This window comes from Amycolatopsis albispora (genome assembly GCF_003312875.1).
GTDB classification, from domain to species: domain Bacteria; phylum Actinomycetota; class Actinomycetes; order Mycobacteriales; family Pseudonocardiaceae; genus Amycolatopsis; species Amycolatopsis albispora.
The window spans coordinates 4,740,369-4,798,039 of sequence record NZ_CP015163.1 but is presented as its reverse complement, the minus strand read 5'-3'; the positions used below and the strand labels follow the sequence as shown (position 1 = coordinate 4,798,039).

The following is a 57,671-nucleotide window of genomic DNA, read 5'->3' as shown; positions in this document are numbered from 1 at the left end:
TTGAGCTTGTCGCGGTCGAGCGTCGCCTCTGGTCGGGCCAGGCCACGTTCGTGGTCGCCCAGACCACCGAAGGTGAGATCGGCATCATGCCGGGCCACGAGCCGGTGCTCGGTCAGCTGATCGAGGGCGGCGTGGTCAAGGTGAACACCACCGACGGCGAGACCTTCGTGGCCGCGGTGCACGGCGGCTTCCTGTCCGTGACGGCGACCGCGGTGATCATCCTGGCCGAGTCGGCCGAGCTGGCCGAGGAGATCGACGTGGCCGAGGCCAGGTCCGCGCTCCAGGCCGAGGACGAGGCCGAGCGGACCAGGGCGGCGGCCAGGCTGCGGGCGGCCGGGCAGACGGCCTGAGCGAGCGGGCGACGAGCGGGAGCCGGCCATGGACGTCAGTTTGATCGTCTTGTGGCTTCCGCTGGTCCTGCTGCTGGTCGCGGTCTGGTACGCGCTGCGGTGGGTCCGGATGCGGCGCGGGGGTGGCGTGAGCGTCGCCCTGCGCTGGCGGCCGGACGACAGCCGGGAAGGCTGGCACCTGGGGATCGGCCGGTACGAGGGCGAGGAGTTCGTCTGGTACCGGGTGTGGAGCCTGCGGCTGAAGCCGGACCGGGTGTACCGGCGGGAGAACCTGGAGATCGCGGACCGGCGTGATCCGGAGGGGTACGAGTCGTATGCCGTGCCCGCCGGTTCGAAGGTGCTCCGCTGCGATCTGGGCGGCGGGAACCCGATCGAAATCGCGATGGGCCCGGGGGCGCTGACCGGTTTCCTGTCCTGGCTGGAATCCGCCCCGCCGGGCCGCCGAGTCCACTGGGGCTGACTGACTGAACACGAATGTGGCTTTCGGAGCGTTTTCCGCCCCGAAAGCCACATTCGTGTTCACGGGGTCCGGCGGCCGCCGTTCACGACCCGTGCGATACGGCGACCGCGGAATTTGCCCGCAGGGGTGGGCCCGATGTCACGAATGTGGCTTTCGAGACGCCAGACGTCTCGAAAGCCACATTCGTGACACCTCCGAGCCGGATCACGTGGCGCTCGGCCGCTGCCACCCTCGACGGAGCTTCCGGCTCACCGGAACTCGTGCACGACCTCGATCGGGCCGACCAGGTGCGCGTTGAACTCCTCGAGTTCCTCGGCCGGCACCCACAGCTCCAGAATGGTCCGGCCACCGGCCTGCTGCACCGGATAACGCCGCAGGAACTCCGATTCGACCCGGAAGCGCGTGACGTAGCCGACCCCGCTGTGCGGGACGTTCCACTCCCGGGCGATCTTGATCGCGTACTCCTCGTTGAGCACCGGGTAGAAGATCGGTTGCTCGGGGAGACGGGGTGGCCAGGCCCGCCAGCCGGACTGCTGGACGAGTTCCAACTCATCCGGGCCGGTCGGCCGCCACAGCACGGTGGTCGGCGTTGCCTCCTGCTGAACCACCGGGCACCCCTTCGCTCCGTCAAGTGGATCATGCTGACGGCGCCGGAGCCTACTGCGCGGCCAGACCTCGCTGCCAGCCGTTTTCCAGCACTGCCCGGTCAGCCACTGCCTACGGGCGGTCCGCGCCGCCGGGGGTCCAGAGGATGTCGCCGTCCGGATTTGCCAGGCGGGCCAGGATGAACAGCAGGTCCGACAGGCGGTTCAGGTACTTCACCGCCACCTCGTTCGTCCGCTCCGGCTCGGCTTCGACGAGCGCCCAGCCCGAGCGTTCCGCCCGCCGCGCCACCGTGCGCGCCTGGTGCAGGAAAGCCGCGCCCGGGGTGCCGCCGGGCAGGATGAACGACGTCAGCTTCGGCACCCGCTCGTTGAACGAGTCGCACCAGCCTTCCAGTCGTTCCACGTACGCCTCGGTGATGCGCAGCGGCGGGTACGGCGGGTCCTCCACCACCGGCGCGCACAGGTCCGCGCCCACGTCGAACAGATCGTTCTGCACCGCCCGCAGCACGTCGGTGAGCTCGTCCGGCAGGCCGCCGACGGCCATCGCCAGCCCGAGCACCGAGTTCGTCTCGTCGACGTCGGCGTAGGCGCCGAGGCGCGCCGAGGTCTTCGGCACCCGGGAGCCGTCACCGAGCGCGGTCGTGCCGTTGTCGCCGACCTTGGTGTAGACGCGGTTGATCCGTACAGGCATACCGCCGAGGTTAGCCTGCGAGCCGACCCGTTCACCGGTGCTCCTTGCGCGGCAGGCATTATTGGCGCCCATGAGCGAGCACTTCGACGTCCATGGCGGCGCCCGGCTGGTCGGTGAGGTCGACGTGGTGGGGGCGAAGAACAGCGTCCTCAAGCTGATGGCCGCGGCCCTGCTGGCCGAGGGCACCACCACCATCACCAACTGCCCGCAGATCCTCGACGTGCCGCTGATGGCGGACGTGCTGCGCAGCGTCGGCTGCGAGGTGGAACTGGACGGCGGCACGGTGCGCATCACCACCCCCGCCGAGCTGTCGCACCGCGCCGACTCGCCGGCGATGGGCAAGCTGCGTGCCTCGGTCTGCGTGCTCGGCCCGCTGGTCGGCAGGCTCCGCAAGGCCGTGGTGGCGCTGCCCGGCGGTGACGCGATCGGCCAGCGGCCGCTGGACATGCACCAGAACGGCCTGCGCAAGCTGGGTGCCACCAGCACCATCGAGCACGGCTGCGTGGTCGCCGAGGCCGAGGGCCTGCACGGCGCGCAGATCTGGCTGGACTTCCCGAGCGTCGGCGCCACCGAGAACATCCTGATGGCGGCCGTGCTGGCCGAGGGCACCACGGTGATCGACAACGCCGCGCGCGAGCCGGAGCTGGTCGACATCTGCCAGATGCTCACCGAGATGGGCGCCAAGATCGAGGGCGCCGGCACCTCCACGCTCACCGTGCACGGCGTGGACCAGCTGCACCCCACCCGCCACCAGGTGATCGGCGACCGGATCGTGGGCGCCACCTGGGCCTTCGCCGCCGCGATGACGCGCGGTGACCTGACCGTGCGCGGGGTCAACCCGCACCACCTGGAGCTGGTGCTGGACAAGCTGCGCCTGGCCGGTGCCGAGGTGACCACCTTCGACGACAAGGGTTTCCGCGTGGTGCAGGCCGAGCGGCCGACCGCGGTGGACTGGGTGACCCTGCCCTACCCGGGCTTCGCGACCGACCTGCAGCCGTTCGCGGTGGCGTTGTCCGCGGTCTCCGACGGCACCTCGATGATCACCGAGAACGTCTACGAGGCGCGGTTCCGGTTCATCGAGGAGATGGTGCGGCTGTCCGCGGACGCCCGCACCGACGGCCACCACGCGGTGGTCCGCGGCGTCGAGCGGCTTTCCAGCGCACCGGTCTGGGCCTCCGACATCCGCGCCGGCGCCGGGCTGGTGCTGGCCGGGCTGTGCGCCGACGGTGTCACCGAGGTGTGGGACGTCTTCCACATCGACCGCGGCTACCCGCATTTCGTGGAGAATCTGAACCGGCTGGGGGCCCGCATCGAACGTGTCGCGGGGGACCCCGACCGCGCCGTTTGACCCGTCCACGAGGGAACAGGGGAACCCGATGTCGTTCACGATGACCGCCGAGGAACGCGAAGCCTTTCTCGCCGAGGTCCACGTCGGTGTGGTGGCGATCGAGCGCCCGGATCGCGCGCCGCTGGCCGTGCCGATCTGGTACGGCTACCGGCCCGGCGGTGAGGTCCTGCTCTGGACCAGCCCCGATTCGGTCAAGGGCAAGCTGATCAAGGCGGCCGGGCGGTTCGCCATCACCGCGCAGGTGGAGGACTGGCCGTACCGGTACGTGACCGCGGAAGGGCCGGTGGTCGGCTTCGACGAGCCCGCGCCCGCCGACGAGGTCCGCGCGATCGCCATCCGCTACCTGGGCCAGGAAGAGGGCGAGAAGTTCTTCGCGGAGAACTTCCAGGCCGAGGGCTCGGTGCTGATCAGGATGCGCCCGGAGCGCTGGCTCAGCACCGACTACCGCAAGGCGTGACCGCTCAGGCTTCGGCGGCGAGCAGGCCGCCGAAGCCGATCAGCGCGCCGCCGGTGACCGCGTCCAGCGTGCGGCGGACCCGGCGGCGCCGCAGCCACACCCGCACCCGGTGCACGAAGAACAACAACACCAGCAGCCAGAGAAAGCCCAGCACACCCACGGTGTAGGCGAGCAGCAGCGCGTCCAGCGTGGTGGTCACCGCCGGGTCGAGGAACTGCGGCAGCACCGACAGGTAGAGGATCAGCACCTTCGGATTGGTGACGTTGGACAGGAAGCCTTCGCGGAACCGCCGGAAGCCGCGTGCCTTGCTCTGCTCGCCCTCGTCGAGCGCCTGGTAGTCGCCCTTCCACGCGCCACGCAGCGCCTGGAAGCCCAGGTAGCAGAGGTAGGCGACGCCGAGCCACTTGAGCGTGAGGAACAGCGGCTGCGAGTGCGCGATCACCGCGCCGAGGCCGAGCGCCGCCGCGGTGCCCTGCGCCAGGTTGCCGACGAGAATGCCGGTACTGGCGACCAGGCCGCCGCGGAACCCGCCGGCCAGCGAGTTCTTCAGCACCACCATGGTGTCCGGCCCGGGGGCCAGCACCACCGCCACCACCACCGCGAGATAGCTGCCGTACACACTCCAGGTCACGGTGGTTGAGGCTATCGGGTGAACCGCCCGCGACGCCCGCCGATTTCGGTCACAGTGCTCGGCGGGTTATGTTACCGGCGAGTACACTCGCGGAAACGCCCACTGCACTGGTCGGAGGTTCCCGTGCCCTATCCGACGGACCGCGAACGCGATCGGCCATGGGTGATGCGCACCTATGCCGGCCATTCCTCGGCCGCCGCGTCGAACGAGCTGTACCGGCGCAACCTGGCCAAGGGGCAGACCGGCCTGTCCGTGGCCTTCGACCTGCCGACGCAGACCGGCTACGACGCCGACCACAAGCTCGCCAAGGGCGAGGTCGGCAAGGTCGGCGTGCCGGTGGCGCACATCGGCGACATGCGGCGGCTGTTCGACGGCATCCCGCTCGCCGAGGCGAACACCTCGATGACCATCAACGCGCCGGCCATGTGGCTGCTCGCGCTCTACGTCACCGTGGCGAAGGAGCAGGCCGAGGCCGAAGGCCGCGATGTGGACGAGGTGCTGGCGAAGCTCACCGGCACCACGCAGAACGACATCATCAAGGAGTACCTCTCCCGCGGGACCTACATCTTCCCGCCGGGCCCCAGCCTGCGGCTGATCACCGACATGATCGCCTGGACGGTGCACCACGTGCCGCGCTGGAACCCGATCAACATCTGCAGCTACCACCTCCAGGAGGCCGGGGCGACGCCGACGCAGGAGGTCGCCTACGCGTTGTGCACGGCGATCGCGGTGCTCGACGCGGTGCGCGACTCCGGTCAGGTGGAGCCGTCCGACATGGCCAAGGTGGTCGCGCGGATCTCGTTCTTCGTCAACGCCGGCGTGCGGTTCGTCGAGGAGATGTCCAAGATGCGCGCGTTCACCGCGCTCTGGGACGAGATCACCAGGGAGCGCTACGGCGTCGAGGACCCGAAGGCGCGGCGGCTGCGTTACGGCGTGCAGGTCAACTCGCTGGGCCTGACCGAAGCCCAGCCCGAGAACAACGTGCAGCGGATCGTGCTGGAGATGCTGGCCGTGTCGCTCTCGCGTGGTGCGCGGGCGCGCGCGATCCAGTTGCCGGCGTGGAACGAGGCGCTCGGCCTGCCGCGGCCGTGGGACCAGCAGTGGGCGCTGCGCATGCAGCAGGTGCTCGCCTACGAGACGGACCTGCTGGAGTACGAGGACATCTTCGACGGCTCACACGTGATCCAGGCCAAGGTGGACGAGATCGTGGCCGGGGCACGCGAGGAGATCGACCAGGTGCTCGGCATGGGTGGTGCGGTGGCCGCGGTGGAAAGCGGCTACATGAAGTCGCAGCTGGTGGCCTCCTTCGCCGACTACCGGCGCAAGGTGGAGTCCGGCGAACAGGTGCTGGTCGGGGTGAACAAGTTCGACACCACCGAGCCGAGCCCGCTGCAGGCCGAGGGCGCGAAGGCGATCGAGACGATCGACCCGGAGGTCGAGAAGCAGGCCGTCGCCGCGCTGGAGGAATGGCGGACCACGCGGGACAGCGAGGCCGTCGAGCGCTCGCTGGAGCACCTGCGCGCGGTCGCGAAGACCAGCGAGAACCTGTTCGACGCCACGCTCGCCTGCGCGGCGGCCGGGGTGACCACGGGGGAGTGGTCGGGCGCGCTGCGGGAGGTCTTCGGCGAGTACCGCGCGCCGACCGGCGTGACCGCCGCGTCCAGCTCCGGGGAGTCCGGTGAGCAGCTGGAGCGGGTGCGCACGCGGGTCAGGGAGACCGGCGGCGAACTCGGCGAGCGGCTGCGCATCCTGGTCGGCAAGCCCGGCCTGGACGGGCACTCCAACGGCGCCGAGCAGGTCGCCGTGCGCGCGCGCGACGCCGGGTTCGAGGTCATCTACCAGGGCATCCGGCTCACGCCCGAACAGATCGTGGCGGCCGCCGTGCAGGAGGGCGTGCACGTGATCGGGCTGTCCGTGCTCTCCGGCTCGCACCTGGAGGTGGTGCCGGAGGTGGTCGACGGCCTGCGCGCGGCCGGGGCCGGTGACGTGCCGGTGATCGTCGGCGGCATCATCCCGCCCGACGACGCCCAGCTGCTCACCGAGCGTGGCATCGCCAGGGTGTTCACCCCGAAGGACTACGAACTGACCGAGATCATGGACGAGATCGTCACCGTGGTCCGGGAGTCACGCGGGCTCGCCTAGGTTCTGGTGCCACGGCACGCGGACCGTCTCACCGCGGTACTCCGCCTCGCCCACCGCGGGCAGCCCCGGCCGTCCGCCGGGTGCGGTGCCGGGCAGCACCTCGCCGGTCAGCCGCACCGCCGGTGCCTCGCGCAGGGCGGTGACGATCGGGTTCGCCGTCATCGCGTCGGTGCCGGCCGCGACGAACCGCAGGCCGATCTGCTTGCCGTAACCGAGCAGGTCCACCAGCGGCTGCAGCTCGTCGGCTCCCGGCGGCATGGCGTCGTAGTCGTCCACCACGATGAACAGGTCGGGCCCGTGCCAGTCCTGGCCGAGCCGCTTGCGGATCGAGGTGACCGCGTCGGCGACGACGGTGCGCAGCTCGTCGGGGCTGGTCGCGAAGGCGAGTTCGCGCTCCGGTTCGAGAATGCCGCGCAGCCGGTCGCGGAAGTCGGCGACGATGACCACCGCCTCCGCGACGGTGTACTGGGTCCGGATCCCGCGGAGGACGGTCCGCAGCACCGAGGTCTTCCCGGTGCGCGGCCCGCCGAAGACCAGCAGGTGCGGGTCGGCCTTGAAGTCCAGCTCCAGCGGCGCGTAGTACTCCTCCGGCAGCGCGAACGGGATGCCGCCGCCCTCGTGCCGCTCGTTCACCACGTCGTAGGTGACCGTGCCCAGCGGCGGCCACAGCGGCCGCGCGGTTGCCGTGCACCGCCATCAGCTCGCCGAGCTGCGCGAGCATGCCCTCGGGCACCCTGGCCAGCTCGAACCGGAGCGGCGGCTGGGTGAAGTCGCTCTTGAGGTAGCCGTTGCCGGGCAGCGCGGGCAGCGGTTCGACGTCCGGTACGCCGAGGATCTGGCCGTCCGCGGACCGCGTGGCGCCGGGCAGCGCGATCCGGCAGGGCGCGAAGGCGTACAGGCCGCGCATCGCGCCGGTCGGCGTGGTGCGGCCGGTCAGCAGGAGGTGCACGCGCAGCTCGTCGCCGAGTTGCGCGGCCCGCAGCAGCGCGTCGGCGAGCAGGGGTTTCCGGCTGCTCGCCTCACCGATCTCGTCGACCACCACCACGAGTGCCGGTGCCCGGCCGATGTCACCGGAGTCGCGCAGCCGGATGCGGTGGCGGATCTCGTCGTCGAGCAGGTCGGTCAGCTGGTCGGCGTCGCGGGCCACGGTGGCCACGTGCGGCAGCCTGGCCAGCCCGTCGGCGGTCCCGGCGAGCAGGAAGTTGAGGCATTCGGGGGAGTTGCGCACGGCCAGGCCGGTGACCACGGTCCGCACCAGCTCGGACTTCCCGCTGCCCGGCATGCCGACGCAGACGCAGTGCGCGGCGAGGTCGAGTTCGACCGGTTCTCCGGTCTCCCCGTGCCCGAGCGGGGTGCGGAGGTCGAGTCCGGTGCTCCACGCGGTCTTGAGGGTCTGCGGGTCTTCGACCCCGAGTAGATCGAGCAGCACGTGCTCAGCCTGCCACAACGCGCGGTGGTTGAGGGTGTGCGCGGTGACGCATACGGTCGTGGTCATGGGCGAGTACCAGCACCTTCTGACCAAGCGGGACGGCGAGACCGTCACCATCACGATGAACCGGGCGTCGCGGCGGAATTCGCTGTCCGCCGAGCACCTCGCCGAACTGCTCGCGGCGTTCCGCGAAGCCGGTGAGTCCGACGCGACCGGGATCGTGCTGGCCGGCGCCGGTCCGGTGTTCTCGGCCGGGCACGACTTCGGTGACGTCGCCGCACGTGACCTGCCGGGGGTGCGGGAGCTGCTGCGGTTGTGCACCGAGCTGATGCGCACGATCCAGTCGGTGCCGCAGGTGGTCGTCGCGCGGGTGCACGGCCTGGCCACGGCGGCGGGCTGCCAGCTGGTCGCTTCGTGCGACCTGGCGATCGCCGCGGAGTCCGCCGGGTTCGCGTTGCCCGGTGGCAAGGGCGGCTGGTTCTGCCACACCCCGGCGGTGCCGGTGGCCAGGGTGATCGGGCGCAAGCGGCTGATGGAGCTGGCGCTGACCGGCGACGTGGTGGACGCGGCGACCGCGCTGGAGTGGGGACTGGTCAACCGCGTGGTGCCGGACGCCGAGCTGGACGACGCGGTGGCGGAGCTGCTGGCCAGGGCGACCAGGGGCAGCCGGGCGAGCAAGGCGCTGGGGAAGCAGACGCTGTACGCGCAGCTCGACCGCCCGGAGGCCGACGCCTACACGATCGCGCTGGAGGTGATGGCGGCCGCGTCGCAGCTGCCGGGGGCGAAGGAGGGCATGGCGGCGTTCCTGGAGAAGCGCCAGCCGGTCTGGCCCGACTAGGTTTCCCGGAATTGTCGGGGTGCGTTCGTAGGCTGCCCGGCATGACTCAGCCGGTCCGTGATCCACGTCCGCTCTTCGCCCGCTCGCTGGACCAGACCGGGCGGCTGATCGCGGCCGTGCGTCCCGGGCAGTTGGACCACCGCACGCCCTGCGCCGACTACGACGTCCGCGCACTGCTCGGGCATGTGGTTTCGGTGCTGCACAAGCTCGTCCGCGCCGGCGTCGGAACCGACGCACGCGAGGTGCCGGACGTGCTCGACGGCATCGACGACTGGAACGGTGCCTTCGCCGAGGCCCGTGCCGAGGTCGAGCGGATCTGGGCCAACGACGAGCTGCTCGACCGTTCGGTCACCCTGCCGTGGGCGACCCTGCCCGGCCGGGTGGCGTTGGACGCCTACACGCACGAGTTCACCGCCCATTGCTGGGACCTGGCGGCCGCCATCGACCAGCTCGCCGGTCTCGATGCCGACTTGGCGGTACAAGCCCTCGACGCGTTCCAGAAGTTCGCGCCACCGGAGGAGCGCGACGGGCGGGGCCCGTTCGGACCGGTCGTCCCCACGTCGGACACGGCCGACGCGTACACGCGGCTCGCCGCCTATCTGGGCCGCCGAGTCCCCTTCGCCGCTGGCCCCGGGACGCGCGCCCACCCCCAGTGAGCGCGCGCCCCGGTTGCCTAGCTCAGGAAGCTGTCGCCGGCCCAGGTGGTGCCCAGCGGGTTCTGCCCCGAGTACCAGGTCTCCCCGCCGACCTCGGTGGTGGTGTTGTGGAACGCCACCAGCTGCCCGTTCGAAGCCAGCCGCCCGAGCAGGTCGGGCTTGTCGTCGAGGTTGACGTCCTTGATCTCGAAGGCGTTCGCCAGGTCCCAGCCGCCGCTGAGGACCTGCGTCAACGGCGCGGCGGCCGCCACGCCCGGCGTCGCCGCGTTGGTGGCCGCGCGCTTGGGCGCGAGGCCCGCCGACTTCGCGGCCGGTGCGGGCTGGCCGTAGTAGGCGACCAGCTCGGTGCCCTGGCGGACCACCCAGTCACTGAGCCCGTCGAAGTTCACGTCGGCGATGTCGAGCTGGTCGATCACGCCCCAGCCGCTGCCCATCTCGAACGCCGGGCTGACCACGATCTTCCCGTTCTCGATGCCGGTGAGCCAGACGAACATCTTGCCGGTGGCGGTCTCCCGCGCGGTGACGTCGACCAGGCCGTTGCCGTCCTCGTCGTAGAGCACCTTGAGGTCGAAGAAGTTCCAGCCCCAGCCGCCGTACTGCTCGGTGCCGTTCAGCGTGCCGAAGGGACTGGCCGCGCTGTAGGCACCGGAGTGCTTGTGCGCGGTGATGATGCCGTTGACCTCGGCGAGCACGTCGGGTTTCGCGTCGCCGGTGACGTCACCGGCGGAGAGCCAGTGCGCGTTGTTCCAGCCGTTGTTGATCGCCACCGGGAGGCCGTACCCCGTCGCGCCGTTGTGCGGTGAGACGGCCAGCTGCCCATTGCCCTTGCGGGAGAGCAGATCCTCCTTGGCGTCGAGGGTGAAATCCCGGTCGCGGCCGGAGAACGGCCCGTCCGGTGCGGCCGAAGCGGCCGGCGCGAGCGCCAGCGCGGTCAGCGCCGCGGCCGCCATTCCGAGCACAGAATTGCGCAAAGACATAACCGTCCCTTGGTCGGATAGCACGGATTCGAATTCCCGAGAACAACGGCGGCGTATTCCCCGAATTTGCGCCGCCGCCCCCTGTTCAAGGTCCAACCTACCGGAACTTCACGTTGCTGGGAACGGATTTTCGGCCGCTTGACTTTTATTGTCTTTCAGTGTCCGCGCAATTGGAGCAGGCCGTATGCGGCAATTGTCGGAGTGTCGGTTATTTCCCCACCGAGCACCATTTGCTCGAACTTCTCGCGGGTGAACCATTCGGTGCGCATGTCCTGTTCTTCGTGCTCGCGCTGCGGTGGTCCTTCCCGCAGTTCGGTGGCGAGGTAGATCCGGCCGCGCTGGCTGGTCAGGCCCGGCGCCAGCGACAGCCTGCCGAGTTCGGTCATCGAACCGGCTTCGAGCCCGGTTTCCTCGCGCAGTTCGCGCACGGCCAGTTCGGCGGGGTCGAGTTCGGCGCGGTCCGGCGCGGTGCCCTGCACGAATTCCCAGCTGCGTTCCCCGAGCGGGTAGCGGAACTGCTCGACCAGGTGCAGCCGGTCCCCGTCGAGCGGGATGACCAGCGCGAACTCGGGCTTGTCCACCACGCCGTAGATCCCGGTGCTGCCGTCGGGGCGGCGGATGCCGTCTTCGCGCACGGTGAGCCAGTTGTTGCGGTACACCTCGCGGGAGCTGATGCGTTCGATCACCCACCCAGTATCGGGGTGTCTGCTCGCCGTCGCGCAGCGTTGCCCTACCCTCGCCGGGTGCGTCTCGTCATCGCTCGCTGCCAGGTCGACTACGCCGGCCGCCTCACCGCCCACCTGCCGATGGCCACCCGGCTGCTGCTGATCAAGGCCGACGGTTCGGTCTCGGTCCACTCGGACGACCGGGCCTACAAGCCGCTGAACTGGATGAGCCCGCCGTGCTGGCTGATCGAGGACCGCGACATCTGGACCGTGCAGAACAAAGCGGGGGAGAAGCTGGTGATCAGCCTCGCCGAGGTGCTGCACGACTCCGCGCACGAACTGGGCGCCGAGCCCGGTCTGGTCAAGGACGGCGTGGAGGCGCACCTGCAGGAGCTGCTCGCCGAGCACATCAGCGAGCTGGGCGAGGGCTACTCGCTGGTCCGCCGGGAGTTCCCGACCGCGATCGGCCCGGTCGACATCATGGCCCGCGACGCCGAGGGCAAGTCGGTGGCGGTGGAGATCAAGCGGCGCGGTGAGATCGACGGGGTCGAGCAGCTGACGCGCTACCTCGAACTGCTCAACCGGGACCCGCTGCTGGCGCCGGTGCGCGGGGTGTTCGCCGCGCAGCAGATCAAGCCGCAGGCCCGCACGCTCGCCGAGGACCGCGGCATCCGCTGCCTGACCCTGGACTACGACAAGCTGCGCGGCACCGAGTCGGACGAGTTCCGCCTCTTCTGACCGACCCCGCCACCCCGCCGGGCGCGATCGCCGCTCGCCGGAGCCCCGTCATTCCGCGCTGACCAGCGGAACACGCTCCGGAGTCGTACGCTCACCCGCGACTCCGGTCTCCGGGCTGCCTTCATGAAGAGGCAACGCTTCTTCAAACCTGCCCTGTACCGGTTCAGCCAGATGCAGTAAGGTCCGCCCGTTGGTGGGTCTTGTTGGATAATGTTTGAACTTGGAGGTGGCCGGTGGGTGTGCTCGCTGAGGCGAACCTGCGGCTAGACGCGAACGCGGTGGACTACGTCCTGCTCGCGTTCTACTTCGTTCTGGTACTGGGCATCGGCTACCTCGCCCGCAGGCAGGTGTCGACCAGTCTCGACTTCTTCCTGTCCGGCCGGTCGCTGCCCGCCTGGGTGACCGGTCTCGCCTTCATCTCGGCGAACCTCGGCGCGATCGAGGTCATGGGGATGTCGGCGAACGGCGCGCAGTACGGCATGCCGACCGCGCACTACTTCTGGATCGGCGCGGTCCCCGCGATGCTCTTCCTCGGCATCGTGATGATGCCGTTCTACTACGGCTCCAAGGTGCGCAGCGTGCCGGAGTTCATGCTCCGGCGGTTCGGCAAACCGGCCCACCTGGTCAACGGCATCAGCTTCGCGGTGGCGCAGATCCTGATCGCCGGGGCCAACCTGTTCCTGCTGGCCACCGTGGTGAACCTGCTGCTCGGCTGGCCGATCTGGGTGTCGGTGATCCTGGCCGCGGTGATCGTGCTCGCCTACACCGCGCTCGGCGGCCTGTCCGCCGCCATCTACAACGAGGTGCTGCAGTTCTTCGTGATCGTCGCCGCGCTGGTGCCGCTCACCTTCGTCGGCCTGTACAAGGTCGGCGGCTGGCAGGGCCTGGTCGACAAGGTGACCGCCAGCCCCGGCGGCGCCGAGCAGCTGAACTCGTGGCCCGGCAACGAGCTGACCGGGTTCAGCAACAGCTTCCTCTCCGTGGTCGGCCTGGTCTTCGGTCTCGGTTTTGTGCTCTCGTTCGGGTACTGGACGACCAACTTCGTCGAGGTCCAGCGCGCGATGGCGTCGAAGAGCATGTCGGCCGCGCGCCGCACGCCGATCATCGGAGCCTTCCCGAAGCTGCTGATCCCGTTCATCGTGATCGTGCCCGGCATGATCGCCGCGGTCACCGTCACCGAGCTGGTGCAGTTCAAGGGCGGCGCCAACGTAGAAGGCGTGGACTACAACTACGCGCTGCTGCTGCTGATGCGGGACCTGCTGCCGAACGGCATGCTCGGCATCGCGATCGCCGGCCTGCTGGCCTCGTTCATGGCGGGCATGGCGGCGAACCTCAGCTCGTTCAACACGGTCTTCACCTACGACATCTGGCAGTCGTACGTGAAGAAGGACAAGCCGGACGCCTACTACCTCAGCTTCGGCCGCCTGGTCACCGCCGCCGGCACCATCCTGGCCATCGGCACCGCGTTCATCGCTTCGAGCTACTCGAACCTGATGGACTACCTGCAGCAGCTGTTCTCGTTCTTCAACGCGCCGCTGTTCGCCACGTTCATCCTGGGCATGTTCTGGAAGCGGATGACCGCGACCGCGGGCTGGACCGGCCTGGTCTCGGGCACGCTCGCCGCGGTCGGCGTGTTCATCCTCGCCGAGACCGGCGTGTGGGACCTGCCCGGCCAGGGCGCCAGCTTCATCGGCGCCGGCGCGGCATTCGTGGTCGACGTGGCGGTCAGCGTGGCGGTCACCTACGCCACCCAGCCCAAGCCGGAGGCGCAGCTGGTCGGCTTGGTGTACTCGCTGACGCCGAAGGACTCGCTGAAGCACTCGGACACCGGCGAGGACAGTGGCTGGTACCGCAAGCCGGGCCTGCTGGCCGGCATCGTGCTGGCGATCACCATCCTGCTGAACATCATCTTCTAGGAGGGCCGGGACATGAGCACGGAATCCACCCCGCGCCGGGCCGGCGGCTTCGACATCCGGCTGATCATCGCCCTGCTGATGGGGGTGTACGGCCTGGTGCTGCTGGTGATGGGCATCGGGTTCACCACCGAAGAGGAGCTGAACCGGGCCGACGGGCTGAACATCAACCTGTGGGCAGGCATCGGCATGCTGATCTTCACCGCGGTCTTCGTGCTGTGGGCGAAGCTGCGGCCGCTGGCGGTGCCGCCACCGGCGGACGAATGAGCGAATGACGGGTTGTGCACGCGTGGCGGCCCCCGGGCCGCTACCGTGCAACCCGTGTCTTCAGCTGTGCGTTTCCGGACCGTGGTGGCCGCGGTAGCCGGTGTGCTCCTGCTCGGTTCGGTCGCCGGATGCGGTGCCGACCTGGCCCGGTCGAACTTCCAGCGCACCACGGTGCCGCCGGAGCCGGGCGCCTCGGGCGGCACCGGCCCGGCCCCGGACGGGGAGATCAAGGACCCGGCGGTGGCGGCCAAGGCGCTGCGGATGATCGAGCCCTGCGCGTTGCTCTCGGCCGAGACCTTCAGCGGGATCGGCACCCCCGGCGAACCGCGGCCGAGCGGCTGGGACCGCTGCACCGCCGACGTCACCGACGCCGGGCAGAAGAAGCTCAAGATCTCGCTGGAGATCGGCGGCATCATCATCGGCAGGATCGAGGACGCGAAAACCGCCGTCGAGGGCCTGCCGCAGCTGGAGAAGAAGGACGGCGAAAGCTGCACCGTCACCGCGGTGACCTCGAAGGAGCCGAAGTCGGGCATCGTGCTGCAGGCCGACTACCCCGGCGGTGACCCGTGCGGTGCCGGGCGCACCGCGATGCAGCGCCTGGTCAAGGCGCTGCACAGCAACCCGAAGAAGCACCCGGACCCGCCGGGCACGGTGATCGGCGTCGACGCGTGCACCAGCGTGGACACCGCGGTGGTCGCCGAGGTGCTCGGCGGCAAGCTGGACGACCCGTCGCCGATGGGCCTGCACGGCTGCGCCCTGCGCTCCCGCACCCCGCAGGTGATGATCAACTTCCGGCCCACCTCCGCGCCGCCGGAAGAGGACGGCTCGACGCCGGTGGACCTCGGTGGCGGGGTGCGGGGCTTCGCCAAGACCAGGGTGGACGACGAGCCGGAGTGCACGGTGACCTGGCGGCACCGGGTGATCGGCACCGACGAGTACGGCATGGAGACCGGCGAGCAGGTCGAAGTGGACTACAACGGCGCCGACGGCACCGCGGCGTCCGACGGCTCCTGCGACAAGGCGGTCAAGGTGGCCAAGACGGTGGCCGCCAAGCTGCCGAAACCCTGACGCGCGCGTCTTCCTTGGCGCCGGGTGGCCCGGGGCGGTAGGAAGGGTCCCGCAGCGGTTGTCCAATGCGGGAGGCTTCGATGAAGAAGATCATCAACGACCCGGCCGACGTGGTCGTCGAATCGCTCAGAGGCCTGGCCGCCGCGCACGCCGGGGTGCTCCGGGTGGTCGAGGACCCGGCACTGGTGGTCCGGGCGGACGCGCCGGTGGACGGCAAGGTGTCGGTGATCTCCGGCGGCGGGTCCGGGCACGAGCCGCTGCACGGCGGGTTCGTCGGGCCCGGCATGCTCGACGCCGCGGTGCCGGGCGCGGTGTTCACCTCGCCGACGCCGGACGCGGTGCAGGCCGCCGTCGAGGCCACCACCTCCGCGGCGGGCGCGCTGCTGATCGTGAAGAACTACACCGGGGACGTGCTCAACTTCGAGACCGCCGCGGAACTGGCCGCCGCCGAGGGCGCGGACGTGCGCAGCGTGGTGATCGACGACGACGTGGCCGTGGCCGACTCCACCTTCACCGCGGGCCGCCGCGGTGTCGGCGGCACCGTGCTGCTGGAGAAGATCGCCGGGGCCGCCGCCGAGCGCCGGTACTCGCTCGACGCCGTGGAGGCCGTCGCCCGCCGGGTGATCGGCCAGGTGCGCTCGATCGGCGTCGCGCTCACCCCGCCGACCGTGCCGCACGCCGGTGAGCCGAGCTTCACCCTGGCCGACGACGAGATCGAGTTCGGCATCGGCATCCACGGGGAACCCGGCCGCGAGCGGATCCCGGCCGAGCCCGCCGACCAGCTGGTGGCCCGCATGCTCGCCGCGATCACCGAGGACCTGCCGTTCGAGCGCGGCGACCGGGTGCTGCTGTTCACCAACTCGATGGGCGGCACGCCGCAGGTCGAGCTGTACCTGGCACACGGCATCGCCGAACGCCTGCTCGCCGAGCAGGGCATCACCGTGGCACGACGACTGGTCGGGCCGTACATCACCAGCCTGGAAATGCAGGGGATCAGCTTGACGCTGCTGAAACTGGACGACGAACTGGTCGAGCTGTGGGACGCGTGGGTCAACACGCCGGCGCTGCGGTGGGGGGTCTGAGATGGCCTGCGACGCGAACGGGACCGGCCGGGCGATCCGCGCGGCGGCCGCGGTGGTGGCCGAGCACCGGGCCGAGCTGGTCGAGCTCGATCGGGCGATCGGTGACGCCGACCACGGTGAGAACCTCAACCGCGGCTTCACCGCCGTGCTGTCCGCTTTGGACGCCGGCCCGCCGGAAACCCCGGCGGCGGTGCTGAAGACGGTGGCCACCACGCTGATCTCGAAGGTGGGCGGCGCGGCCGGGCCGCTGTACGGCACGGCCTTCCTGCGTGCCTCCGGCGCGCTGGGCAGCGCGTCCGAAGTGGACATCGACGGGCTGGTCGCCGCGTTGCGCGCCGGGCTGGAGGGCGTCAAGGCCCGCGGCAAGGCGGAGGTCGGCGACGCGACCATGATCGACGCGCTGGCGCCCGCGGTGGAAGCCGCCGAGGCGGCCGCGAAGCAGGAAGGGGCCGACATCGCCGCCGTGCTGACCGCCGCCGCGGACGCCGCGGACCGGGGTTACGAGTCCACAGTGGACCTGGTGCCGCGCAAGGGCAGGGCCTCCTACCTGGGCGAGCGGGCGGTGGGCCACGCCGATCCGGGCGCGCGCTCGACAGCGTTGCTGCTGCGTGCGTTCGCGGAGGCGGCCCGATGAGCCGCGTGGGGCTGGTCCTCGTTTCGCACAGCGCCAAGCTCGCCGAAGGCGTGGCCGAACTGGCCGCCGAGATGGCGCCCGAGGTGACCGTGATCCCGGCGGGCGGGCTGGCCGAAGGCGGGCTCGGCACCGACTACGACGCGGTGGTCGCCGCGGTGCAGCGGGCCGATTCGGGCAGCGGCGTGGTGCTGCTCTACGACCTCGGCAGCGCGCAGATGACCGCCGAACTGGCCACCGAATCGCTGGCCGATCCGAACGCCGCGGTGGTGGCCGACGCGCCACTGGTCGAGGGCGCGATCGCGGCCGCGGTGGCGGCGCAGGGCGGTGGTGACAAGACGGCGGTGGTCTACGCCGCCGCGTCGGCCGGGTCGGCGCCGGACCTGGCGGAGGCCGGCCGGACCCCGGCGGAGGAGACCGCGGAGCTGACCCTGCGTAACGACGTCGGCCTGCACGCCCGCCCGGCGGCGCTGCTCGCGCGGACGCTGGCGGACGTGGACGCCGAGGTGCGGGTGCGGCTCGGTGATGCGGAGGTCGACGCGCGGAGCGTGCTGGGCCTGATGTCGCTGGGCGCGCGCCAGGGCGACACCATCCACCTGGACGCCAGGGGCGCCCAGGCCGCCGAAGCCATTCGCCGGGCCACGGAACTGGTGGCGGGCAACTTCGGCGAATAAGTGTGGCCGAACCGGTGTAATTGCCGTCTCCCAACGGGTTCCGGCCGCGTTAGCGTGACGCATGCGAAGAAACCGGGCTCGCTGGGCGGCCGGAATCCTGGTGCTGGTCACGCTGCTCAGCGGGTGCGCGAGCACGATCATCGGCAAGCCGTCGCCCGATCGGGCGGAGCTGGCGCGGATCGAGGACGAGCGGTCACCGCTGACCGCGGCGGCCGCGTTCGGCGACTTCACCACCATCGACTACTGCTCCCTGCTGGACGCCGCCGCACTGGGCCGGGTGACCGAGGTGGTGGAGCAGCCGGGGGTGTCGATGGACCACTGCACCGTCCGGGTGAAGGTGGACGGACAGGAGGCCGAGCTCTGGCTCGGCGGTGTGGTCGACGAGAAGGCACGCAACGAGTACACGACCACCACCGAGATCGACAACGCGCCGGAGCTCAAGCGGCGGCTCACCATCGAAAAGCCGTCCAGTGACTACGACGGCAACTGCAACCGCTACCTCGTCTTCGCCGACGAGTTCAGCCTGCAGAGCAGTGTCAGCACCCTGAACGGCACCCTGTCGTCCGAGCGGCTGTGCCCGCTCGTCGAGAACTCGCTGGAGCACGCCGCGACGGCGGTGGTGGACAAGCGCGTGGAGCACCTGGACTTCCCGGCCGGTTCGCTCGGCACGGTGGACGCCTGCACGCTCATCAGCGAAGCCGAGGTCGGCACGCACCTGGGTGCCGAAGGGACCGCGCGCAGGTCGCCGACCAAGCACAACTGCCGCTGGGGCCGCTCCGGCAGCGACTACGTGTCGATGTACTTCTCCATCGACAAGCCGACCCCTCCCGAGGGATATGTGCCGGAAACCCTGGGCGGGCGCCCGGCGATGGTGTGGGCGAGCAGCGGCAGCAGCTACTGCTCGGCGCAGGTCCCGCTGAAGCCGTGGCCGGGCGCGAAGAACGGTGAGGTGGAGACGGTGTCGCTGTTCGTGTCGATGTACCGCGGCGGGACCGACCCGTGTGGCGTGCTGCGCAACGTGGCGAACACGGCGTTCCCTCGCCTGCCCGCGTGAGTCTGCCCCCATCTTGCTCGATCCCGAACTGCCGATACCCCGATCCCGTGTCACCATCAGTGCACTTACCCGCGAGTAACCAACGGAGGCCATGGTGGCACGGGAGTTCTCGAGCGTGGGCGTGGTCGGGCTGGGCACGATGGGCGCGGGGATCGCCGAGGTGCTCGCCAGGAGCGGACTGGACGTGGTGGCCGTCGAGGTGGACGACACCGGCATCACCAGGGGCCGCGGCCACCTGGAGCACTCGACCGCCCGCGCGGTGGCCAAGGGCAAGCTGACCGAGGACGACCGCGCCGCGCTGCTCGGGCGCGTGCGCTGCACCACTTCGCTGGCCGAACTCGCCGACGTGGACCTGGTGATCGAGGCCGTGCCGGAGAGCCTCGAACTGAAGGCGGACGTCTTCACCCAGCTGGACAAGGTCATCCGGCCGGACGCGATCCTCGCCTCGAACACCTCCTCGCTGTCGGTGACCGAGATCGGCGTGCACACCTCCCGGCCGGGCAAGGTGGTCGGCCTGCACTTCTTCAACCCCGCGCCGGTGCTGAACTTCGTCGAGGTGGTGCGCACGGTGGTCACCGAGCCGGACGTGGTCACCGACGTGGTGGCCTTCGCGCGGCGGCTCGGCAAGGAGCCGGTGGTCACCGGCGACCGCGCCGGGTTCATCGCGAACGCGCTGCTGTTCGGCTACCTGAACCACGCCGTGCGGATGTACGAGTCGCGGTACGCCACCCGCGAGGACCTGGACGCGGCGATGCGGTTCGGTTGCGGCTACCCGATGGGCCCGCTGGCGCTGCTCGACCTGATCGGGCTGGACACCGCCTACGAGATCCTCGAATCGATGTACCGGCAGTCCCGCAACCGGCTGCACGCGCCGGCGCCGCTGCTCAAGCAGATGATCACCGCCGGGCTGCTCGGCCGGAAGTCGGGCCGGGGTTTCTACCCCTACCAGGCACCGGATTCGCCGGTGGTGGTCGAGGAAACCGCGGCCACATCGTCCACTGTGGACGCGACGCCGCGTGCGGTGCGGACGGTCGGCGTGGTCGGCACCGGCACCATGGCCACCGGCATCGCGGAGGTCTTCGCCAAGCGCGGGTTCGACGTGGTGCTGCGTGCCCGGAGCGAGGAGAAGGCGCAGGCCGCGCTGGGCAAGGTCGGCAAGTCGCTGGACCGCCAGGTGAAGAAGGGGCGGCTGACCGCGGAGGACGCGGCCGCCGCGCTGGAGCGCGTCCGGCCCGCGGTCGAGTTCGCCGAGCTGGCCGACGTGGACCTGGTGGTCGAGGCGGTCGCCGAGGACCTGGAGGTCAAGCGCGCGGTGTTCGCCGCGCTGGACGAGGCGGTCAAGCCGGGCGCGGTGCTGGCCACCACCACCTCGTCGCTGCCGGTGATCGAGTGCGCCGCGGCCACCTCCCGGCCCACCGAGGTGGTCGGCCTGCACTTCTTCAACCCGGCGCCGGTGATGAAGCTGGTCGAGGTGGTGCACACGATCGCCACCGCGCCGGAGGTGGTGGCCACCGCGCACGAGGTCTGCCGGTCGGTCGGCAAGCACCCGGTGCACTGCGGTGACCGGGCCGGGTTCATCGTCAACGCGCTGCTGTTCCCGTACCTCAACGACGCGGTGAAGATGCTGGAGGCGCACTACGCCGAGGCGGCCGACATCGACACCGCGATGAAGGTCGGCTGCGGCCTGCCGATGGGACCGTTCGAACTGCTCGACGTGGTCGGGCTGGACGTGTCACTGGCCATCCAGCGCACGCTGTACAACGAGTTCCGCGAGGCCGGGTTCTCGCCGGCGCCGCTGCTCGAGCACCTGGTCACCGCGGGCAGGCTGGGCCGCAAGACCGGCAAGGGCTTCCGCGACTACACCTAGGACGAGCAGCAGCCGCCACCGCAGCAACCCCCGCCGCCGGACGGGACGGGTGCGGGGGCGGTGGACGAGCCGGTCAGCGCCACGGTGGTCAGCAGCTTCACGGTGTCGGCGTGCCCGCCGGGACAGGGCGCCGGTGCGCCGGACTCGGCCATCGGGCGGACCAGCTCGAAGGTCTCCGTGCATTCCCGGCAGCGGTAGGCGTAGGTCGGCATGCCGTCATTATCGCGCCGGCCGCCGCGAAGTGGGAAGCTGGCGTCGTGCTGACCGAACACCCGCACCTGTCCCAGGTGGTCCCCTCCGCGCTCGCCGCGCTCGGGGTCGGCGGTTTCGCCGACACGCTCGGCTTCGGCGAGGCGTCGAGGGTGTGCGTGCTGCTCATCGACGGCCTCGGCTGGGAACTGCTGAAGGCGCACCCCGGGGACGCGCCCGTGCTGAACGAGCTGCGGTCGTCCCAGCTGCGCGTGGGTTACCCGTCCACCACGGCCGCCGGGCTGGCCGCGATCGGCACCGGGCTTTCGTCAGGGGAGCACGGCATGGTCGGGTACACCTTTGAGGTGCCAGGCGCCGGGGTGATGAACGCGTTGCGCTGGTGCAGTCACGACGACGGCGGTGACCTCCGCGGTTCGCTGCCGCCGGAGCAGGTGCAGCCGCTGCCGACCACCTTCGCCACCGCCGCCGCGGCCGGGGTGCACACGAGCGTGGTCTCCGAGGCGAAGTTCGCGGATTCGGCGCTGACGCACGCGGTGCAGCGCGGCGCGCGGTACCGCGGGGTGCACGCGCTCGGGGACCTGGCCGCGCGCACGCTCGACGCGCTGGCCGAGCCGCGCAGCTTCTGCTACTCCTACCACAGCCAGCTCGATTTCCTCGGCCACGTCTACGGTCCTGGCTCGTCCGCGTGGCGGATGCAGCTGCGCCAGGTGGACCGGCTGGTGGAGTCCATTGTGGAGGAACTGCCGCCGGGCGCGCTGCTGGCGGTGGTGGCCGATCACGGCATGGTGCGGATCGGCGAGAAACTCGACCTGGACGAAACGCCGGAGCTGCTGGCCGGGGTCCGCGCGATCGGCGGTGAGACGCGTGCCAGGCACGTCTACGCCGAAGACGGCGCCGCGGCCGACGTGCTGGCGGCGTGGCGGGAGGTCCTCGGTGAGCGGGCCTGGGTGTACAGCCGTGAGGAAGCCATCGAGGGCGGGCTGTTCGGGCCGAGTGTCAGCGACCGCGTCCGGCCCCGGATCGGTGACGTGGTCGCCGCGGCGAGGGATTCCTTCGGCATGGTGCGGGAACTCGCGGAGGCGGTGGAGTCCTCGCTGATCGGCCAGCACGGCTCGCTGACCACCGCGGAGCAGCTGGTGCCGCTCGCGGTGGCCAGCGCGCGCTAGCTACGGGTTCCGCACGATCTGGAACCCGGGTGTGGTGTTGCGGATGTCGATGTGGTTGTTGCTCAGCTTCAGGTTGTTGAAGGTGGCCGACCCGATGGCCGGGCCCTCACCCGGTTCCGGCATCTCGTTCGCCCAGATGCCGAAGCCCGACTTCGCTTCGAACTCGTCGCCGCTCAGCCGCGCGCCGCTGATGCTGACGTTGGTGAGCACGGTGTCCTGCACCGGGTTGGTCGGCTGGCCGCCGACGTAGTCGGTCTGGAACATGATCCCGTGGTAGGTCGGGTCCACGATGTCCACATCGGACACCCGGATCCCGGTGAACGTCTTCGACGCGGAGAACAGCCAGATCCCGGGGAAGGTCTGCGCGCCCCAGAAGTGACCGCCGCCCCGCACCACCGAGATGTTCTCGAAGTTCGTGGTGCCGGGGCCGAAGCCGTGCATCGGGTAGCCGAAGTCGAGCGACGAGATGGTGATGGCCGAGTAGGTCAGCGTGTCCGCGAGGTAGAGGTTGCGGAAGGTGTTGTCGTACCCGCCGTAGACCGCCAGGCCCGCGGCCCGCCACGGCAGGATCGCGGTCAGGTTCTCGTAGACGTTGCCGGTCTGGTTGCCGGAGTTGTTGTCGGTGGCGGCGAACAACGCGAAGCTGTCGTCACCGGTGGACCTGGCTTCGTTGTTGGTGATGTGGTTGCCCGTGCTGCCGTTGGTGAAGTTGAGCCCGTCGGCGAACAGGTCGCGGATGCGCGAGTTGGACACCTTGGTGTTGTCCGTGTTCGCGCCCCAGAGCAGGCACATCTGGTGCTCCACCCACAGGTCGTCGATGGTCATGTTCGACACGCCCGAGAAGTCGAACACCTTGCCCGGCCCGTCGTTGCGCGAGGTGTAGTTGCCGAACACGGCGAACTTCGAGAACTTCGAGCCGTTCGCGGTGGCGTCGGCGCGGAAACCGAGATCGGTGTTCTCCTGGTTGGCCGGAGCGGTGAACCGGGTGAACCAGACGCCCGCGCCGACCACCTCGACCGGCTTGCCGTACACCTGGAACTTGGCCGAGGTGGGGTAGTCGCCGGCGGGCAGGTAGACGCCGGTGAGCGTGCCGGTGGTGTCCATCCGCACCTTGTCCAGCGCGTTCTGCACGTCCTGGTGGGTGAAACCGGCGGGCACGGCGTACCGCGCCGGGTCCGGGTTCGCCTGGGGCGCCACCTCCTCGAAGTTCACGAAGTCGATCGCGTACTGCGAGGTGTTCGCGGCGTCCTTCTGCAGCTTGATCTTGCTGCCCGCGGGCACGGTGGTGCCGAGCAGCATGCTGGCCTCGTCGTAGATGTGCCGCGGCCCGCCGGCGCCGGGGCTGTTGCCGGGACCGGCTTCCGGTCCGTAGAGCCACGCGTGCTTCGAACTCAGCGTGATCGGCTTGAGGAAGGTGCCGTTGACGTAGACGTTCAGCGTGGCGGTGATCCCGCCACCGCCGGGGGCGTCCGGAATGGAGAACCGGGTGACCAGCGTGTTCGTGCTCGCCTTGGTGGTGAATTCGACCGCGCTGCCGGTGCTGTTGAGCGTCACCGCCCGGCGACCGGAGGCCTCACCCGCTACGTGGCCGATCGTCCTGTTTGGACCGACGACCGTCGCGCCACCGGAGACGGTGCCGTCTTCGGCTTCGATCGACTCGTAGGGCATGTTCGCCCCGCGTCCGACGAAGAACGGCTGGCTGGTGGTGTTGTTGGCCTGCTTGACCGGGAGTTCGTTGGCGTCGTTGGCGAGCACCGTTTTCACCGTGTACTTGCCGTTCACCGCGGGCCAGCTGCCCAGCGAGACCGGCGTGGTGGTGGCGCCCGGCTCGATCGCGCCGGTGTGGCTGCCGGTGAGCGTGCGCACCACGGCTCCCGTGGTGGCGTCGGAAATGGTCAGCGTGATCCCGTGCGCACCCGCCGACGACGCGACCGAACCCTGGTTCTTGATCGCCACGGAGAAGTTCACCGCGGTACCGGCGGACGGATTGCCCGGCGTCCAGGCGACCGGTGCGGCGAGCAGGTCCGAGCTGGCCACCGGCGTCACCACCAGCGGTGACGGGCTGCTGAACGCGTTGTTGGCCTCGTTCTGCTCGATCACCGCGTTGCCTTCGTCGACCTTGGCGCTGAGCGGATGGCTGCCCGCGTCACGCGGGCCGATGTCCGCCTGCGCGGTCGCCGACGCGCCCGCGGCCAGTGCGCCGACCGGGGCCGTGCCCACTTTGGTGTCGCCGAGGTACAGGTTCACCTCGGTGGCGGGCGACGCGCTCGCCCCGGCGTTGCGGACGGTCGCGGAGACGGTCACGCGATCGGTCTCCACCGGAGCTTCCGGTGTCCAGGACAGACCGGTAACGGTCAGGTCCGGGTTCGGCGCGGGCACCCCGAGCGCCTGGAATTCGGCCACCTGCCCGGCGGGGGCGCCGGAGTTCGTGGTGATCCGGAGCCGGACGTCGGCCGCCCTGGCGGTGAGCGGAATGGTCACCGTGTTGCCGGTCGCCGGGTCGAAGCCGTACGCCTTGGCGGCGGCGAGCGTGGTGAACTCGGTGGCGGACTGCTCGCGGCCCTCGACCGCGATCGTCTGCGTGCGGGCGGCCCAGACCGGGTCCGGGTTCAGCTTGACCACCACGGCGTTCAGGTCGGCGTTCGAGCCGAGCGCGACGGTCAGCACGCTCGGATAGGCGCTGCCTTCCCAGTAGGTGGCGGTGTTGCCGTCGTTGGCGTTGGCCGCGACGTAACTGTGCACTGTGGACGAAGCGGTGATCGGCCTGCCCGCGGCCAGGTTGGTGCCGGCGGCCGTGCCCGCGCGGGTCACCGTGTTGCTGTTCGCCGACTGGTTCCCCGCGGCGTCCTTGGCACGCACGAAGTAGGCGACCGTGGTGCCCGCGGGCTGGTTGTCGGTGTAGGTCAGTACGGTGCCGGGAACGCTGGTGCGCAGCACACCGTTGGCGTAGACGTCGTACCCGGTCACGCCCACGTTGTCGGTGGCGGCCGTCCAGTTGAGCCGGATCTGGTCGGTGCCGGGCTCGGTGAAGGCCAGGTTGCCCGGGACGCCCGGCGCTTCGGTGTCCCCTGTGGACGGTCCGGAGACGGTGAACTCGCTGACCTGACCGGCGGGCCAGCCGGTGTTCGCGGTGATCTGCACGCGGACGTACCGCACGGTGGCCGTGGTGAAGTCGATGGTGACGGCGTTCCCGGAGGCGGGGGTGAAGACCTTGCCCGACGAGGTGGCGAGATCGGTGAAGTTGGTGCCGTCGGTGCTGCCGCGCACGCTCAGCGTCTGCGTCCGCGTGCCCCAGCCACTGGGCAGCTTCAGCTCGACGCGGCTGGCCGGGACAGCGGTACCGAGATCGGCCTGGATCCACTGCGGGAACGCGCCGTTCACGCTCTCCCAGTAGGTGGCCGCGTTCCCGTCACCCGCGTTGGCCGCCGGGTATTCGGGGTGCGCGCTGCTCGCCGTGTAGGTCGCGGCGAGCTGCTGGAACTCGGCGGCGTGGGCCTCGAATTCGGCGAGTTGCGCGGCCGGGGCGGCGGAGTTCGCGGTGACCTCCACGCGCAGGAAACGCGCGACGGTCGGCGCGAAGTCGATCCGGACGGTGTTCTGCTCGGCGGGCGTGAAGGTGTACTCGGCCGCGCCGGTGATGGTCGCGAAGCCGATGCCGTCGGTGCTGCCCTGCAGGCTGAGCGTCTGCTGCCGCGTGGACCAGGCCGCGGGCACCTTCAAGGTCACCTGGTCGACGCTGCGCTCAGCGCCGAGGTCCAGCTGCGCCCACTGCGGCAGCGGGCCGGGGCTGCTCTCCCAGTAGGTGTCCTGGTCACCGTCGTTGATCTTGGGGGCGGCGTCCGCGGCGCTGCTGGCCTGCGCGGCGGGTGCGGTCCCGCCGAGCGCCGGAACGGCCAGCGGGGCGGCCACCAGTAGCGCGGCCAAGGCGAGGCTTGCCGCGCGGGGTCGTCGTTTTGTCGATCTCACCAGAACCGTCATCACCGGGGGGACCTCTCCATTGAGGGACACTGCGGGGATCGCGAGTTATTTCGACCTGATGTTTAATTTTTGCGTAGAGCTGTTCAAGAGTTGCAGACAGGTCGAGGTGAGTCAACGGCCGCTAGGGCTTGATCGCGCGCCAGCGCTGCCGCCGCCCGTCGGGATTGGCCAGCTCGATCCGCTCGAAGCCCGCCGCCGCGAGCCGGCGGGCGAACGAGTCGGGGGGGACCGGGTTGTAGGTGTCGCCGACGTGGATGAGGCGGAACAGCAGCCCGTGCACGCCGTCGCTCCCGGCGAACACACCACCCGGCCGCAGCACACGGAACGCTTCGGCGAACAACCGGTCCTGCAGTGCCGCGGTGGGCACGTGGTGGAGCATGGTGAAGCAGACCACCGAGCTGAACTCGTTGTCCGGCAACGGCATCGCGGTGCCGTCGCCGTGGATCACCTTGGCGCGGGCGCCGTGGTCGCGGTCGAGATCGCGTGCCATCCGCTCGTCGATCTCCAGTGCGGTGAGGTTCGGCACCTGGTCCACCAGCACCCGCAGGTTCGCGCCGTAGCCGGGCCCGATCTCGAGCGCGTTGTCCCCGAGGTCCACGCCGTCGAGCGACCACGGCAGCAGCTGGGATTCGACCAGCCTCGCCCATTTCTCGCTGCTGCAGAGCTTCCGGTGGAACCAGTTCATCGCCATGCGGCCGACGCTAGGGGCGTGGCGTGGTGGCCGGAAGGCGATAGGCTGCCAAGTCATGTCTCCAACCAGACAGGCCGAAGCCATGCTGTTCGGCGACTTCGACCTGCCGTCGGGCACCTGGCTCGACTGGCACGTGCACGATGAGCACCACCAGCTGGCCTGGGCGGCGCGGGGCGTGGTCGCGGTCAACGTGGGTTCGGCGCACTGGGTGCTGCCGCCCGCGCGAGCGCTCTGGGTGCCCGCCGGGACCGTGCACCGCACCGGTTCGTCGGGGAACGCCGTGCTGCGCGGGATCTTCATGGACGCCGCGCGGTCGCCGGTGTCGTGGCCGGAGCCGCGGCTGGTGCGGGTCCGGCCGCTGCTGCGTGAACTGCTCGACCACCTGACCGCGGGCGGCCTCCCCGACGACGCCCGGCAGCGCGCCGAGGCCGTGGCGTTCGACCTGCTCGAACCGGTGCCGGTGACCCCGATCAGCGTGCCGCTGCCCGCGGATCCCCGGGCGCGGCGGGTCGCCGAAGCCCTGATCGCCAACCCCGCCGACGACCGCACCCTCGACCGGTTCGGCCGCGAGGTCGGCGCGAGCTCGCGAACGCTGGCGCGCCTGTTCTTGACCGAGACGCGCCTGAGCTTCGGACGCTGGCGCACGCAGGTCCGGCTCCGGGCCGCGCTGCCCCAACTCGCGGACGGCCGTTCGCTGGCGAACGTGGCGGACCGGGTGGGGTACTCGTCACCCAGCGCCTTCGTCGCAGCGTTCCGGCGGGCGGTCGGCGTGCCACCCGGCCAGTACTTCGGCTGAGCCGGGTTGACACGCGCCGGTACCGACGCGTGTCGGCCTGGGTTGTGGCCGGGCCGGTACCGACGCGCGTCGGCCTGGGCTGTGGCCGATCCGGTACCGGCGCGCGTCAGCGTGGGCTGTGGCCGGGCCGGTACTGCCGCGCCCGCCTTGGGCTGTGGCCGGGCTGGTACCGACGTGCGTCAGCGTGGGCTGTGGGCCGAGCTGGTACCGACGCGTGCCAGCCTAGGCCGTGGCCGAGCTGGTACCGACGCGCCCGCCTTGGGCTGTGGGCGAACCCGGCGGATACCGTGATCGCGTGCCCCGACGCAACAAGCCATCGCGCGGACGTGTGAGCCCGCCCGCTCGGGACATCGGTGGCGCGTCGGGCTGGGCGAGCACCGAATCCGACCCGGACGGGGACTGGCTCGTCCGGTCGGTGCCGGGCGCGCACGCGACCAAGGTGTACCGGTGCCCCGGCTGCGACCACGAGATCCGCCCCGGCGTGCCCCACGTGGTGGTCTGGCCCGCCGATGAGACCGGCTCGGTGACTGACCGGCGGCATTGGCATCGCCCGTGTTGGCAGGCGCGTGCGCGAAGGAGGCCGGGTCGGTGGTGAGGATCGGGCCCAACACCAAGCTTCCCGCGCAGCGTGAGGCGGTGCGGTTGCACATCGAGGATGGCCTCCGGCTCGTCGGTGAGCTTGGGCTGCCCTCCGACGAGGCCGGGTCGGTGACGGATCGGTGGCATTGGCATCGTCCGTGTTGGCAGGCGCGTGTGCGAAGGAGGCCGGGTCGGTGGTGAGGATTGGGCCCAACACCAAGCTCCCCGCGCAGCGTGAGGCGGTACAACTGCGCACCGAGGACGGCCTCCGGCTCGTCGGCGAGCTGGCGCTGCCCGCCGATCGCGCACCGGTGGCGACCGTGGTGCTGCTGCACCCGCTGCCCACGCACGGCGGCATGATGGACTCGCACGTGTTGCGCAAGGCCGCCTTCCGCCTGCCCGCGCTGGCCGGGCTCGCGGTCCTGCGGTTCAACACCCGTGGCGCGGCCAGTGAAGCCGGGCGCAGCGAGGGCACCTTCGGCGCGGCCGAGGGCGAACGCCTCGACGTCGCGGCCGCGCTCGACTTCGCCAGGTCCCGGGAGCTGCCCAGGGTGTGGCTGGCCGGCTGGTCGTTCGGCAGCGACCTCGCGCTCATGCACGGCACCGACGTGCTCGTCGAGGGCATCGTGCTGATCGCGCCTCCGTTGCGCTGGAGCAGCCCGGTGCAGCGGGCCGCCTGGGCGTCGACGGGCAAGCCGGTGGTGGCGCTCGTGCCGGAGTTCGACGACTACCGGCTACCCGAGGACGTGCGTGAAGGCTGCGCGATGATCCCGCAGGCGCGGGTGATCACCCTGCCCGGCGCCGGTCACCTGCTGGTCGGCCACGCGGATGCGGTGCTCGACCACCTGGTCTCCGTGGTCGCCCCGGAAACGCCCGTGCCGCTGCCACGGGACTGGGACGGCGAATGCGAAGACCAGCAGGTGACCATTGTGGACAGTCAACGGCGGTAGTGGGTGGATCGCAGTCCGTGGTAGTCCTCCTCCAGGTAGGGCGTGAAGCCGAGTTTCTCGGCCACCCGCCGGGACGGTTTGTTGATCAGCGCCACGGAGATCACCACCGGGCGTTCGGGTATTTCGCGTTCGGCCCATTCCACGGCGGCCGAAGCCATTTCCGTGGCGTACCCCTTCCCCCAGGACTCGGCGCGGAAGCGGTAGTACAGGTTCAGCAGCTTCTCGTCGTGCATTTCCTTCGACTGCACGCCACCAACACCGACCAGCTCACCCGTCGCGGCCTCGACCACCGCGAAGTAGCCGTACCCGTGCTCCTCCCAGTGCGACAGCCAGTACTCGAACTGCTTGCCCGCCTGCTCGGCGTCCGGCGGGTCGGGGTTGAACTGGTTCGTCGCGGGGTCGGACTGGATGCGGACGACGTCGGCCCGGTCGTCCTGGCGCAACGGGCGCAGGATGAGGCGCTCGGTGTGGATGGCGTGGAACTTGGTCACGGAAGCGACGGTAGCCCCCGGCACCGACAAGACCCGCGCAGATCGGGACAGATGCGGAATCCTGTGGTTACAGATACGGAATCATGTGGTTGAGGCCGACTTCAACAGCCGGTCCAGCACCGCCGTGTCACCGGAGGTCTCCACCGCGTCGGTCTCCCGGCGCCGCCACAGCATCAGCAGCAGGTCCGACGCGCTCGCCCGCGCCACGACAGCACCGTTCCCGGGCGAGCGGGTGACCTGCCACCCAGCCCCGTCGTGCGCGATCGACCACTCGCCGGGACCGTCCGTGGTCTGCAGGTGCACCGTGCCGCCCAGGTCCTCCGGCAGCGACGAGGGCAGGAAGTGGGTCAGGAACTCGTCGATCCCGTCGACCGCCAGCTCGCGTCCGATCGGCTCGTCGCGCCCCGCCGCCAACTGGGCGTCCCAGGCGTGGACGGCGGCTTCGTGCGCCATCCGCCGCTGGACGAACCCCGCCGTCCGGTCCGCCGACCAGGTCCACACCGGTTTCGCCGGATCCGCCCGCCGCACCGCCTCCACCAGGTGACGCAGGTTCTCCGCGTACCGGTCGAGCACCTCGTCGTCGCCGGGCCGGTCCGGTTCCCGGTAGTGGTCCGGCCCGTGGAGCAGCCCGCTCAACTGCAGCCGCCAGAAGTAGAAGACCTCGCTGGTGTGCCAGACCAGGTCCGCCACCGTCCAGTCCGGACAGCTGGGCACCGGCCTGCCCAGGTCGGTGGCCGCCGCGGCCAGTGCGGTCCCGTAGCGCGCCAGCTCGGCGCGATACTGCTCTCGGTTCATCGGGCAACCCTATTGGGGGGCGGAGTTGGGCACACTTGGTCGCCGGGTGGGCCGCCGTGCGCGAGAATGGCCCAATGCCGCAACTGCGCATCGCCTTGGCCCAGGTCAACCCCACTGTCGGTGACCTCGCCGGAAACGCCGACCAGACCGTCGAGTGGACGCGCAAGGCCGTCGAGGCCGGCGCTCATGTAGTGGTTTTCCCAGAGATGTCGCTGACCGGCTACCCGGTCGAGGACCTGTCCCTGCGCAAGACCTTCGCCGAGGCGTCCCGCGCGAAGGTGGACGAGCTGGCCAAGCGCCTCGACGATGCGGGCTGCGGTGACGTGCTGGCCTACGTCGGTTACCTCGACCTGGACGAGGCCGGGCCGCGGGACGCGGCGGCCGCGTTGTACCGGGGCGAGGTGGTGGCCAGGCAGTTCAAGCACCACCTGCCCAACTACGGCGTCTTCGACGAGCACCGCTACTTCAAGCCCGGCACCACGCTCGACGTGGTGCGCCTGCACGGCATCGACATCGGCATGGTGATCTGCGAGGACATCTGGCAGGACGGCGGCCCGATCGCCGCGCTCGGCAAGGCCGGGGTGGACCTGGTGGTGGCGCCGAACGCGTCGCCGTACGAGCGGTCCAAGGACGACATCCGGCTGCCGCTGATCGCCCGCCGCGCGGCCGAGGCCGGCGCGCCGCTGGTCTACACGAACCAGGTCGGTGGGCAGGACGACCTGGTCTTCGACGGCGATTCGATCGTGGTCGCCGCGGACGGCAGGCTGCTGGCGCGGGCCCCGCAGTTCACCGAGCACCTGCTGGTGCTGGACATGGACATCGAGGCGGGCGGGCACGCCGCCGACGGGGAGCTGGCCGGGTTGCACGTCCGCCGCCGCGTGCTGTCCACCGAGCCGCTGCCCGCCTACGAACCGCTCGCCGAGCCGCCGATCAGCGAACCGCTCTCGGAGGAGGCGGAGGTGTGGTCGGCGCTGGTCGTCGGCCTGCGCGACTACGTGCAGAAGAACGGCTTCCGCTCGGTCATCTTCGGCTTCTCCGGCGGGATCGACTCGGCGGTGGTGGCCGCGCTGGCCGCCGACGCGCTCGGCGGCGACGCGGTGCACGGCGTCTCGATGCCGTCGAAGTACTCCTCGGAGCACTCGCGCGCGGACGCGGCCGAGCTGGCCCGCCGGATCGGCGCGCACTTCCGGGTGGAGCCGGTCGAGGACATGGTCAAGGTCTACGTCGACCAGCTCAAGCTGACCGGGCTCGCCGAGGAGAACATCCAGGCCCGCACCCGCGGCATGCTGCTGATGGCACTGTCCAATCTGGACGGTCACCTGGTGCTGGCCACCGGCAACAAGACCGAGCTGGCGGTGGGGTACTCGACCATCTACGGCGACGCGGTCGGCGGTTTCGCGCCGATCAAGGACGTGTTCAAGACGCACGTCTGGCAGCTGGCCCGCTGGCGCAACGCCGAAGCCGAGAAGCGCGGTGAGACCCCGCCGATCCCGGAGAACTCGATCAGCAAGCCGCCGTCCGCCGAACTGCGCCCCGACCAGCTGGACTCGGACTCGCTGCCGGACTACGCGCTGCTCGACGACATCCTGGACGACTACGTCGAGGGCGACCGCGGCTTCGCCGACCTGCTCGCCGCCGGCTTCGACCCGGAGGTGATCGACCGCGTGGTGCGCATGGTCGACAAGGCCGAGTACAAGCGCCGCCAGTACCCGCCGGGCACCAAGATCACCTTCAAGGCCTTCGGCCGCGACCGCCGCCTGCCGATCACCAACGCCTGGCGCGAGGTGCATTGACCGCCTTTCGTCGGGAGTTCACCGGCGGTACCTGTACCCGGTGACCGCGTTTCCGTAGCGTCCGTTGGGTTCCCCCACCACTTCGCGGAACTCAACGGAGGCACAGCGTGTCGACCCTCAAGAGGCGGAACTTCCTGCGCGCGGCGGTCCTCGGCGCCGGCGTCACGGCGTTCGGAAACACCTTCACCCCCTCGGCACTCGCGAACCCCGCCCAGAACGGGCCCAGCCCGTACGGTCCGCTCCAGCCGGCGGACGCCAACGGCATCCAGCTCCCCGCCGGGTTCACCAGCCGGATCGTGGCCCGCTCCCGGCAGAAGGTCGCCGGGTACACCTGGCACGACGCGCCGGACGGCGGCGCGGTCTTCGCCGACGGCAGCGGCTGGATCTACGTCTCCAACTCGGAGATCACCCCCGGCGGTGGCGCCAGCGCGCTGAAGTTCGACGCGAACGGCACCATCACCGGTGCCTACCGCGTGCTCGCGGACACCAGGCAGAACTGCGCCGGCGGCGCCACCCCGTGGCAGACCTGGCTCTCCTGCGAGGAAATCGACCGCGGTTACGTCTACGAATGCGACCCGTGGGGCACGAAGGCGGCGATCCGGCGTCCCGCGATGGGGCAGTTCAAGCACGAAGCCGCCGCCGCGGACCCGGTGCGCAAGGCGGTGTACCTGACCGAGGACGTGTCCGACGGCTGCTTCTACCGCTTCCTGCCGACCACCTGGGGTGACCTCTCCGCGGGCAAGCTCCAGGTGCTGCGCGCGGGCTCGGCCACCTCCGGCTCGTTCACCTGGGCGGACGTACCCGACGTGGACGGCTCACCCACCGCGACCCGCAACCAGGTCTCCGGCGCGAAGCGGTTCAACGGCGGTGAGGGCCTGCACTACGCCAACGACACCGCGTGGTTCACCACCAAGGGCGACAACCGGCTGTGGCAGCTGAACCTGGTGAACAACACCTACGAACTGGCCTACGACGACTCGCTGGTGAACCCCGGCACCCCGCCGCTGACCGGCGTGGACAACGTGACCGGCACCGCGTCGGGTGACCTCTTCGTCGCCGAGGACGGCGGCAACATGGAGATCTGTGTGATCACCCCGAACGACGTGGTCGCGCCGTTCCTGCGGATCAACGGCCAGAGCGGATCGGAGATCTGCGGCCCGGCGTTCACCCCGGCCGGGAACCGGCTGTACTTCTCCTCGCAGCGCGGCACCACCGGTTCGAGCTCGGGCGGCATCACCTACGAGGTGACCGGCCCCTTCCGGAGCTGAACACCAAAGCGGGGCCCCGGCGAACCGGGGCCCCGCCTCTGTCTCAATCCTTCTTGCGCCTCAACAGGCTTCGCACCTTCTTCAGCGCCTGCTCGGCGTCGGAGTCGAACGGGTTGTCGTGCACCAGGTAGGTCCACGTCGAGGTGGCCCGCCGCACGCCGGACGCCGCCAGGTCGATGCCGTTCTCGGTGATCTCGGCTTCCTCCAGCGAGGCGATCGACCGCTTCTCGGTCTCCGGAATGATCTTGTGGAACTCCGGGATCGCCGCGCGGTGGAACTCGTCGAGCGGGGTCTCCCGCGCCAGCGCGCGCAGGTGGATGCTCTCGCGCACGTCGGTCAGGAAGGCCAGGTGATCCGACCACAGCTGGTCGATGTGGAACAACGCGATCTCGCGGCAGATCTGCTCGACCTTCGCCTCGTCGTCCACCGCCTCGGACAGTTCCTTGAACTTCTCCGGCGCGCCCTTCTCCAGCTGCTCCTTGGCCAGGTCGGTCCGCAGCAGCTTGTCGCGGTGGGCCAGCAGCTCGGTGCGCTGGCGCTCGATCAGCCGCGTGTAGCGCCAGGTGTTCCGGTGGATCTCCAGGTCGACGCCCTCGGCCACGCGCTGCGCGTGCTTGATCTGCCGGTGCGCGGCCACGTCGGTGATCTCGCCGGTCTCGGAGTCGGACTCGATGCCCTCGGGAATGTCCGGCGCGTTCTGCAGCACCAGGTCGTCGTTGAGGCTGGCGAAGAAGATCGAGCTGCCCGGGTCGCCCTGACGGCCGGCGCGGCCACGCAGCTGGTCGTCGAGGCGGCTGCTCGGGTAGCGCGCGGTGCCGATCACGTGCAGCCCGCCCAGCTCGGCCACGCGCTCGCGGTCCTTGCCGTCCTTGCCGCCCAGCCGGATGTCGGTCCCGCGACCGGCCATCTGGGTGGACACGGTGACCGCGCCGTAGCGACCGGCGTCCGCGATGATCTCGGCTTCTTCGGCGTCGTTGCGCGCGTTCAGCACCACGCATTCGAGGCCGACCTTCGCCAGCTTCTCGGCCAGTTCCTCGGACTCGGCCACGTCCTGGGTGCCGACCAGGATCGGCTGCCCGGTCTCGTGCACGCGGGCGATCTCCTCCTCGATCGCCCGCAGCTTCTGCGACGGCGAAGCGAAGATCCGGTCCTTGGCGTCCTCACGGATGTTCTCGGTGTTCGGCGGGATGACCGCCACCTCGAGCTGGTAGAACTCGCGCAGCTGCTCCGCCACCGCCACCGCTGTCCCGGTCATGCCCGCGACCTGCGGATACCGCGCCATCAGCGCCTGCACGGTGATCGAGTCGAGGATCTCACCGCGGTCCGACGGCGGCACCTGCTCCTTCGCCTCGACCGCGGCCTGCAGCCCGTCCGGCCAGCGCTGCAGCTCCGCGACGCGGCCGCGGGAAGCGTTGATCAGCTGGACCTTGCCGTCGCGCACCAGGTAGTCGACGTCGCGTTCGAGCAACGCGTGCGCGTGCAGCGCGACGTTCACCGCGGCCAGCCTGTCCTGCCCGTCGCCGGACTCGCTGTACAGGTCGATGCCGCCGAGCGACTTCTCCACCACCGACGAACCCGCGGTGGTCAGCCAGGCGTTGCGGCCGTCCTTGTCGGTCTCGTAGTGCAGCCCGAGGCGCAGCCGCCGGACCACGTTGGCGACCTCCTCGTCGGCCTGTCCCGCGTCCACCGAACCGGCCATCACCAGCGGCACGCGGGCCTCGTCGACCAGCACCGAGTCCGCCTCGTCGATGATCGCCACCTCCGGCTCCGGCTGCACCAGCTCCTCGGCCTTGGTGACCAGGCGGTCGCGCAGCATGTCGAAGCCGATCTCGCTGACCGCGCCGTAGGTGACGTCGGCGTGGTAGGCCTCGCGGCGCTCCTCGCGGGTGCGCGACGGCTCCACCCAGCCGACGGTGACCCCCAGCAGGTCGAAAATGGGTTTCATCCATTCGGCGTCACGACGGGCCAGGTAGTCATTGACCGTGACCACGTGCACGCGCTTGCCCTGCAACGCGTACCCGGCCGCGGCGAGGGCGCCGGCCAGCGTCTTGCCCTCACCGGTGGCCATCTGCACGACGTGCCCGGTGAGCAGGCCGAGCGTGCCCAGCACCTGCACGTCGAAGGCGCGTTCGTCGAGCGCGCGCCTGGCCGCCTCGCGACCCAGCGCGCCCAGCTCGACCAGCTGGTCGTCGCCCCACTTGCCGACCTCGCGCAGGTTGGCCGCGGCCTCGGTCAACTCCTCGTCGGAGAGCTTTTCGATCTCCGGTTCCCGCTTCTCGATCGCGGGGAGGAGCGCCTCGTACCGGGTCAGTTCCACGCTGGCCGGACGCTGGATGATCCTGCGCAACCGCTTGCCTACCCGGCTCATCAACGCTGCCACCCGTGCTCTCCTCTGTCCTCATCGCGCCCAGCGGGCGGTTGGTTCCGTTGCCCAACGCGGCGGCCGTCCGCTCGTCGGTGCCTGGCACCATCGTCGAGGTGCGCCGACTCGAACGCTACCGGTCCCGGCTGGGCCTTGTCCTCGTCCTAACGTCGCTACCGGTCGTGATGGCCGCGTGCTCCACCGCGGAGGAGACACCCCAGCCGGTCACCGAAACGAAAGGACCGGCCGGTCCGGTTCCCGCCGGGCTCGAAAAGTTCTACGCGCAGCCCCTGAGCTGGGGTGACTGCGCACCCTACGCGACGACGTCGAGCACCAGGTCGGCCTTCGGGGCGAAGGGCATCGAATGCGCGCGGCTGACCGTGCCGCTGGACTACGCCAGGCCGGACGCCGAGACGATCACCATCGGCGTGCTCCGGCACCGGTCGGACGGCAGCGGCGAGCGGATCGGCTCGCTGCTGTTCAACCCCGGCGGCCCGGGTGCCTCCGGCATGGCCGCGGTGGCCGGGATGACCGAGGCCTCACCCGAGCTGTCCGCCCGCTTCGACCTGGTGGGCTTCGACCCGCGCGGGGTCGGGGCGAGCCAGCCGCAGGTCCGCTGCCTGACCGACGCCGAACGTGACGCCGACCGTGCCGATGACTCCGAGACCGACGGTTCACCGGAGGGCGTGACCAGGCAGGAGGCGGAGAGCCGGACCTTCGCCGAGCGGTGCACCGAACGCACCGACCACCACGCCGCCATGCTCGCGAACGTGGGCACCAGGGACGTGGTCAAGGACATGGACGTGCTCAAGTCCGCGCTCGGGGACGCGAAGCTGTCCTACGTCGGTTATTCGTACGGGACCCGCATCGGCTCGACGTACGCGGAGACCTTCCCGCAGAACGTGCGCGCGCTGGTGCTCGACGGCGCGCTCGACCCCGAGCAGGATTCCGTCGAGTCGCTGGTCGCGCAGGGGGAGGGCTTCGGAAAGGCCTTCGGTGAGTTCGTGAAGTGGTGCGTGGCCGAGCAGGACTGCGCGCTCGGCCGCGACCCGGCGGGCGCGACGAAGGCCTACCAGGACCTGACCCGCCCGCTGATCGACAACAAGGTGCCGGCGGGCGACGGCCGCCTCCTCTCCTACGAGGACGCGACCACCGGCACCGTCCAGGCGCTCTACACCCAGCAGCTGTGGGACACGCTGAACAGCGGGCTCAACGCGTTGAAGGGCGGGAACGGCGGCACGCTGATGAAGCTCGCCGACACCTACAACGAGCGCGGCGGCGACGGCCGGTACTCGACCACGCAGGACGCGTTCACCGCGATCCGCTGCGTGGACGACCCGCGCGTCACGGACAAGGCGAAGATCCTCCAGGCACAGGAGCGGTACATGCAGGTCGCGCCGTTCCTCGACGACGGCAGGCCGGACGGCGCCGCGCTCGACTCGTGTGCGTTCTGGCCGTCGCCGAACACCTCGGAACCGCACACGCCGAACGTCGAAGGCGTGCCGCCGGCGCTGGTGATCTCGACCACGAACGACCCGGCGACCCCGTACGAGGCGGGCGTCAACCTCGCCAAGGGCATGAAGGGCTCGCTGCTGACCTACGAGGGCACCCAGCACACCGTTTTCCTGCAGGGTGTGGCGTGTGTCGACAAGGCGGGCGAGGCCTACCTGATCGACGGCACGCTGCCTGCCGAGGGCACGCGCTGCGCCGGGAAGTGAATCGATCTACCAGCGGAAGGCACTCCGCCGGGTGATTTCGCGCGCTGCGGTGGCCCGGGGTTCGGTGGCACGATCTCGGCGTGTCCCCGTTCCGCTCGGTTTTTGCTGTTGTGCTGCCCCTTGCCCTGGTCACCGCGGCCTGCTCGGCCGAGGAGCCGCCGAAGCCGCCGCCGCACACCGCGGTGGAGTCGGTGGCGCCCCCGGCGCCGACCCCGCCGCCCGACCCGATGGCGGGCTTCTACGCGCAGAAGCTCGCCTGGGGCGAGTGCGCTCCGTTCGCCACCAGCGAGGACAGCAGAGCGGCGTTCCGCGTGCCCGACCTCGAGTGCGCGCGGCTGAGCGTGCCGCTCGACTACGCGAAGCCGGAGGCCGAGAAGATCAGCATCGGCGTGCTCCGGCACAAGGCGGTCGGCGAGCGGATCGGCTCGCTGGTGCTCAACCCGGGCGGCCCCGGCGGCTCCGGCATGGTCGCCGCGGCGGGCATCGCCGTGCAGGCCGCCAAGGGTGAGGCGGGCAAGCGGTTCGACATCGTCGGCTTCGACCCGCGTGGTGTCGGCGCGAGCGAGCCGCGGATCCGCTGCCTGACCGACGCCGAACGCGACGCCGATCGCGCCGACGACTCCGAGACCGACGGTTCACCGGAGGGCGTGACCAAGCAGGAGAACGAGGCCAGGGACTTCGGCGCGAAGTGCGCCGAGCGCACCGAGCACGGCACCGCGATGCTCGCCAATCTCGGCACCCGCGACGTGGCCAAGGACCTCGACCTGCTCCGGGCCGCGCTCGGGGACCAGAAGCTGACCTATCTCGGCTATTCGTACGGCACGCAGATCGGGTACACCTACGCCGAGGCGTTCCCGGACAAGGTGCGCGCGATGGTGCTCGACGGCGCGGTCGATCCGGGACAGGACGCGCTCGAGAGCAATCTCGCGCAGGTCACCGGCTTCGGCAAGGCGTTCGGCGAGTTCGCGAAGTGGTGTGCCGAGCAGCCGGACTGCGCGCTCGGCCGCGACCCGGCGGGCGCGACGAAGGCGTTCCAGGACCTGACGCGGCCGCTGATCGAGAAGCCGGTGCCCGCCGGCGATCGCAAGCTGTCCTACGAGGACGTCGGCACCGCGGCCGTCCAGGCGATGTACTCGCAGCAGCTGTGGAAGCAGCTCAACGCCGGGCTCGCCGAGCTGAAGCAGCAACGCGGCGACAAGCTGATCGCGCTCGCCGACCAGTACAACGAGCGCGGCGCCGATGGCCGGTACGGCGCCATCCAGGACGCGTTCACCGCGATCAACTGCGTGGACAACCCCAAGATCACCGACAAGAACCGCATCGCCGAGTTCCTGAAGAAGAGCAACGAGGCCGCGCCCTTCCTCGACGACGGCAAGCCGGACGGCGCGGCGCTGGACACCTGCGCGTTCTGGCCGGTGGAGCACACCTCCGAACCGCGCACGCCGAAGGTCGACGGCGTCCCGCCGGTGCTGGTCATCTCCACCACGAACGACCCGGCGACCCCGTACGAGGCGGGCGTCAACCTGGCGAAGGCGATGAACGGCTCGCTGCTGACCTTCGAAGGGACCCAGCACACGGTGTTCCTGCAGGGCGTGCCCTGCGTCGACGACGCCGGGACGGACTACCTGATCAGCGGAACCCTGCCGCCCGCGAACACCCGCTGCACTACGTAGCGGGGGCGGTCAGCGCCAGTTCCAGCATGATCGCGCCCTCGTTCGGCTGACGCGGCGGCACCTGCAGCCACACCCGCGCGAGGTTCCTGGTCGCCGCCTGCTCCACCCAGAACTTCACGTCCACATCGGACTGGATGGACGGCACCACGGCGGCGATGACCTCGCGCGGGAGCTGGCCATCGATCCGGTAGGTGTCCAACTCGGCGAGCTTTTCCTTGGTCTCGGTGCGCAACGCGGTGGCCCCGTCGAGCAGCCGCGGCAGCCCGCGCGAGGCGTCGAGCAGCATCGCCGGGGTGAACGACGGCATCGCCGCGGGTCGGGTCGCGCCCTGCGCGTCGGTCAGCGTGAACGCGTCGCCGGCGAGCTGGAACCGGTAGTCGACGCGGTCGTTCTCCTCCTGGACCGCGGCGCGTCCGGTGGCCGAGCCGTGCGGTCCGCCGTCGCGCCTGGCGTCGCCCTCGACGTCGAGCACGTCGAGGCCTTCGAGCATGCCGCTGATGCCGAACTTGAAGTGCACGGCGTCGAGCCGTCCGACCGCCGCGGCCGCTTCACGCACCAGCCCGGCGGCGTCGGGCAGCGGCCCGCTGGCATCCGGCGAAGCGGCGCACCCGCCGAGCAGGCCGGTCAACATCAGCAACCCGAGCAGGCGGCGCGAGAACATGGTGCCCACGTTAGCCGTTTCAGCTGCGTGCGAAGGTGCGCCGGTAGGTGAGGGGAGCGACGCCGATGGCGGCGTTGAGGTGCTGCCGAAGCGACGCCGACGTGCCGAGCCCGGATTCGTACGCGACGCGGTCGATCGGCAGCGTCGTGGTCTCCAGCAGGTGCCGCGCGTGCTTGACCCGTTCCTGGATCAGCCACGCCCGCGGCGAGAGCCCGGTTTCCGCGCGAAAACGCCTGCTGAACGTCCGCACGCTCATCCGCGCGTGCTCCGCCAGCGCCGCCAGGTCCAGCGGTTCGTCGAGACGGCTGAGCGCCCACGCCCTGGTCGCGGCCGTGCTTCCGGCGCCCTCCTCGGCCACCGGCCGTTCGATGAACTGGGACTGCCCGCCTTCGCGGAACGGCGGCACCACGCAGTACCGCGCGGCCGTGTTGGCCACCGCGGCGCCGTGGTCCGCGCGCAGCACGTGCAGGCACAGGTCCACGCCGGCGGCGAGCCCGGCCGCGGTCAGCACGTCGCCGTCGTCGACGAACAACACGTCCTCGTCGACGTCGATCGCGGGGTAGAGCGCGCGCAACTCGTCCGCGTAGGCCCAGTGCGTGGTGGCCCGCCTGCCGTCGAGCACCCCGGCCGCGCCCAGCACAAAAGCGCCGGTGCAGATCGACATGATCCGCGTGCCCGGCCGGATCAGCGCGAGCGCGGCGGCGATGTCGTCCGGCAGCGTGCCCTCGCGCCGCGGACCGTGCGCCTTCGTGCCCGGGATGATCACCGTGTCCGCTTCGGCCAGGATCTCCGGGCCGTGGTCGAGCACCGCGGTGTACCCGGCGCTGACCCGCACCGGCTGGTCGTCGACCCCGCAGACGCGCACGTCGTAGAGCGGTTTCCCGTCCCGGCGGGCGGTCTGGAACAGCTGGGTGGGGATCTGCAGGTCGTACCCGACCACCTCGTCGATGGCGAGCACGGCGATCCGGTGCGGTCCGGCCATGGCCGGATTCTTTCACATATTGGCGCTCCGGCCACTAGTTAGCGCCGCGAAACTTCATGAAACTGAGCGGCGTGACTCAACTCCAACAGCGGACCCGGCGGGTGCACCGCGCCTGGGTGGTGGCGGCCGTCGCGTTCGTGACCCTGATCGGCGCGGCCGGTTTCCGGTCCGTCCCCAGCGTGCTGATCGACCCGCTGCACGCCGAATTCGGCTGGGCGCGCGGCACGATCGGCGCCGCCGTCTCGATCAACCTCGTCCTGTTCGGCCTGATCTCCCCGTTCGCCGCGGCGCTGATGGACCGGCTCGGCATGCGCCGCGTGGTCGCCTGGGCGCTGACCCTGGTCGCCGCGGGCAGCGGGCTCACCATCTTCATGACCGCGTCCTGGCAACTGCAGCTGCTCTGGGGCGTGCTGGTCGGCGTGGGCACCGGCTCGATGTCGATGGCCTTCGTCGCCACCGTCACCGGACGCTGGTTCGTGCACCGCCGCGGCCTGGTCAGCGGCATCCTCACCGCCGCTGGCGCCACCGGCCAGCTGGTCTTCCTGCCGCTGGTCGCCTCGCTCGCCACCGAGTACGGCTGGCGCACCGCCTCGATCGTGGTGGCGCTCGCCGCGCTCGCGGTCGTCCCCCTGGTGGTGCTTTTCCTGCACGATCACCCGAGTGACGTAGGCACCACCGCCTACGGTGGCGAAGCCGAGATCTCCGCCGCGCCGGTGACCGGCAGCAGCGCCGCCCGCGCCCTGCGCACCCTGCGCGACGCCGCGCGCACCAGGACGTTCTGGCTGCTCGCCGGCGGGTTCGCGATCTGCGGGGCGTCCACCAACGGCCTGGTCGGCACGCACTTCGTCACCGCCGCGCACGACCACGGCATGCCGCACACCACCGCCGCCTCGCTGCTCGCGCTGGTCGGCATCTTCGACGTGGCGGGCACGATCCTGTCCGGCTGGCTCACCGACCGGGTGAATCCGCGGGTGCTGCTCGGCGCGTACTACACGCTGCGTGGCCTGTCGCTGATGATCCTGCCGTCGCTGTTCGCACCGGGCGTGGAGCCGAGCATGTGGGTGTTCATCATCTTCTACGGCCTGGACTGGATCGCCACCGTGCCGCCGACCGTGGCGCTGTGCCGCGAGAAGTTCGGCGACGCCGCGCCCATCGCGTTCGGCTGGGTCTTCGCGTCGCACCAGGTCGGGGCCGCGCTGGCGGCCTTCGGCGCCGGGCTGACCAGGGACCTCCAGGGCAGCTACGACCTGGCGTGGCTGGTCGCCGGGGGGCTGTGCGTGCTCGCCGCCGTGATGTCGATCGCGGTACCCCGCCACCGGGTGCCCGGAAACACGGCGTTAACACGATCCGCATAGGGTGCGGCCATGGATCGCCAGCAGGAGTTCGTGCTGCGCACGCTTGAAGAACGGGACATCCGTTTCGTGCGGCTCTGGTTCACCGACGTGCTCGGGTTCCTCAAGTCGGTGGCGGTCGCGCCAGCCGAGCTGGAGGGGGCGTTCAGCGAGGGGATCGGCTTCGACGGATCCGCGATCGAGGGCTTCGCGCGGGTCTACGAGTCCGACATGGTCGCCAAGCCCGACCCGGCCACCTTCCAGGTGCTGCCGTGGGAAACGCCGGAGGGCGCGCCGTACTCGGCCCGGATGTTCTGCGACATCGCGATGCCGGACGGTTCGCCCTCCTGGGCGGACCCCCGGCACGTGCTGCGCCGCCAGCTGTCGAAGGCGGGCGAAGCCGGGTTCACCTGCTACGTGCACCCCGAGATCGAGTTCTTCCTGCTGTCGAACCTGCCCGAGGACGGCACCGAGCCGGAGCCCGCGGACAACGGCGGGTACTTCGACCAGGCCAGCCACGCCACGGCCACGCACTTCCGGCGCCACGCCATCGAGACGCTCGAGGCGATGGGCATCTCGGTGGAGTTCAGCCACCACGAGGGCGCGCCCGGCCAGCAGGAGATCGACCTGCGCTACGCCGACGCGCTGACCATGGCCGACAACGTGATGACCTTCCGGTACGTGGTGAAGGAGGTGGCGCTGACCCAGGGGGTGCGCGCCACCTTCATGCCGAAGCCGTTCACCGGTCAGCCGGGGTCGGGCATGCACACGCACGTCAGCCTGTTCGAAGGCGATCGCAACGCGTTCTACGACCCCGAGGACCCGCACGAGCTGTCGGACACCGGCAAGGCCTTCGTCGCGGGCGTGCTGCACCACGCGCGCGAGATCTCCGCGGTGACCAACCAATGGGTGAACTCGTACAAACGCCTGATCAGCGGAGGCGAGGCGCCGACGACGGTGTCGTGGGGCCGGTCGAACCGGTCCGCGCTGGTGCGCGTGCCGATGTACTCGCCGGGCAAGGCGTCCTCGCGCCGGGTGGAGATCCGCACGCTGGACTCGGCGTGCAACCCGTACCTGGCGTACTCGGTGATCCTGGCCGCCGGGCTGAAGGGCATCGCCGAGGGCTACGAGCTGCCGGCGCCCGCCGAGGACAACATCTGGTCGCTGTCCGACGCCGAGCGCCGCGCGGCGGGTTACAAGAACCTGCCGCAGAACCTGGGCGAGGCGCTGACCGAGATGGAGCGCTCGGAGCTGCTGCCCGAGGCGCTGGGGGAGCACGTCTATGACTTCTTCCTCCGGAACAAGCGCGTCGAGTGGGACAACTACCGGAGCGCGGTCACGCCGTACGAGCTCCGAACCCTGCTTCCCGTGCTCTGACCTGCGGGAACACCGTTAAGGGACCCCCCTGTTTCCGGGGGGTTGGGAGCCATGTAATCTTCTCTTCGTCGCCAGGGAGCGAGCCAGGGCCGAGCGGGGTTGACTCCGCGAGCCGGACCAGGTAACGTACTGCGACGGCCCCCAGGATGGGAAGGCCAACCCCAACGACTACGATCGAAGCGGTTGGTTGAACTTTGCCCTGGAGGCACTGCCAGACAATTCAGTGTGTTGCTTGAGAACTCAACAGTGTGCTAGTGAACTAAGCCAGTAGAGCTTATATGAAACCCCTCGTCGGGGTTTCCTTTGAGGAATACTAGATATTAGTCTAGATCAAATTCATTGTTGGAGAGTTTGATCCTGGCTCAGGACGAACGCTGGCGGCGTGCTTAACACATGCAAGTCGAACGATGAAGCCCTTTCGGGGGTGGATTAGTGGCGAACGGGTGAGTAACACGTGGGTAATCTGCCCTGTACTTTGGGATAAGCCCTGGAAACGGGGTCTAATACCGGATAGGACCGCGCATCGCATGGTGTGTGGTGGAAAGCTCCGGCGGTACAGGATGAACCCGCGGCCTATCAGCTTGTTGGTGGGGTGATGGCCTACCAAGGCGACGACGGGTAGCCGGCCTGAGAGGGCGACCGGCCACACTGGGACTGAGACACGGCCCAGACTCCTACGGGAGGCAGCAGTGGGGAATATTGCACAATGGGCGCAAGCCTGATGCAGCGACGCCGCGTGAGGGATGACGGCCTTCGGGTTGTAAACCTCTTTCGACAGGGACGAAGCGTGAGTGACGGTACCTGTAGAAGAAGCACCGGCTAACTACGTGCCAGCAGCCGCGGTAATACGTAGGGTGCGAGCGTTGTCCGGAATTATTGGGCGTAAAGAGCTCGTAGGCGGTTTGTCGCGTCGGCCGTGAAAACTGGAGGCTTAACCTTCAGCTTGCGGTCGATACGGGCAGACTTGAGTTCGGTAGGGGAGACTGGAATTCCTGGTGTAGCGGTGAAATGCGCAGATATCAGGAGGAACACCGGTGGCGAAGGCGGGTCTCTGGGCCGATACTGACGCTGAGGAGCGAAAGCGTGGGGAGCGAACAGGATTAGATACCCTGGTAGTCCACGCTGTAAACGTTGGGCGCTAGGTGTGGGCGACATTCCACGTTGTCCGTGCCGTAGCTAACGCATTAAGCGCCCCGCCTGGGGAGTACGGCCGCAAGGCTAAAACTCAAAGGAATTGACGGGGGCCCGCACAAGCGGCGGAGCATGTGGATTAATTCGATGCAACGCGAAGAACCTTACCTGGGCTTGACATGCACTGGAAACCGGCAGAGATGTCGGCCCCCTTGTGGCCGGTGTACAGGTGGTGCATGGCTGTCGTCAGCTCGTGTCGTGAGATGTTGGGTTAAGTCCCGCAACGAGCGCAACCCTTATCCTATGTTGCCAGCGGTTCGGCCGGGGACTCGTGGGAGACTGCCGGGGTCAACTCGGAGGAAGGTGGGGATGACGTCAAGTCATCATGCCCCTTATGTCCAGGGCTTCACACATGCTACAATGGCTGGTACAGAGGGCTGCGATACCGTGAGGTGGAGCGAATCCCTTAAAGCCGGTCTCAGTTCGGATCGCAGTCTGCAACTCGACTGCGTGAAGTCGGAGTCGCTAGTAATCGCAGATCAGCAACGCTGCGGTGAATACGTTCCCGGGCCTTGTACACACCGCCCGTCACGTCATGAAAGTCGGTAACACCCGAAGCCCATGGCCCAACCCCTTGTGGGAGGGAGTGGTCGAAGGTGGGACTGGCGATTGGGACGAAGTCGTAACAAGGTAGCCGTACCGGAAGGTGCGGCTGGATCACCTCCTTTCTAAGGAGCAACACATCCCAGCCCACGGGCTGGGAGTGGCCAGGGTTCAAGTGCCGAATGTGTACTTGCCGTGGTTGCTCAAGGAATTGTGGAACTACTGGTTATGGTCGATGGTCGGGTTGTCGGCGGTTGAGTACTGCTTCCTTCGGGGGGCGTGGAAATGCCGGGTGGTGGCTTGGGCAGAGGTTGTTTGCTGGCACGCTGTTGGGTCCTGAGGCAGCACGCTGGTGTTGTTTCTGGTGTGGTGTTTGAGAACTGTAGAGTGGATGCGAGCATCTTTGTGGTCAAGTTGTTAAGAGCACATGGTGGATGTCTAGGCATCAGGAGCCGATGAAGGACGTGGGAGGCTGCGATAAGCCTCGGGGAGCTGTCAACCGAGCTGAGATCCGAGGGTGTCCGAATGGGGAAACCCAGCACCAGTTATGTGGTGTTACCCGCCGTTGAATATATAGACGGTGTGGAGGGAACGCGGGGAAGTGAAACATCTCAGTACCCGTAGGAAGAGAAAACAACCGTGATTCCGTGAGTAGTGGCGAGCGAAAGCGGATGAGGCTAAACCGTGCGCATGTCAAGCTGTCAGGCGTTGTGTGTGCGGTGTTGTGGGACCTGTCTTCCAGAAACTGACATTTCTGGCATGATGCTGCATGGTTAGTGGAATCACCTGGGATGGTGGACCGGAGTGGGTGAGAGTCCCGTACGCGAAAACTGTGTTGGTGTTGTGTGATGGTGTTCCCGAGTAGCAGCGAGCTCGTGGAATTTGCTGTGAATCTGCCGGGACCACCCGGTAAGCCTAAATACTTCCTGGTGACCGATAGCGGACTAGTACCGTGAGGGAAAGATGAAAAGTACCCCGGGAGGGGAGTGAAAGAGTACCTGAAACCGTGTGCTTACAAGCCGTCAGAGCCTTTCGGGGTGATGGCGTGCCTTTTGAAGAATGAGCCTGCGAGTTAGTGCTGCGTGGCGAGGTTAACCCGTGTGGGGTAGCCGTAGCGAAAGCGAGTCTGAATAGGGCGTCTGTAGTCGCGTGGTCTAGACCCGAAGCGGAGTGATCTACCCATGGCCAGGGTGAAGCGCCGGTAAGACGGTGTGGAGGCCCGAACCCACTTAGGTTGAAAACTGAGGGGATGAGCTGTGGGTAGGGGTGAAAGGCCAATCAAACTCCGTGATAGCTGGTTCTCCCCGAAATGCATTTAGGTGCAGCGTCGTATGTTTCCCATCCGGGGTAGAGCTACTGGATGGCCTAGGGGCCTTACCGGGTTACCGAAGTCAACCAAACTCCGAATACGGGTGGGTGAGAGTGCGGCAGTGAGACGGCGGGGGATAAGCTTCGTCGTCGAGAGGGAAACAGCCCAGAACACCAGCTAAGGCCCCTAAGTGTGTGCTCAGTGGGAAAGGATGTGGGATTGCCCAGACAACCAGGAGGTTGGCTTAGAAGCAGCCATCCTTGAAAGAGTGCGTAATAGCTCACTGGTCAAGTGGTCCTGCGCCGACAATGTAGCGGGGCTTAAGCACACCGCCGAAGCTGTGTCATTCACACATTACATCGGCTCGAGTCTTTCGGGACTTGTGTCTAGTGGTGTGGATGGGTAGGGGAGCGTCCTGCATCCAGGGAAGCCGCGGTGTGAACCAGCGGTGGAGGGTGTGGGAGTGAGAATGCAGGCATGAGTAGCGAATGCAGAGTGAGAAACTCTGCCGCCGGATGACCAAGGGTTCCTGGGCCAGGCTAATCCGCCCAGGGTAAGTCGGGACCTAAGGCGAGGCCGACAGGCGTAGTCGATGGACAACGGGTTGATATTCCCGTACCCGAGCATGTGCGTCCCTGATGAGGCAGTTGATACTAACCACCCGAAGCGCAGGCTGGAGTCTTCGGACGAAGGCTTGTTGTGGAGCGTGGGGCCTGATTCTGTAGTAGTCAAGTGATGGGGTGACGCAGGAAGGTAGCTCCGCCAGTGAATGGTAGTACTGGTGTAAGCGTGTAGGCCGAGTGGTAGGTAAATCCGCCGCTCACATAGGCTGAGACGTGATGCGTAGCCGATTGAGGTGAAGTAGAGTGATCCTATGCTGCCGAGAAAAGCCTCTAGCGAGTGCGTGCACGGCCCGTACCCCAAACCAACACAGGTGGTCAGGTAGAGAATACTAAGGCGATCGGGTGAACTGTGGTTAAGGAACTCGGCAAAATGCCCCCGTAACTTCGGGAGAAGGGGGGCCAAACACCTTGAAGTCCCTTGCGGGCTAGGGGTGGGTGGCCGCAGAGACCAGCGGAAAGCGACTGTTTACTAAAAACACAGGTCCGTGCGAAGAAGTAATTCGATGTATACGGACTGACGCCTGCCCGGTGCTGGAACGTTAAGAGGACCGGTTAACTCCTTTCGGGGGGTGAAGCTGAGAATTTAAGCGCCAGTAAACGGCGGTGGTAACTATAACCATCCTAAGGTAGCGAAATTCCTTGTCGGGTAAGTTCCGACCTGCACGAATGGCGTAACGACTTTCCGGCTGTCTCAACCACAGGCCCGGCGAAATTGCATTACGAGTAAAGATGCTCGTTACGCGCGGCAGGACGGAAAGACCCCGGGACCTTTACTATAGTTTGGTATTGGTTTTCGGTTCGGTTTGTGTAGGATAGGTGGGAGACTGTGAAGCCTTCACGCTAGTGGGGGTGGAGTCGTTGTTGAAATACCACTCTGGCCGGATTGGGAATCTGAACCTACGCCCATGATCTGGGTGAGGGACAGTGCCTGATGGGTAGTTTAACTGGGGCGGTTGCCTCCTAAAGGGTAACGGAGGCGCCCAAAGGTTCCCTCAGCCTGGTTGGCAATCAGGTGTTGAGTGTAAGTGCACAAGGGAGCTTGACTGTGAGACTGACGGGTCGAGCAGGGACGAAAGTCGGGACTAGTGATCCGGCACCTCCTGGTGGAAGGGGTGTCGCTCAACGGATAAAAGGTACCCCGGGGATAACAGGCTGATCTTGCCCAAGAGTCCATATCGACGGCATGGTTTGGCACCTCGATGTCGGCTCGTCGCATCCTGGGGCCGGAGTAGGTCCCAAGGGTTGGGCTGTTCGCCCATTAAAGCGGCACGCGAGCTGGGTTTAGAACGTCGTGAGACAGTTCGGTCCCTATCCGCCGCGCGCGTAGGATACTTGCGGAAGGCTGTCCCTAGTACGAGAGGACCGGGACGGACGAACCTCTGGTATGCCAGTTGTCACGCCAGTGGCATGGCTGGTTGGCTACGTTCGGAAGGGATAACCGCTGAAGGCATCTAAGCGGGAAGCCTGTTCCTAGATGAGGTATCCCACCCCATGTGGGTTAAGGCCCCCAAGAGACGATTGGGTTGATAGGCCAGAAATGGAAGCGCAGTAATGTGTGGAGTTGACTGGTACTAATAGGCCGAGGACTTGCTACAAAGGTGCTTCGCATCCACTCTACGGTGTCTGAGACACCACACCGGAAACGTACGGCACGTGTGTGTTGTTTCGTAGTGTTTCGGTGGTTATAGCGGCGGGGAAACGCCCGGTCCCATTCCGAACCCGGAAGCTAAGCCTGCCAGCGCCGATGGTACTGCACTCGAAGGGGTGTGGGAGAGTAGGACGCCGCCGAACTTAACTTAATGAAGAGGGTGGGGCCCGAGCCAGGACATGGCTCGGGCCCCACCCTTTTTTCATGCCCAAGCCCAGAGCCCAAGAGGCCAGAGCCCAGAGCCCGGAGGCCAGAGCCCGGAGGCCGGAGCCCAGAGGCCCTCGACCCCTGGCCGCGCCGCGGGCCTGGGCCCTCTTTTATGCCCGAGGTCAGGCGCTGGGCTTCGCCTGCTTTGTCTCCGCGCTCAGTGCCGCGCGTGAGCCCGGCCGAACCCGGTTGCACATGTTCTCGTTGCGGGATTGCCCGGGGGCTGGGCTTACTTTCGCCGCTCCGGGCTGCGACTGCCCGTGCGGCTCGCCGCCGGTGGCGGAGGAGAGGGCCGCGGCGGCGACAACTGGCGCGTCCGCGGTCGGTCGCGGTGGTCAGGGAGCGCGGCGGGGCCCACCGGCGGGGTCGCGATCGGTGTCGCGAGGTCGGTGCTGGGAGGTCGGGCTGGCCGATCGCGGCGGGGGAAAGCGGTCCAGCTTCGGCTCGCCCTGTGGGGCGGCGCGCGGGAGGTGGCGGCGCGGCTCCCAGTGCGGCTGTGTGCGGAGGTAGCCGCGGCGGGGTGTGCGCCTGGAGGGATCGCGCCTGCATGCAGGGCGGAAGATATTTCGCTGGCACCCACCCGAGGCCCGCTGCCAAAGTGGCGGGTGTGGAAGCCCGAGTTCACGACACCTTCGAGTCGTTCGCCGAGGCGGCTGCGGCCGTTTACGGCGCTGATCCCGTTCGTCACACCGGCGCGTTGTCCGCGGTCGCGAGTGCCCGCAGCCGGCGCCAGGCCGAGGCGATGGTGACCGTGCACGACGGTGACCGGTTGCACGGCGCACTCGTCGCCGATCGGGGGTGGCCTGCGATGGTCAGCGGGCTGCCCGCCGACGCGGCGCAGCTCGTGGCTGACGCGCTCGCCGGGGTGCGGCTGCCCGGTGCGTCCGGGCCGGAGCCCGAGGTCGAGGCGTTCGGCCGGGCGTGGAGCGCGAACATCGGCATCACCCCTGCGTACGGCTTCCGCCAGCGGGTCTACGAGCTGGGCACACTCGTCGAGCCGCAGGGTGTCCGCGGCGAGTTCCGCCAGGCCGACGAGGGCGACACCGACCTCCTCTTGCGCTGGCGAGCCGAGTTTCTCGCCGAAGCCGTCACCTACGTGCCGCCGGAGCGTGAGCCGGAGAAGGTGCTTGCCGACCAGATGGCGGCCGGGAACGTGTTCGGGCTGTGGTGCGTCGACGGCGAGCCGGTCTCGATGGCCTTCTCCCGGGTGCCGGAGGCCGACATGACCAGGATCGGCTTTGTCTACACCCCGCCCGAGCAGCGCGGCCACGGTTACGCGGCCGCCGTCACCGCGGGCATCACGCGCCGCGCGCAGCAGGCGGGCATCAAGCACATCACGCTGTTCACCGACGACGCCAACCCCGTCAGCAACCGGATCTACCAGCGCCTCGGCTACCGGTTCGTGGACAGCTATCTCGAGGTGAAGTTCGCCGGGGAACCGCTGCGGCACTGACCGCGCCCTGCCCTACCTTGGTACCCATGGAACCGACGCGCTTGCTGGTCATCCAGCCCGACGAGTCAGACCCGATCGGCCCGCTCGGTGACTGGCTCACCGGCGCCGGCGCCGAGCTGGACATCCGGCTGCCACCCGGCGACTCACTGCCGGAGAACCTCGACGGCTACCGGGGGCTCGTGGTGCTCGGCGGCGGCATGGACGCCGAGGACGACCGCAACCACCCGTGGCTCGCCGACGTGCGACGCCTGCTCGCGGCCGCCACCGGCAAGGCCCTGCCGACGCTCGCGATCTGCCTCGGCGCCCAACTGCTCGCGGTGGCCACCGGCGGCACGGTCGGCCGCGCCGAGCGCGGGCCGGAGGTCGGCGGTGGGCTGGTGTCCAAGAAGGACGTCGCGTGGACCGACCCGTTGTTCGCCGAGCTGCCGCTGATGCAGGACGTCATGCAGTTCCACCAGGACGAGATCCGGCGGCTGCCACCCGGCGCGGAACTGCTCGCATCGGCGCCGTGGTACCAGAACCAGGCATTTCGCCTGAACCGCTGCATTTACGGTGTTCAGTTCCACATCGAGACCACCAGCGAAGTTGTCCTCGACTGGGCCCGCGAGGCCCCCGATCTCGCAGCACTGGCCCGAGAGGGTGCTTTCGAAATCGAGACGCTCACCCGGGTGCACGCCGACATCGCCGAAACGTGGCGGCCCTTCGCGGAGCGGTTCGTCCGTCTGGCGCAAGGGCAGCTCGAACCGGCCGCCGATCCGACCAGGACATTGCCCCTGGTATAAGCCAAGGTTTCGGCCACGTATACGGCAGCTTAACGGCAGGCGTCCAACGTCAGGTACGTTGCGCAGGTTAAGTCGTAACCGTGGTCGGAGGTCGGGGTGGACCCCACGCTGCTCATCATCGTCGTGGTCACCACGGCGTTGGTCTTCGATTTCACCAACGGGTTCCACGACACGGCGAACGCCATGGCGACCACCATCGCCACCGGTGCGCTCCGGCCCAAAACCGCCGTCGCGCTGTCCGCCGTGCTGAACCTCGCCGGTGCGTTCCTGTCCGTCGAAGTCGCCAAGACGATTTCCTCCGGGCTGGTCGACGAGACCAGAATCGGGCCGGAGATCATCTTCGGCGGCTTGATCGGCGCGATCGTCTGGAACCTGGTCACCTGGTTCGCCGGGTTGCCGTCGAGTTCGTCGCACGCGTTGTTCGGCGGGCTGATCGGGGCGACCTGGGTGTCCGTCGGCTCCGACGGTGTCCGATTCGGACGGATACTCGAGCGGGTTGTGCTGCCCGCGGTGGCGTCGCCGGTGATCGCCGGATTGGTCGCGGCGCTGGCGACCTACGTGGTTTACCGCTTCCTGCGAGGGAGATCGGGCGGCTCGGGGTTCCGCATCGGGCAGATCTTCTCGGCTTCCGCGGTCTCGCTGGCGCACGGCACGAACGACGCGCAGAAGACGATGGGCATCATCACGCTGGCCCTGGTCAGCGCGGGCAGCCTCGCCCCCGGCTCGGCGCCGCCGTTCTGGGTGATCGTCAGCGCCGCGCTGGCGCTCGCGCTCGGGACCTACCTCGGGGGCTGGCGGATCACCTACACTCTGGGCAAGGGCCTGACCGACATCGAACCGCCGCAGGGCTTCGCCGCGCAGACCAGTTCGGCCGCGGTCATCCTCACCTCGTCGCACTTCGGCTTCCCGCTGTCGACCACGCACGTCTGCTCCGGCGGTGTGCTGGGCTCGGGCGTCGGCAGGCGTGGCGCGCCGGTGCGCTGGCGGCTCGCCGGCCGCATGGTGCTGGCGTGGATGCTGACGCTGCCCGCGGCCGGGATCGTCGGGGCGATCGCGGGCAAGATCTCCTCGCTCGGCACCGCGGGCACGATCGGGGTCGGCGTCGCCGGGGTGCTGATCGGCGTCGGCATCTACCTGCTGTCCCGGCGCAAGCCGATCACCGCGCACAACTTCCACGTGCCCGAACCGACGCCCGCCGACCGCGAGGTCGACCGCCTGCCAGCCTGAGCGGGCTGCGGCCCCGGTCGAGGGGCTACGGTTGGGGGCGATGGCAGACCGATCCCGATCGAAAGCGTCCGTCGCGCGCTTCGGTTTCACCGACGACCGCGCCGAGGAGCAGTTGCGCGCGGTCGGCCTGTGGTCCGAAACGGGCCCGGCCGATAGCGCCGAAAACGTGCTCCACGCGTTGTCGCGCGCGCCGGACGCGGACCTCGCCGTGCACGGTCTCGACCGGCTCCGCGAAGTCGACGAGGCGAGCTGGCCCGAACTCGGCGGCGCCCTGCGTGAGAACTCCTTTCTCCGCGGGCGGTTGCTCGCGGTGCTCGGCACCTCCAGCGCACTGGCGGACTTCCTGGTCGGTGCGCCCGGACAGTGGCGACGGCTGACCAGTCGCAAGGTCACCGTCGAGGAGAAATACACCGAGGAACTGGTGTCGGCGGTCGACGGACTGACCGGCAACGAGGCCGAGCAGGCCCTCCGCGCGGGCTATCGTGGTCTGCTGCTGGAGATCGCCGCGGCCGACCTCGGGCACCTCGTCGATCCGGAACTCGACACCCCGACCTACACCGAGATCACCCACCGGCTGACCGCGCTCGCCGAGGCGGCCCTCCGCGCGGGGCTCGTGGTCGCCGAGTCCGAAACGAACGGACCCGAGCGGGCCAAGCTCGCGGTGATCGCGATGGGCAAGTGCGGTGGGCGGGAACTCAACTACGTCAGCGACGTCGACGTGGTTTTTGTCGGTGACGGCGACATCCAGGTCGCCACCCGGATCGCCAGCAAGATGATGGGGATCGTCGGGAAGGCCTGCTTCGAAGTGGACGCCGCGCTGCGCCCGGAGGGCAAGGCGGGGGCACTGGTCCGCACGCTCGAAGGGCACGACGGCTACTACAAAAAATGGGCGCGGACCTGGGAATTCCAGGCGCTGCTCAAGGCCAGGGCGGTGGCCGGTGACGCCGAACTCGGCCGCCAGTACTGCGAACTGGTCGCCCCGATGGTCTGGGCCGCCGCGGAACGGGAGAACTTCGTCGCCGACGTGCAGCGCATGCGCCGCCGGGTCGAGGGGCACGTACCGTCCGAATTGGCCGAACGCGAGCTGAAGCTGGGACGCGGCGGGCTACGTGACGTGGAGTTCGCGGTCCAGCTGCTGCAACTCGTGCACGGCCGGGTCGATCCGGACCTGCGCTCGTCGTCCACTATGGAGGCATTGGCGGCCCTGGGCGAAAGCGGTTACGTCGGCCGCGCGGACGCCGCCGAGTTGGAGGGCTCGTACGAGTTCCTGCGCACCATCGAGCACCGGCTGCAACTCCGGCGGTTGCTGCGTACGCATCTGTTCCCCGACACCTCGGAGACCACGGAACTGCGCTGGCTCGCTCGCGCGAGCGGCATTCGCCCGTCGCGTGGTCGTTCGGAAGCCGAGGCACTGGTCGCCGAGTTCAAGCGGCACGGCCAGCGCATCCGGCGGCTGCACGAAAAACTCTTCTACCGCCCGCTGCTGGAGTCCGTGGCCAGGGTGCCGACCGGCGCGCTGCGGCTGACCACCAAGGAAGCGGCCAGCAGGCTCAACGCGCTCGGTTACGCCGCACCGGACGGCGCGCTGCAGCACATCAAGGCGCTGACCTCGGGCATGTCGCGCCGGGCGTCGATCCAGCAGACGCTGCTGCCGGTGCTGCTCGACCTCCTCGCCGACACGCCGGACCCGGACGGCGGGCTACTCGCCTACCGGAAGGTGTCCGAGGCGCTCGCCGAAACGCCGTGGTACCTGCGGGTTCTTCGTGACGAGGGCGCGGTGGTCGAGCGGCTGGCGTTCCTGCTCGGCACCTCGAAACTCGTGCCGGACCTGCTGGTCCGCGCGCCCGAAGTGCTCCAACTGCTCGGCGCGCCGGATCGACTGGCTGGGCGTTCACCGCGCGAGGTCGCGACCTCGTTGCGTGCGGCCGTCCGGCGTCAGCCCGGCCTCAATGCCGCCGTCACCACGGCGCGTTCGCTGCGTCGGCACGAACTGTTGCGCGTCGCCAGTGCCGACCTGCTCGGGCTGATGGACGTGCTCGACGTGTGCGAAGCGTTGTCGAGTGTGTGGGCGGCGGTGTTGCAGAGCACGCTCGCGGCGGCGACGCGGAAGCGGGTCGCCGAGCTGGGCGCGGAGCCGGCGGTGATCGCGGTCATCGGCATGGGCAGGCTCGGCGGTTCGGAACTGGGCTACGGCTCGGACGCCGACGTGCTTTTTGTGTGCGAGCCGGTCGAAGGCGCGTCCGACGCCGAGGCGGTGAAGTTCGCGTCCTCGGTCGCCGAGACCGTTCGCAAGGTGCTCGGCGCCCCGAGTTCCGACCCGGCTCTCGAGGTCGACGCGAACCTCCGGCCGGAGGGGCGCAACGGCCCGCTGGTCAGAACGCTCGAGTCGTACCGGGCGTACTACGCGCGGTGGGCCGAGGTGTGGGAGGCGCAGGCGCTGCTGCGGGCGCGGTTCGTCGCGGGTGACGCCGAGCTGGGCGAGCGGTTCATCGCGGCGATCGACCCGATCCGGTACCCGGAGGACGGCCTGGACGCCGCGCGGGTGCGGGAAGTGCGGCGGATCAAGGCCCGTGTCGACACCGAGCGGATGCCGAAGGGCGCCGACAAGACCACGCACACCAAGCTCGGGCGCGGCGGCCTCGCCGACGTCGAGTGGACCGCCCAGCTCGCCCAGCTGCGGTACGCGCACGAGTTCGCCGGCCTGCGCACGACTTCGACCGTCGAAGCTCTGCGTGCGATGGCGCACGCCGAACTGGCCTCGGAAGGGGACATCGAAGAACTGGTCGAGGCGTGGTTGCTGGCCACGCGGGTGCGGAACGCGGGCATGCTGGTGCGCGGGAAAGCCGTCGACCAGATCCCGGGCAGCGGCCGCGAGCTGGCCGCGGTCGCCATGGTGTTCGGTTATTCGGCGGACGACGACCCCGGCGAGTTCGTCGACCACTACCGCCGCACCACCCGCCGTGCGCACGCCGTGGTCGAACGCCTCTTCTACGACCCGTGACGGGGGGTCGTGTCTAGAGTGTGGGCGTGACCGAGCACGAGCGCTTCCAAGTACGGATCAAGGTGCGGCACTACGAGCTGGACACCCTTGGCCACCTCAACCACGCCGTCTACCACTCGTACGGCGAGGTCGCCCGGCTCGAGCTGATGGAGAAGGCCGGGGTGCTCGGCGAAGGCATGCGCGAGGCCAAGCTCGCGGCGGTCCTGCTCGAATCGCACATCATCTTCCGGCGTGAACTGCGGGCCGGCGACTCCGTCGACGTGACCTGCGAGGTCAAGTTCGGCAGCGGCAAGACCTTCCACATGGACTCGAACATCTACAAGGTCGACGGCACGCTCGCCGCCGAGATCACCTGCACGCTCGGCCTGATGGACCTCGACCGCCGCAAGCTGGTCGACGACCCGCGCGGCCGGATGGAACAGGCCGGGATCAACGTGGACGTGCTGCTCGGCGCCGGAAAATGAAAACACCGGCGGCAGGAGTGGTGACCACTCCCACCGCCGGTGCGGACCGGTGACCGGCCTGGCTTACACGTCGTAGTAGAGCGAGAACTCGTACGGGTGCGGGCGCAGGCGCAGCGGGTCGATCTCGTGCTCGCGCTTGAAGGCGATCCAGGTCTCGATCACGTCCGGGGTGAACACGCCACCTTCGAGCAGGTAGTCGTGGTCGGCCTCGAGCGTGTCGAGCACGGTGCCCAGGTCGCCGGGGACCAGCTTGACGTCCTTGGCCTCCTCGGGCGGCAGCTCGTAGAGGTCCTTGTCGATGGGGTCCGGCGGCTCGATCTTGTTCTTGATGCCGTCGAGACCGGCCATCATCATCGCGGCGAAGGCCAGGTACGGGTTGCCCGAGGAGTCCGGGCAGCGGAACTCGGCGCGCTTGGCCTTCGGGTTGTTGCCGGTGATCGGGATGCGGACGCAGGCGGAGCGGTTGCGCTGCGAGTACACCAGGCTGACCGGCGCCTCGAAGCCGGGCACCAGGCGGTGGTAGGAGTTCACCGTCGGGTTGGTGAAGGCCAGCAGGCTCGGGGCGTGCGTGAGCAGGCCGCCGATGTAGTGACGCGCGGTGTCCGACAGGCCGGCGTAGCCGGACTCGTCGTGGAACAGCGGCGCGCCGTCCTTCCACAGCGACTGGTGGCAGTGCATGCCCGAACCGTTGTCACCGAAGAGCGGCTTCGGCATGAAGGTGGCGGTCTTGCCGGCCTCCCACACCGTGTTCTTCACGATGTACTTGAACAGCTGCAGGTCGTCCGCGGCGTGCAGCAGCGTGTTGAACTTGTAGTTGATCTCGGCCTGACCGGCGGTGCCCACCTCGTGGTGCGCGCGCTCGATCTCGAAGCCGGAACCGGTGAGCTTCTGCACGATCTCGTCGCGGAGGTCGGCGAAGTGGTCGACCGGCGGGACGGGGAAGTAGCCGCCCTTGAACTTGGTCTTGTAACCGCGGTTGCCGCCCTCTTCGTCGGCGCCGGTGTTCCACCAGCCCTCGACCGAGTCGATCTCGTGGAACGAGCCGTTCTCCGCGGAGTCGAAGCGGATCGAGTCGAAGATGTAGAACTCGGCTTCCGGCCCGAAGAAGACGGTGTCGGCCACGCCGGACTCGGCGATGTACTGCTCGGCCTTGCGCGCGATGTTGCGGGGGTCGCGGCTGTACGGCTCGCGGGTGAACGGGTCGTGCACGAAGAAGTTGAGCGACAGCGTCTTCTGCTTGCGGAACGGGTCGATCCGCGCGGTCTCGGCGTCCGGCAGCAGCAGCATGTCGGACTCGTGGATCGACTGGAACCCGCGCACCGACGAGCCGTCGAACGCCAGGCCCTCTTCGAAGGCGTCACTGTCGAATGCCTTGGCCGGCACGGTGAAGTGCTGCATCACGCCGGGCAGGTCGCAGAACCTGACGTCGACGAACTGCACATCCTCGTCGGCGATGAGGCGCTGGATATCGTCTGGAGTAGTGGACACCCTCGGTAACTCCTTCATGTTCTCGTTGCCGGCGGCCGTGCTTGTCGCTTTGTCGCCGCATCGCGTTCAGAGCGTGATTGCGCGAGCACCCGTGCTTGCCGCGCGTTACTCTCTTCGGTTCACGCTAAAAGCGCGGTGTTGCCCGACCGTCACCCGTATGTTTCGCCGGTGTTAACGGGTGGGGCGATATCGGATAGTCGACCAGGGCGGACGTGGTGCGCGCCACCCGCATACCCTGGACGGGTGGCGAGATGGACCGGAGAGTGGCTGCCCGGGGCCCGCGAAGCGAGCGGCGGGGACGGGCACGACCAGCGGTGGCGCGGTGAACGGCTGGGCCTGCCGGAGAGCGGCCCCGGTTCGATCGCGGCCGG

The 57,671-nt window shown here is 69.1% G+C and carries 47 protein-coding genes, 3 rRNA genes and 1 pseudogene (2 of these 51 cut by a window edge); 35 read left to right on the top strand and 16 right to left on the bottom strand.

Features of this window, described 5'->3' with window-relative positions; genetic code table 11:
• Together A4R43_RS22560 and A4R43_RS22555 are read left to right on the top strand one after the other, a co-directional pair.
• On the top strand, positions 1 to 350 hold the 3' portion of the coding sequence (locus tag A4R43_RS22560; RefSeq protein ID WP_205215522.1) for a F0F1 ATP synthase subunit epsilon. Its footprint begins 7 nt before the window's first position; only the last 350 of its 357 coding nucleotides appear in the window; its start codon lies off the left edge, out of view; the stop codon is at positions 348 to 350.
• 28 nt (positions 351 to 378) lie between these two features.
• Complete coding sequence (locus tag A4R43_RS22555; protein WP_113694153.1) at positions 379 to 810, top strand: DUF2550 domain-containing protein; 432 nt, start codon at positions 379 to 381, stop codon at positions 808 to 810.
• Between the two features lie 248 nt (positions 811 to 1,058).
• Here A4R43_RS22555 and A4R43_RS22550 read toward each other — a convergent pair whose 3' ends face one another.
• Together A4R43_RS22550 and A4R43_RS22545 are read right to left on the bottom strand one after the other, a co-directional pair.
• Positions 1,059 to 1,418 (bottom strand): hypothetical protein, encoded by a 360-nt coding sequence (locus A4R43_RS22550; RefSeq protein WP_113694152.1) that lies wholly within the window; start codon positions 1,416 to 1,418, stop codon positions 1,059 to 1,061.
• 109 nt (positions 1,419 to 1,527) lie between these two features.
• On the bottom strand, positions 1,528 to 2,106 hold the full coding sequence (locus A4R43_RS22545; protein ID WP_113694151.1) for a cob(I)yrinic acid a,c-diamide adenosyltransferase: 579 nt from the start codon (positions 2,104 to 2,106) through the stop codon (positions 1,528 to 1,530).
• Positions 2,107 to 2,176: 70 nt separating this feature from the next.
• On the opposite strand from A4R43_RS22545, the gene murA reads away from it, so the two are divergent.
• Positions 2,177 to 3,454, top strand: a complete 1,278-nt coding sequence (murA, locus tag A4R43_RS22540; protein WP_113694150.1) for a UDP-N-acetylglucosamine 1-carboxyvinyltransferase — start codon at positions 2,177 to 2,179, stop codon at positions 3,452 to 3,454.
• A 28-nt stretch (positions 3,455 to 3,482) separates the two neighbouring features.
• Entirely contained in the window at positions 3,483 to 3,911 is a 429-nt protein-coding gene (locus tag A4R43_RS22535; protein WP_236808193.1) for a pyridoxamine 5'-phosphate oxidase family protein, read from the top strand.
• A 4-nt stretch (positions 3,912 to 3,915) separates the two neighbouring features.
• On the opposite strand, the gene A4R43_RS22530 is transcribed toward A4R43_RS22535, so the two are convergent.
• A complete protein-coding gene (locus tag A4R43_RS22530; RefSeq protein WP_113694149.1) occupies positions 3,916 to 4,542 on the bottom strand; it encodes a LysE family translocator in 627 nt (208 codons plus the stop codon).
• Positions 4,543 to 4,707: 165 nt separating this feature from the next.
• On the opposite strand from A4R43_RS22530, the gene A4R43_RS22525 reads away from it, so the two are divergent.
• Positions 4,708 to 6,684: a protein meaA gene (locus A4R43_RS22525; protein WP_236809258.1), complete on the top strand. Its 1,977-nt coding sequence runs from the start codon at positions 4,708 to 4,710 to the stop codon at positions 6,682 to 6,684.
• Here A4R43_RS22525 and A4R43_RS44100 read toward each other — a convergent pair.
• Positions 6,667 to 7,317, bottom strand: a complete 651-nt coding sequence (locus tag A4R43_RS44100; protein ID WP_236808192.1) for a hypothetical protein — start codon at positions 7,315 to 7,317, stop codon at positions 6,667 to 6,669. The two genes, A4R43_RS22525 and A4R43_RS44100, sit on opposite strands and share 18 nt — an antisense overlap.
• 538 nt (positions 7,318 to 7,855) lie before the next feature.
• Positions 7,856 to 8,179, bottom strand: a pseudogene (locus A4R43_RS44785) (FtsK/SpoIIIE domain-containing protein); the annotation flags it as partial.
• On the opposite strand from A4R43_RS44785, the gene A4R43_RS22515 reads away from it, so the two are divergent.
• Both A4R43_RS22515 and A4R43_RS22510 read left to right on the top strand, forming a co-directional pair.
• Entirely contained in the window at positions 8,178 to 8,951 is a 774-nt protein-coding gene (locus A4R43_RS22515) for an enoyl-CoA hydratase-related protein (RefSeq protein ID WP_113694147.1), read from the top strand. The pseudogene A4R43_RS44785 and the gene A4R43_RS22515 sit on opposite strands and share 2 nt — an antisense overlap.
• A 41-nt stretch (positions 8,952 to 8,992) precedes the next feature.
• Positions 8,993 to 9,607: a TIGR03086 family metal-binding protein gene (locus A4R43_RS22510; RefSeq protein WP_113694146.1), complete on the top strand. Its 615-nt coding sequence runs from the start codon at positions 8,993 to 8,995 to the stop codon at positions 9,605 to 9,607.
• A 17-nt stretch (positions 9,608 to 9,624) separates the two neighbouring features.
• Here A4R43_RS22510 and A4R43_RS22505 read toward each other — a convergent pair whose 3' ends face one another.
• A complete protein-coding gene (locus tag A4R43_RS22505) occupies positions 9,625 to 10,578 on the bottom strand; it encodes a hypothetical protein (protein ID WP_162788556.1) in 954 nt (317 codons plus the stop codon).
• A 161-nt stretch (positions 10,579 to 10,739) separates the two neighbouring features.
• Positions 10,740 to 11,267, bottom strand: a complete 528-nt coding sequence (locus A4R43_RS22500; RefSeq protein WP_113697804.1) for an NUDIX domain-containing protein — start codon at positions 11,265 to 11,267, stop codon at positions 10,740 to 10,742.
• 60 nt (positions 11,268 to 11,327) lie between these two features.
• Here A4R43_RS22500 and nucS point away from each other — a divergent pair, with 60 nt between their 5' ends.
• From nucS to A4R43_RS22455, 9 genes are all read left to right on the top strand, one after another.
• Entirely contained in the window at positions 11,328 to 11,987 is a 660-nt protein-coding gene (gene nucS, locus A4R43_RS22495; RefSeq protein WP_113694144.1) for an endonuclease NucS, read from the top strand.
• Positions 11,988 to 12,220: 233 nt separating this feature from the next.
• Positions 12,221 to 13,903: a sodium:solute symporter family protein gene (locus A4R43_RS22490; RefSeq protein ID WP_113694143.1), complete on the top strand. Its 1,683-nt coding sequence runs from the start codon at positions 12,221 to 12,223 to the stop codon at positions 13,901 to 13,903.
• Positions 13,904 to 13,915: 12 nt separating this feature from the next.
• Positions 13,916 to 14,167, top strand: coding sequence for a hypothetical protein (locus A4R43_RS22485; protein ID WP_113694142.1), 252 nt, complete (start codon positions 13,916 to 13,918; stop codon positions 14,165 to 14,167).
• Positions 14,168 to 14,221: 54 nt separating this feature from the next.
• Positions 14,222 to 15,235, top strand: coding sequence for a DUF3558 domain-containing protein (locus A4R43_RS22480; protein WP_162788555.1), 1,014 nt, complete (start codon positions 14,222 to 14,224; stop codon positions 15,233 to 15,235).
• A gap of 80 nt (positions 15,236 to 15,315) precedes the next feature.
• Complete coding sequence (gene dhaK / locus A4R43_RS22475) at positions 15,316 to 16,317, top strand: dihydroxyacetone kinase subunit DhaK (protein WP_113697803.1); 1,002 nt, start codon at positions 15,316 to 15,318, stop codon at positions 16,315 to 16,317.
• Between the two features lies 1 nt (position 16,318).
• On the top strand, positions 16,319 to 16,951 hold the full coding sequence (gene dhaL / locus A4R43_RS22470) for a dihydroxyacetone kinase subunit DhaL (protein WP_113694140.1): 633 nt from the start codon (positions 16,319 to 16,321) through the stop codon (positions 16,949 to 16,951).
• Complete coding sequence (gene dhaM, locus A4R43_RS22465; RefSeq protein ID WP_113694139.1) at positions 16,948 to 17,622, top strand: dihydroxyacetone kinase phosphoryl donor subunit DhaM; 675 nt, start codon at positions 16,948 to 16,950, stop codon at positions 17,620 to 17,622. The genes dhaL and dhaM overlap by 4 nt, the downstream gene beginning before the upstream one ends.
• 61 nt (positions 17,623 to 17,683) lie before the next feature.
• Positions 17,684 to 18,676 (top strand): hypothetical protein, encoded by a 993-nt coding sequence (locus A4R43_RS22460; RefSeq protein ID WP_162788554.1) that lies wholly within the window; start codon positions 17,684 to 17,686, stop codon positions 18,674 to 18,676.
• Positions 18,677 to 18,770: 94 nt separating this feature from the next.
• Positions 18,771 to 20,543: a 3-hydroxyacyl-CoA dehydrogenase family protein gene (locus A4R43_RS22455; protein WP_113697802.1), complete on the top strand. Its 1,773-nt coding sequence runs from the start codon at positions 18,771 to 18,773 to the stop codon at positions 20,541 to 20,543.
• Here the strand turns inward: A4R43_RS22455 and A4R43_RS22450 are convergent.
• On the bottom strand, positions 20,540 to 20,755 hold the full coding sequence (locus A4R43_RS22450) for an FmdB family zinc ribbon protein (protein WP_113697801.1): 216 nt from the start codon (positions 20,753 to 20,755) through the stop codon (positions 20,540 to 20,542). The two genes, A4R43_RS22455 and A4R43_RS22450, sit on opposite strands and share 4 nt — an antisense overlap.
• Before the next feature lie 45 nt (positions 20,756 to 20,800).
• Between A4R43_RS22450 and A4R43_RS22445 the strand changes: the two genes are divergently transcribed.
• Positions 20,801 to 21,919, top strand: coding sequence for an alkaline phosphatase family protein (locus A4R43_RS22445; protein ID WP_113694137.1), 1,119 nt, complete (start codon positions 20,801 to 20,803; stop codon positions 21,917 to 21,919).
• Here A4R43_RS22445 and A4R43_RS22440 read toward each other — a convergent pair whose 3' ends face one another.
• Entirely contained in the window at positions 21,920 to 25,897 is a 3,978-nt protein-coding gene (locus tag A4R43_RS22440; RefSeq protein ID WP_113694136.1) for a discoidin domain-containing protein, read from the bottom strand.
• Between the two features lie 121 nt (positions 25,898 to 26,018).
• Positions 26,019 to 26,588: a class I SAM-dependent methyltransferase gene (locus tag A4R43_RS22435; RefSeq protein WP_113694135.1), complete on the bottom strand. Its 570-nt coding sequence runs from the start codon at positions 26,586 to 26,588 to the stop codon at positions 26,019 to 26,021.
• 55 nt (positions 26,589 to 26,643) lie between these two features.
• On the opposite strand from A4R43_RS22435, the gene A4R43_RS22430 reads away from it, so the two are divergent.
• From A4R43_RS22430 to A4R43_RS22415, 3 genes are all read left to right on the top strand, one after another.
• Positions 26,644 to 27,384: an AraC family transcriptional regulator gene (locus tag A4R43_RS22430; protein ID WP_236808190.1), complete on the top strand. Its 741-nt coding sequence runs from the start codon at positions 26,644 to 26,646 to the stop codon at positions 27,382 to 27,384.
• 295 nt (positions 27,385 to 27,679) lie between these two features.
• Complete coding sequence (locus tag A4R43_RS44080; RefSeq protein WP_113697800.1) at positions 27,680 to 27,979, top strand: hypothetical protein; 300 nt, start codon at positions 27,680 to 27,682, stop codon at positions 27,977 to 27,979.
• Positions 27,980 to 28,157: 178 nt separating this feature from the next.
• Entirely contained in the window at positions 28,158 to 28,913 is a 756-nt protein-coding gene (locus tag A4R43_RS22415) for an alpha/beta hydrolase (protein ID WP_113694133.1), read from the top strand.
• Here A4R43_RS22415 and A4R43_RS22410 read toward each other — a convergent pair.
• Together A4R43_RS22410 and A4R43_RS22405 are read right to left on the bottom strand one after the other, a co-directional pair.
• On the bottom strand, positions 28,901 to 29,404 hold the full coding sequence (locus A4R43_RS22410; RefSeq protein WP_236808189.1) for a GNAT family N-acetyltransferase: 504 nt from the start codon (positions 29,402 to 29,404) through the stop codon (positions 28,901 to 28,903). The two genes, A4R43_RS22415 and A4R43_RS22410, sit on opposite strands and share 13 nt — an antisense overlap.
• 81 nt (positions 29,405 to 29,485) lie before the next feature.
• Positions 29,486 to 30,199, bottom strand: coding sequence for a maleylpyruvate isomerase family mycothiol-dependent enzyme (locus tag A4R43_RS22405; RefSeq protein ID WP_113694132.1), 714 nt, complete (start codon positions 30,197 to 30,199; stop codon positions 29,486 to 29,488).
• A gap of 74 nt (positions 30,200 to 30,273) precedes the next feature.
• Between A4R43_RS22405 and A4R43_RS22400 the strand changes: the two genes are divergently transcribed.
• Both A4R43_RS22400 and A4R43_RS22395 read left to right on the top strand, forming a co-directional pair.
• Positions 30,274 to 31,992: an NAD+ synthase gene (locus tag A4R43_RS22400; protein ID WP_113694131.1), complete on the top strand. Its 1,719-nt coding sequence runs from the start codon at positions 30,274 to 30,276 to the stop codon at positions 31,990 to 31,992.
• 107 nt (positions 31,993 to 32,099) lie between these two features.
• Positions 32,100 to 33,260: an alkaline phosphatase PhoX gene (locus A4R43_RS22395; RefSeq protein ID WP_113694130.1), complete on the top strand. Its 1,161-nt coding sequence runs from the start codon at positions 32,100 to 32,102 to the stop codon at positions 33,258 to 33,260.
• A gap of 43 nt (positions 33,261 to 33,303) precedes the next feature.
• Here A4R43_RS22395 and secA2 read toward each other — a convergent pair whose 3' ends face one another.
• Positions 33,304 to 35,640, bottom strand: coding sequence for an accessory Sec system translocase SecA2 (gene secA2 / locus A4R43_RS22390; protein ID WP_113694129.1), 2,337 nt, complete (start codon positions 35,638 to 35,640; stop codon positions 33,304 to 33,306).
• Positions 35,641 to 35,807: 167 nt separating this feature from the next.
• Here secA2 and A4R43_RS22385 point away from each other — a divergent pair, with 167 nt between their 5' ends.
• On the top strand, positions 35,808 to 37,340 hold the full coding sequence (locus A4R43_RS22385; protein WP_113697798.1) for an alpha/beta hydrolase: 1,533 nt from the start codon (positions 35,808 to 35,810) through the stop codon (positions 37,338 to 37,340).
• Positions 37,341 to 37,420: 80 nt separating this feature from the next.
• Positions 37,421 to 39,013: an alpha/beta hydrolase gene (locus A4R43_RS22380; protein ID WP_418190742.1), complete on the top strand. Its 1,593-nt coding sequence runs from the start codon at positions 37,421 to 37,423 to the stop codon at positions 39,011 to 39,013.
• Here the strand turns inward: A4R43_RS22380 and A4R43_RS22375 are convergent.
• Together A4R43_RS22375 and A4R43_RS22370 are read right to left on the bottom strand one after the other, a co-directional pair.
• Complete coding sequence (locus A4R43_RS22375; RefSeq protein WP_113694128.1) at positions 39,006 to 39,674, bottom strand: LppX_LprAFG lipoprotein; 669 nt, start codon at positions 39,672 to 39,674, stop codon at positions 39,006 to 39,008. The two genes, A4R43_RS22380 and A4R43_RS22375, sit on opposite strands and share 8 nt — an antisense overlap.
• A gap of 19 nt (positions 39,675 to 39,693) precedes the next feature.
• Positions 39,694 to 40,656: a GlxA family transcriptional regulator gene (locus tag A4R43_RS22370; protein WP_113694127.1), complete on the bottom strand. Its 963-nt coding sequence runs from the start codon at positions 40,654 to 40,656 to the stop codon at positions 39,694 to 39,696.
• Positions 40,657 to 40,727: 71 nt separating this feature from the next.
• On the opposite strand from A4R43_RS22370, the gene A4R43_RS22365 reads away from it, so the two are divergent.
• From A4R43_RS22365 to A4R43_RS22320, 10 genes are all read left to right on the top strand, one after another.
• Positions 40,728 to 42,011 carry an MFS transporter gene (locus A4R43_RS22365; RefSeq protein WP_236808188.1) on the top strand — a complete coding sequence of 428 codons (1,284 nt, stop codon included), beginning with the start codon at positions 40,728 to 40,730 and terminating at the stop codon, positions 42,009 to 42,011.
• Positions 42,012 to 42,020: 9 nt separating this feature from the next.
• Positions 42,021 to 43,364, top strand: a complete 1,344-nt coding sequence (gene glnA / locus A4R43_RS22360) for a type I glutamate--ammonia ligase (protein ID WP_113694125.1) — start codon at positions 42,021 to 42,023, stop codon at positions 43,362 to 43,364.
• A gap of 339 nt (positions 43,365 to 43,703) precedes the next feature.
• A 16S ribosomal RNA gene (locus A4R43_RS22355) occupies positions 43,704 to 45,223 on the top strand.
• A gap of 282 nt (positions 45,224 to 45,505) precedes the next feature.
• Positions 45,506 to 48,625, top strand: a 23S ribosomal RNA gene (locus A4R43_RS22350).
• Positions 48,626 to 48,704: 79 nt separating this feature from the next.
• Positions 48,705 to 48,821 (top strand): 5S ribosomal RNA (gene rrf / locus A4R43_RS22345).
• Together the 16S, 23S and 5S rRNA genes form the textbook arrangement of a ribosomal RNA operon.
• A 671-nt stretch (positions 48,822 to 49,492) precedes the next feature.
• Positions 49,493 to 50,338 carry a GNAT family N-acetyltransferase gene (locus A4R43_RS42845; protein ID WP_162788553.1) on the top strand — a complete coding sequence of 282 codons (846 nt, stop codon included), beginning with the start codon at positions 49,493 to 49,495 and terminating at the stop codon, positions 50,336 to 50,338.
• A 26-nt stretch (positions 50,339 to 50,364) separates the two neighbouring features.
• Complete coding sequence (locus tag A4R43_RS22335) at positions 50,365 to 51,120, top strand: type 1 glutamine amidotransferase (protein WP_113694123.1); 756 nt, start codon at positions 50,365 to 50,367, stop codon at positions 51,118 to 51,120.
• Positions 51,121 to 51,216: 96 nt separating this feature from the next.
• Positions 51,217 to 52,347 carry an inorganic phosphate transporter gene (locus tag A4R43_RS22330; protein WP_113694122.1) on the top strand — a complete coding sequence of 377 codons (1,131 nt, stop codon included), beginning with the start codon at positions 51,217 to 51,219 and terminating at the stop codon, positions 52,345 to 52,347.
• 40 nt (positions 52,348 to 52,387) lie between these two features.
• Positions 52,388 to 55,348 carry a bifunctional [glutamine synthetase] adenylyltransferase/[glutamine synthetase]-adenylyl-L-tyrosine phosphorylase gene (locus A4R43_RS22325; RefSeq protein ID WP_113694121.1) on the top strand — a complete coding sequence of 987 codons (2,961 nt, stop codon included), beginning with the start codon at positions 52,388 to 52,390 and terminating at the stop codon, positions 55,346 to 55,348.
• Between the two features lie 26 nt (positions 55,349 to 55,374).
• Positions 55,375 to 55,812 carry an acyl-CoA thioesterase gene (locus A4R43_RS22320; protein WP_205215066.1) on the top strand — a complete coding sequence of 146 codons (438 nt, stop codon included), beginning with the start codon at positions 55,375 to 55,377 and terminating at the stop codon, positions 55,810 to 55,812.
• Between the two features lie 63 nt (positions 55,813 to 55,875).
• Here A4R43_RS22320 and glnA (A4R43_RS22315) read toward each other — a convergent pair whose 3' ends face one another.
• A complete protein-coding gene (glnA, locus tag A4R43_RS22315) occupies positions 55,876 to 57,300 on the bottom strand; it encodes a type I glutamate--ammonia ligase (RefSeq protein WP_113694120.1) in 1,425 nt (474 codons plus the stop codon).
• A gap of 243 nt (positions 57,301 to 57,543) precedes the next feature.
• Between glnA (A4R43_RS22315) and A4R43_RS22310 the strand changes: the two genes are divergently transcribed.
• Positions 57,544 to 57,671: the 5' portion of an RDD family protein gene (locus tag A4R43_RS22310; RefSeq protein WP_113694119.1), read on the top strand. 355 nt of this gene lie beyond the right edge of the window; 128 of the gene's 483 nt are visible here — the first part of the coding sequence; the start codon lies at positions 57,544 to 57,546; its stop codon lies off the right edge, out of view.

What these genes read in the sequence shown, in the direction of transcription:
- A4R43_RS22555 (WP_113694153.1), top strand. Translation starts at nt 379, where the DNA reads ATGGACGTCAGTTTGATCGTCTTGTGGCTTCCGCTGGTCCTGCTGCTG.
- A4R43_RS22545 (WP_113694151.1), bottom strand. Translation starts at nt 2,106, where the DNA reads ATGCCTGTACGGATCAACCGCGTCTACACCAAGGTCGGCGACAACGGC.
- murA (WP_113694150.1), top strand. Translation starts at nt 2,177, where the DNA reads ATGAGCGAGCACTTCGACGTCCATGGCGGCGCCCGGCTGGTCGGTGAG.
- A4R43_RS22535 (WP_236808193.1), top strand. Translation starts at nt 3,483, where the DNA reads ATGTCGTTCACGATGACCGCCGAGGAACGCGAAGCCTTTCTCGCCGAG.
- A4R43_RS22525 (WP_236809258.1), top strand. Translation starts at nt 4,708, where the DNA reads ATGCGCACCTATGCCGGCCATTCCTCGGCCGCCGCGTCGAACGAGCTG.
- A4R43_RS22515 (WP_113694147.1), top strand. Translation starts at nt 8,178, where the DNA reads ATGGGCGAGTACCAGCACCTTCTGACCAAGCGGGACGGCGAGACCGTC.
- A4R43_RS22510 (WP_113694146.1), top strand. Translation starts at nt 8,993, where the DNA reads ATGACTCAGCCGGTCCGTGATCCACGTCCGCTCTTCGCCCGCTCGCTG.
- A4R43_RS22485 (WP_113694142.1), top strand. Translation starts at nt 13,916, where the DNA reads ATGAGCACGGAATCCACCCCGCGCCGGGCCGGCGGCTTCGACATCCGG.
- dhaK (WP_113697803.1), top strand. Translation starts at nt 15,316, where the DNA reads ATGAAGAAGATCATCAACGACCCGGCCGACGTGGTCGTCGAATCGCTC.
- dhaL (WP_113694140.1), top strand. Translation starts at nt 16,319, where the DNA reads ATGGCCTGCGACGCGAACGGGACCGGCCGGGCGATCCGCGCGGCGGCC.
- dhaM (WP_113694139.1), top strand. Translation starts at nt 16,948, where the DNA reads ATGAGCCGCGTGGGGCTGGTCCTCGTTTCGCACAGCGCCAAGCTCGCC.
- A4R43_RS22460 (WP_162788554.1), top strand. Translation starts at nt 17,684, where the DNA reads ATGCGAAGAAACCGGGCTCGCTGGGCGGCCGGAATCCTGGTGCTGGTC.
- A4R43_RS22450 (WP_113697801.1), bottom strand. Translation starts at nt 20,755, where the DNA reads ATGCCGACCTACGCCTACCGCTGCCGGGAATGCACGGAGACCTTCGAG.
- A4R43_RS22440 (WP_113694136.1), bottom strand. Translation starts at nt 25,897, where the DNA reads ATGACGGTTCTGGTGAGATCGACAAAACGACGACCCCGCGCGGCAAGC.
- A4R43_RS22435 (WP_113694135.1), bottom strand. Translation starts at nt 26,588, where the DNA reads ATGGCGATGAACTGGTTCCACCGGAAGCTCTGCAGCAGCGAGAAATGG.
- A4R43_RS22430 (WP_236808190.1), top strand. Translation starts at nt 26,644, where the DNA reads ATGTCTCCAACCAGACAGGCCGAAGCCATGCTGTTCGGCGACTTCGAC.
- A4R43_RS22405 (WP_113694132.1), bottom strand. Translation starts at nt 30,199, where the DNA reads ATGAACCGAGAGCAGTATCGCGCCGAGCTGGCGCGCTACGGGACCGCA.
- A4R43_RS22400 (WP_113694131.1), top strand. Translation starts at nt 30,274, where the DNA reads ATGCCGCAACTGCGCATCGCCTTGGCCCAGGTCAACCCCACTGTCGGT.
- A4R43_RS22385 (WP_113697798.1), top strand. Translation starts at nt 35,808, where the DNA reads ATGGCCGCGTGCTCCACCGCGGAGGAGACACCCCAGCCGGTCACCGAA.
- A4R43_RS22375 (WP_113694128.1), bottom strand. Translation starts at nt 39,674, where the DNA reads ATGTTCTCGCGCCGCCTGCTCGGGTTGCTGATGTTGACCGGCCTGCTC.
- A4R43_RS22370 (WP_113694127.1), bottom strand. Translation starts at nt 40,656, where the DNA reads ATGGCCGGACCGCACCGGATCGCCGTGCTCGCCATCGACGAGGTGGTC.
- glnA (WP_113694125.1), top strand. Translation starts at nt 42,021, where the DNA reads ATGGATCGCCAGCAGGAGTTCGTGCTGCGCACGCTTGAAGAACGGGAC.
- A4R43_RS22335 (WP_113694123.1), top strand. Translation starts at nt 50,365, where the DNA reads ATGGAACCGACGCGCTTGCTGGTCATCCAGCCCGACGAGTCAGACCCG.
- A4R43_RS22325 (WP_113694121.1), top strand. Translation starts at nt 52,388, where the DNA reads ATGGCAGACCGATCCCGATCGAAAGCGTCCGTCGCGCGCTTCGGTTTC.